Below are 57,671 nucleotides of genomic sequence, written 5' to 3'. Positions count from 1 at the left end.
GCGCAAGGCATTGTGGTAATGCCTATTGAGAAGATAATTCTTTAGTTGGCGGTGGGCAGTTGGCAGTTTGCATCAAGTAAATTGTCCTAACTGCAAACTGCAAACAGTTAACTGAAAACTGGAATGAAGACATACAATTATTCAGAACTATCATCTACCGAGATCCAGAAACTGGTGCAGCGTAATGTTGACCCGGCCAACGAGATCAGGAACATTGTTGAAGAAGTAATTGCCAATGTGCAGCTGCACGGCGATGGTGCCTTGTTGGATTATGCTTCGCAATTTGACAAGGTTGAACTGAACAAGCTTTACCTTGAAAAAGCTGAACTGGAAGAAATTGCGCAGGCGATATCTCCCGATCAGAAAGCGGCTTTGGAAACAGCTTACAGCAATATCTATAAATTCCATCAAACACAGCTAAAACCCGAAGATAAGGTTGAAACCATGCCCGGCGTAACCTGCTGGCGCGAATTGAGGCCGATAGAAAAAGTTGGGCTGTATATTCCCGGCGGTTCGGCTGTATTACCGAGTACGTTTTTGATGCTGGGTATCCCTGCCCGTATTGCGGGTTGCCATGAGATAGTGGTTTGCTCGCCGCCACAAAAAAACGGCAAGGTTAACGCTTTCATAGCTTCTGTTGCTTTAATGCTGGGGATTGATAAGATCTATCTTGTAGGTGGTTCGCAGGCTGTGGCGGCTATGGCTTACGGTACTGAGAGTGTGCCTAAGGTTGATAAGATATTCGGTCCGGGCAACCAGTTTGTAACCAAGGCTAAAACCATTATCCAATCTACCACTACTACGGCTATTGATATGCCTGCTGGCCCTTCGGAAGTATTGGTTATTGCTGATGATAGCGCCATTTCTGCTTACATAGCCGCCGATTTACTGGCACAGGCCGAGCATGGTAGTGACAGCCAGGCGGTGTTGGTTTGTACTTCGGCCGAGATCGCTCAAAAAGCTATTGCCGAGGTGGAAAAGCAATTGCCGGTTTTACCCCGTGCCGAGATTGCCAAACAGGCTATAGATAACTCGTATGTAGTAATTACCGATAGCCTTGCCGAGGCCATGAGTTTCAGCAATCAGTATGCGCCCGAGCACTTGATACTGGCTACCGAAAGCTGGCAACAGATCACAGGAAGTATCATTAACGCGGGTTCGGTATTTTTAGGAAATCTAACTCCTGAAAGCGCAGGCGATTACGCATCAGGCACTAACCATACTTTGCCAACCAGCAGTTATGCAAGAGCTTACTCTGGCGTATCGGTAGATTCGTTTGTGAAAAAGATCACGTTTCAGCATATCACCCGCGAGGGTATTGGCAATATTGGCCATACGGTTGAGGTTTTAGCTGAGCTGGAAGGTTTGCATGCGCATAGGAATGCGGTAAGTGTTCGCCTTGGTAATTAAATAATATTTAAGTCCTCATTGTGAGGTACGAAGCAATCCCCAATATACAGGGCGGACTTGCATAGCTCCCCTGCTACTCGGGGATTGCTTCGTACCTCGCAATGACGGGTGTAAAAAAGGAATTAGAAAATGTTCGACATTAACAATATACTCAGAGAAAATATAAAACGCCTTGTACCCTATTCATCAGCACGTGATGAGTACCAGGGTGAAGCCAGCGTTTTTTTGGATGCCAATGAAAATGCTTTCGGATCACCTTTAGATCAGCAGTTTAACCGCTATCCTGACCCTTTACAGTACGATCTAAAAAAACGGATTACAGAAATTAAAGGAGTACCGCCGCGTAATATTTTTATCGGCAACGGCAGCGATGAGGCAATCGATATCCTGTTCCGCGCTTTTTGTAATCCCGGCGTTGATAATGTGGTTTTAGTACCGCCAACGTATGGCATGTACGAGGTATCGGCCAATATCAACGATATCGAAACCCGCAAAGTAAACCTGACCGAAGATTACCAGCTTAATGTAGAAGGTATTGCTGAAGCGGTTGACAAAAACACCAAGCTTATCTTTATCTGCTCGCCCAATAATCCTACAGGCAACTCCATCAATCGTGATGATATCCAAACGGTACTCGCCAATTTTAGGGGTATAGTGGTGGTTGATGAAGCATATATCAATTTCAGCAGGCAAAAATCATTTATCCAGGAGCTTACCGAGTATGCTAATTTGGTGGTGATGCAAACCCTCTCAAAAGCATGGGGCTTAGCTGGCTTACGCGTAGGTATGGCCTTTGCCAGCGAGGAGATCATTGAGGTAATGAACAAGGTAAAACCGCCTTACAACGTAAACGAGTCGTCGCAACAACTGGCTTTGGCTGCTTTGGCTAATGTTGGCCAGGTAAATGAGTGGATAAAAGAAACCCTCGCCCAACGCGACAGGTTGGTTCTCGCTCTGAAAGACATGGAGTTTGTGGTAGATATCTACCCGTCTGATGCCAACTTTATCCTGGTAAAAACTACCAATGCCAATGGTATTTATGATTTTCTGGTAAAGCAGGGCATCATTGTTCGCAACCGATCAAAAGTTGAACTATGCGAAGGTTGCTTAAGAATCACCGTAGGTACGCCGGATGAGAATACCATTTTACTGGATACGCTAAAAACCTTCAAGTAAAAAATCACTAACTCAATAAATCACTAATTGCATATATGAGTTTACAGAAAATATTATTCGTCGACCGTGACGGCACCCTGATCAAGGAGCCTGCCAATGAACAGATCGATTCATTTGCCAAACTGGAGTTTTATCCCGGCGCGTTAACTTATCTGCCCAAAATAGCTAAGGAACTTGATTTTGAACTGGTGATGGTTACCAACCAGGACGGCTTAGGCACCTCAGTTTATCCTGAAGATACCTTTTGGCCGGTGCATAACCTGGTGCTGAAAACATTTGAAGGCGAAGGCGTAACATTTGCCAACCAGATCATCGACCGCACTTTTGCTAAAGATAACGCCCCTACCCGCAAACCGGGTACAGCGTTGCTTACCCAATATCTCGACACGGATAAATACGATCTGAAAAACTCATTCACCATAGGCGATCGCAAAAACGATGTGCTGTTGGCTAAAAACCTCGGCGCTAAAGCCATCTGGTTAAATAACAACAGCAACCTTGGCGGCAGCGAGTTTTCGGAGGCGGATCATATCGATGATGTGATCGCTTTGGAAACTACCGACTGGCAAAAGGTTTATGAGTTTCTGAAGCTTGGTCAAAGGGTGTTTGAACACCGTCGCGCTACCAAAGAAACCGATATCCATATCAAAATAAATTTGGATGGTAAAGGCGATGCGAAGATCTCAACCGGCCTGCATTTTTTTGACCATATGTTAGATCAGATAGCCCGCCACGGCAGCATCGATCTGGAAATTACCGCCAAAGGTGATCTGCATATCGACGAGCATCATACCATCGAGGATACAGGTATCGCTTTAGGCGAGATATTCGCCTCGGCGTTAGGTAACAAAATGGGTATTGAACGTTACGGCTTCTGCCTGCCAATGGACGATTGCCTGGCCCAGGCCGCTATCGACTTTGGTGGTCGCAACTGGATAGTTTGGGATGCCGATTTTAAACGCGAAAAAGTGGGTGACGTGCCAACCGAGATGTTCTATCACTTCTTCAAATCGTTTAGCGATGCCTCAAAAAGCAACCTGAATATAAAAGCCGAAGGACAGAACGAACATCACAAAATTGAAGCTATATTTAAAGCCTTCGCCAAGGCAATAAAAATGGCCGTAAAACGTGATGTAGATAAGATGGTTTTACCAAGCACTAAAGGACTTTTATAAGTCCAGAGGCAAGAAACAAGAGATCAGGAAGCAAGAGACAGACACCAGCAGAAGCAGGAAACAAGAAGTCAAGAGGCAAGAGATTTAATGAAAGCGTTCTTGATTCCTGATTCTTGACATCTTGATTCTTAATTCCTGACATCTTTAATCTTAAAAAAATGATAGGTATTATACTATACGGCGCCGGAAACATTTTCTCTCTAACAGCCGCTTTGGAGCGTTTGGGCATTCCTTATGGCTTTATTAACAGCGAGGAGGATTTTGATAAGTATGATCGTTACATCATTCCTGGTGTAGGGCATGCGGGTGCTGCTATGAACAAGCTTAAAGCCACCGGCTTAGTACCATTTATTAAAGCTTTAAAAAAGCCAACATTGGGTATTTGCGTGGGGATGCAGTTGCTTACCTCCTACTCGGAAGAGGGCGATTCTAATCTGCTGGATATTATCCCGGTAAAAACTTTAAGGTTTAAAGATAGTGCAGATCATAAAGTGCCGCACACGGGCTGGAACAGGGTATTTCCGGAAAAAGAGAACCCGCTTTTTGAAAATATACCGTCAGGTTCACACTTTTACTTTGTACATTCATACTTTATTGAGTATGATAAAGCATACACCTTATTGGCTGCCGATTACGGAAATCAGTTTTCGGCATCAATTTGGCTTGATAATTTTTATGGCGTACAATTCCACCCGGAAAAATCGGGCGAGTTTGGCGAAACATTGTTAACTAATTTTTCTAAAATATAAAGGATATGTACATTATTCCTGCTATCGACATTTTGAACAAGAAGGTAGTCCGCCTTCGCGAAGGCGACTACGGACAGGTAACCGAATACGATGTTACCCTTGAAGAAATGATCGAACGCTACCAAAGCAACGGCACCAATTTCATTCACATTATTGATTTGAACGGTGCTAAAAACGATTTCAGCAACCAGCAATATCTGTTTGATGTGATCCGCAAAACCGACATGAAGGTGCAATACGGCGGCGGTATCCGCAGCATCGAAAAGGTAAAAGAACTTATCGATGCCGGTGTTCACCGTGTTATTGTTGGTACGCAAGCCCTCACCAATCCCAACTTCCTGCCTGAACTAAGCAAAGAAATTTGCGGCAAAGAAAAATGCTCGGACCAGGTAGTAGTAGCCATCGACGTATTGGACGAAGTGATCAAATACTCAGGCTGGATGGAAAGCTCGCCAATCAAGCTGATGGATTATGTTGATAAATGTCTTGCTTTAGGTTTCTTCCGTTTCCTTTGCACCGATATCAATAAAGATGGTAAACTCGGCGGCGCAGGTATCGAACTGTACGAAAAATTGCTTGATCATTCACCGTTTATTAAGCTGATCGCTTCGGGTGGTGTGAGTTCAATGGGTGATATCGAAAAACTGAACAGGTTGAAAGTGGAGTCGGTAGTTGTAGGTAAAGCCATCTATGAAAATCGCATCAGTATTGAAGATGTGAAGCATTGGAACTTGGATGCGCTGATATCAATATAAATAAAACGTTATTGAATACATCATTGTGAGGAACGAAGCAATCCCCGATCTGCAGGTCCGCCCTGTATAGTTTGGGATTGCTTCGTTCCTCGCAATGACGAGATGTATAAATTGCCCTGATGCTTGCTAAAAGAATTATCCCATGCCTGGACGTTAAAGACGGGCGCACCGTTAAGGGTGTAAATTTTGTTGACCTTCGTGACGCTGGAGATCCTGTGGAGTTAGCTTGGAACTATTCGAACCAGGGAGCTGACGAATTGGTATTTCTCGATATCACCGCCACCGTTGAACGCCGTAAAACCATGGTTGAGTTGGTTAAATCCGTTGCAAGGCAGATCAATATTCCGTTCACTATTGGTGGCGGTATCAATGAAATTGCCGATGCAGATGCTCTGCTAAACGCCGGTGCAGATAAAATTTCTATCAATTCTGCAGCTGTACGCAACCCAAAACTGATAGACGAACTGGCTGCAGCCTTCGGCGTTCAGTTTGTGGTAATAGCGGTTGATACACGCAGCATTGGCGATAAACATGTTGTACATTTAAACGGCGGTCGCCTGCCTACAGAACGCCAAACATTGGAGTGGATATTAGAAGCCGAAAGCCGGGGTGCGGGTGAGATCCTCTTAACTTCAATGGATCATGACGGTACCAAAGGCGGCTTTGATAATGGTTTATTGAAAACCGTTAACGATGCTGTTCATATCCCGGTAATTGCTTCGGGTGGTGCTGGTAAGGTTGAGCACTTTGTTGATGTGTTTGAGAAAACCAATGTTGATGCGGCCTTGGCGGCGTCGGTGTTTCACTATGGTGAAATTCTGATACCGGATTTGAAGCAGATATTGAAGAGCAATAATATTGAGGTTAGGATTTAAAAATAATTTCTGAAGATAAAAGCACAGGAATGTGCGATTCCCTCCCCCGGGAGGGTGTAGGGAGGGGTTTCTGCGACAAGTATACATTGAACAGCGCATCCCCCTCCCTGCCCGGCACTACCCAACGCACCCCTCCCGAGGGAGGGAATAGAAAAAATACAATGAAAATAGATTTCGAAAAAACCGGCGGACTTGTCCCCGTGATCATACAAGACGAACAGACATTAGAAGTGCTGATGCTGGGATACATGAACCAGGAAGCCTACGATAAAACCGTACAGGAAAACATCGTAACCTTCTACTCGCGCTCAAAAAACCGCCTGTGGACCAAAGGCGAAACCAGCAATAATTTTCTGCATGTAAAAAGCATCAGCATTGATTGCGATAACGATACCTTGCTGATCAAAGCTAAAGCTGATGGCCCAACCTGCCACACAGGCTCGCGCAATTGCTTCAATACCGAGTTTAACCAAAACTTCATCCTCGAATTGGAGAATATTATTGGCGATAGGTATGAAAATCCGGTTGAGGGATCGTACGTGAACAAGCTTCGCAATAAAGGCTTAAACAAAATAGCCCAGAAAGTTGGCGAAGAAGGTGTTGAAACCGTAATAGCCGCACTTGCCGAAACTGAAACAGATTTGATCAACGAAGCATCAGACCTTGTTTTCCACTTATTAGTTTTGCTTCGCGAAAAAGGATTAACGTTAGAAACGATAGCTAAAAATTTAGAATCGAGACACAAGTAAATCAGTTGGCAGTTTTAAGTTTGCAGTAGGCAGTTAACTAATTCGGAAACGTAAATTAACAACAGCAAACTGCCAACAGAAAACTGCAAATTGAACAAGGAAACTGCAAACTGAAATGATCGTACAAAAAATAGCCGAACTTACTGGCCATGCCAACCCGATATTCACGCTTGAGCTTTCGCAAAAGCCGGGGATATTGTTTACCGGCGGCAACGATAAAGGTTTGGTTGAATGGAGTTTGAAGGATTTCTCTTTCATTAAGGTGATGTTTCCTGTTAATGCCTCTATTTATGCTATCCATTGCCCGGAAGGTTACCCGCTGATGTTTGCAGGTTTGCGCAGTGGTGAGGTTTTGGTATTTGATTTTATCCAGCAAAAATTACTGAAACCTTTACGCCATCACCGAAAGGCTATCTTCGATATCAAATCATCTGTAAAAAAAGATGAACTGCTTATAGCTTCTGAAGACGGTACAGTATCCGTGTGGAGCATAAAAACCCTGGAGATGGTACATAGCATCACTGTATCAAAAGACACTGTACGCTGCATAGCCGTATCGCCTGATCAAAAACAGGTTGCATTTGGCTGTCGCGATAACCACGTAGGCATTTACGATCTGGAAGATTACACCATTATCAAGGCCCTGCATGGTCATACCATGGCTGTTTTCTCAGCAGCCTATAGTCAGGATGGTACTTACCTGGCAACAGGATCGCGCGATGCCCAGGTAAAGATCTGGGATAGCAACACTTACCAGGAGACCCAAAATATTCCCGCGCACCTGTTCGCGGTTAATCATATCGCATTTCACCCCACCCTACCCTATTTTGCTACGGCAAGCATGGATAAAAGCATCAAGATTTGGGGGGCCGACGATTTTAAACTCTACAAAAACATCAGCAGAGAAAAAGGCTACCCCAGCCATGTACTATCCATCAACAAATTGGCCTGGAACGGCCCGGAGCAACTACTTTCTGTAAGTGATGATAAAAACATCATTACCTGGGGCATAACGTTCTAAACAGTCCTTCATCCCCTCTTAACAACTTAAGGCACAGTCAATTAACCTAATAGTTGTACTAATTTCATAAATAAAGGTAACTTTTTCCTGAACGATAACGTATATTAATTGATAGTTATATTAATTAACAAAATCAGCTCTTTATATAGGGGAATTTTTACTAATCGGAATGAGGACATATCTAAAAATGCTACCCGCGGTAGGATTATTGCTACTGCTTTATACAAACTCATTCGCCCAAACAACCTATGATTGGGTTGGCACCACATCGGCCTGGAATACCGCATCAAACTGGAAAATAGGTTCTGCTACGGCAACTTCCGCACCATCAGCAGCTACAGATATTATCAGGATAGGCACTAACCAAACTGTCATTAACCCTCCCGTAATAAGTGCCGCAAGTGTTACATGCGCCTCTATAACCTTCGCGCCTTTTAGCTCGTCAATAACTGTAAACAGCGGACTAACACTCACTGTAAATAACGACGTAACAGCAAAACACGGCAGCACAAGTACTGTGGATGGTACAATTTATACAACGACCATTAAAGGCGCAGGCACTATGCTGATAAAAGGCAATTTATTAGTGGGCGATAACACCATGCCTTCCAATTCGCTGGTTGGAACTGTAAAGGTTATTGTTGATTGCCAGATAAGTTTGTTAACCATAAATGGTAACGTTGCCTTTACTTCGGTGTCAAACTTTAAATCGGGAGTAAATGGTGGCAATGGGTTAAACAATTCCGAATTTGATTTAAACAGCGCCCTAACCTTAAACGGACAAATTAAATATCAGGATATTGGTGCTACTGTAACCAACTTTAACACTAACCGCAATTTATTCAATGCTTCGGCAGGCACTACTAACACTACATTAACGTTAACTAATGCCGCGCCTATCGGGGCGTTCACCACTTCATCGCAATATCAATACATTGATTTTTATAACCCTAACGTTACCGGTCGTGCTACAGTGATTTATGCTGCCCCTTCAGGCACGCAAACCGTTTACACCGGGGCAGACGGTACTACTATAGGCAACGCCCCGCAAAACTACGATAACCTGGTATTAAGCGGCGCAAGTACCAAGGTTGCCGATGGCGCAAGCTTCACTATTGGCAGCTCATTCACCACCAGCGGCGGTACCGTTGATATCAGCACCAATAACCCAAACATTACCATCGGTTCATCCGGCACTAATACCGCCAGCTGGACCAATAGCACAACCGTTACGCAGGGCTCGGGTACGATAGATCTTAACGGCAGTCTCACCAACTCCGGTATTTTAACTCTCGGGAGTGCGGCCACAACCATATCTGGTAATTTCACTAACAGCGCCACTTTTACACAAGGCACGGGATCATTAACATTTGATGGGGCGGCCGCGCAAAGCTTTACCGATGGCGGAGCGGGTACTACTTTCGGTAACGTAACATTTACCGGCGGAGGCACCAAAACCATAACAGCAGGCAATTTTTATATCCAAAATACCGGCGTAGTTACTATGGCGGGCAGTTCGCAACTTAATGGTAATGGTAACCTCACCTTAATTTCGGATGCAACCAGCTCGGCAAGTATAGGGCCAATTCCATCGGGCAGCAGCTTGGCAGGTAATTTCAAAATTCAGCGTTTTTTTAAAGGCAGCAGCACCAGCCTGGCCAAGCGCGGTTACAGACTGATCAGCTCGTCGGTTTATACCGGGACGGTATCAACGTTAAAAGTTGCAGATTTTACTTATTTACTTAATGACGCTTATGTAACCGGGGCTCCGGGCGGAGGCTTTAATACCCCACCTAATAACGCCAATAATCCATCTTTATATTTATACAGGGAAGATATTAAACCAAGCAACACGCTTTTTACATCAGGCCCTTATAAAGGCATTAACAAGATAAATAACAGCCTTGTTTACAACATAGGTACACAAACCCGCAACAACTTTCTGAACGTAAATGATACCACGGTAACTATACCTGCGGGCAACGGTGTGCTATTCTTTTTTAGGGGAAATAAAACCGACAACTCAACCCAAACCGGCACTAAAACCGTTTTGCCTTACGATTATCCGGAAGATGTGACCTTTACACAACTTGGCGTACCTAACACAGGTACAGTTAACGTAGTGCTATGGTATAAAGCAGGTAGCAGCACGCTTGGGTTTACTAACACATCACTTGCCAATTCAACTATCCGTGGATATTGTTTGGTGGGCAACCCATATCCATCAACCATTAACTGGGAAAAATTTAACCGCAACATCATCCCGGCCAGTTCAACCATTTATGGTGCTAATTTCCCCGCGGCAGGCACTACCCAATCAACAATTTGGGTATTAAACCCAAGCACCAAACAGTACGACACTTACAAACAGAAAACAGGTACAGTATCAGTTGCAGATACTACTACTACTATAAACCCAACCAATAGCACGGCCACAGGTGCGGCCAGTAATATGATTGCCAGCGGGCAGGGCTTTTTTGTGAGGGCTACAGCCACTAATCAGAGTTTGTCATTCAGAGAATCGGCTAAAACCAGCGCCCAACCTACCCCATCAAACCTGATCCAACTGATGAGCACCCGCCAGTTTGTTGAACAGCAACAAACAACCGAACAAGCTAATCCGCTGTTGCGGCTTAAATTATCATTAGATAGCGTAAACCACGATGAGGTAGTGATGACATTTGCAGATACCGCGCATATGGCCTATAATGTAAATGAAGACGCCGAAGACCTTGGCGGAAACGGCGCGCCGGAGAGTCTATCACTATTATCGGCCGATAGCGTACGGTTGGCCATTAACCACCTTCCATTTCCTAAAACACAGGATGAAATAGTGCCCGTAAGCGCCAACGCAACCAATAGCGGTATATACCACTTAGATCTTACAGAGGTAAGAAGCATTCCGGCCCTTTATGATATCTGGCTGAAAGATGCCCTATCGGGCGATTCTGTTGATATCAAAAACAATCGCAGTTATAGTTTTAATATCGACAAAGGCAACCCGGCAACTTTTGGCGACAACCGCTTTAAGCTTATCCTTCGTCAAAACCAGGCCATGATGGTAAAGCTGCTGGTTTTTAATGCTGATAAAACCCCACAAGGTTCAAAGATAACATGGCAGGCTAAAAACGAAGCCGACTATACTATTTACACGGTAGAACGCAGTATAGATAATGGTAAAATATTTGATCCCATAGGCACTATCTATTCCAACAATACGCAAAACTATGCTTTGGTGGATAAAACACCGGTAACCGGCCTTAACCAGTACCGCCTTAAACAGGTTGACCTGAACGGCGATATCGCCTACTCGGCAATTGTACCTATCATGTACACTGATAAACCTCAGCAGGAGATAAGCAATATCAGCGTGTACCCTAACCCCGCTTTAGATGTGTTGCACACCGAAATAGAGGCCAAAAGCAATACCGGTACCAGCTATAAAATAAATATTACCAACAGCGAGGGACGGGTGTTAACCAGTAGCGTATCATCACAATCTTATTGGCAAAATAACGTGAGCGGCTTTTTACCAGGCACCTATATTATCCAGATCGTAAACAGTAAAGACAATAGCGTTGTTGGCATCAAAAAGTTTATAAAAAAATAAAACAGATCTTATAAAATAGTGTATTAAATACACGAAACATCTTAAACTTCAATATTAGCAAGCCCCCATTTTGTTCACAATATGGGGGCTTGTTCATTTCGTTCAATCGCTAAAAACAGCAACAATTGCGCCTTAATAAGCGTAACTATACTTAATACTTCCTGTTTTTAAAAGCACACTGAAAAACCAATTATAGCTTTTAAGAATATAAAAATAGTATTGAATATTTATGCCTGTGAAAAATACAATCATACTGATTCTATTTTTATTCATCAATTCGGTTGCTTTGGCGGCGCAATTAGATTGGGTTGGCGGAGCTTCACCTAACCCAAATTCATGGGCTGATAAGAACAACTGGCGCATTGGCCCGCTTGATCTCTCAGCCCCAAGCAGCGCTCCTACCACCGCCGACGATGTTAATATTCTTTTGACCGGTAACCAACCAATTGTGCTTACCGGAACAACCGCGGTATGCAAATCACTCACCATGGCAGCTTCAAACGGCATAATACTTACTGTAAATGGCACTTTAACTGTATCGGGGATGATTATGCAGAACCCTCCCTTAGTATCACTGTTGGGTCTTGGCGGTACAGTAACCGCCACCATAGCAGGTACCGGTACTGTAAACTGCGCTTCCATGCAAGTTGGAAGCACTACGTTTTTAGGCCTGGCTGTAGCTACCGTAAACCAATTATCAATAATATCAACCGTTAACAACCTGAAAATAACAGGCGATTTGAGCATTTACGGCACCAGCAATAGTGTAGTGATCATAGTAAGCCTGCTGCAGGTTAACAATTCCGCTTTTTACGTGCGCGGTGGTACAACTACTATAGGCGGACAAATATTTACAAATACTACGGCAGGCACGGGCGGGATACTGGACATTTCACTATTCTCGTCGGCCACTGCCACTTTTACTATAGACGTCCCTTCCGGATCGTCATTAACCCCAAAGGTAGTCCTAACCAATGCTACACCAATCAAATCAACCAGCAACGCCGGTTCCATCGATTTTTATAACAACGGCGGCGGTAGCGGAACATGTACTGTAGAATATGCCGGTACAGCCGCGCAAACAGTTTATACAGAAACTGCCACTCAGCTAAACATCAGCCCTACTGCTTATCAAAACATAGCGTTTTCGGCGGCTGGGAATAAAAACATTACCTCGGGCGATCTAACTGTTTTTGGCAACTGGACATCAGTATCAGGCAAAGTCGATGCGGTTAGCAACAACCCTAATGTTATATTTAAGGGCACAACGCAATCACTTTCAGATACGGCTTCAGACGCGGGCAAGGGCGTTGTATTTAAAAACGTTTTTTTTCAAAACAGTGGTACCAAAACTATGTCGGGCAGTGGCAAGTTTTCGGTATCATCGTTAGGTATTTTAACTATGGCCGGTACTTCAACAGCCCTGGCAACAGGCGGCATCCTCACCTTAATATCTGATGCTTCCGGCTCGGCAACTGTGGCCAGTATCCCATCAGGCAACGCCATTACAGGCAACGTGAACGTGCAACGCTATATTAATGGTGGCGCATGGTATTACCGGGGCTACCGGTTGCTATCATCTCCCGTTAATAATGGTTCAGGTAATTTTAATTTAGAGTATCTTAAACTTTCGGCCTTTGTAACCGGCACAACCAAGGCCGCGGGCGGCTTTGATACGTCGCCTAATGCCAATAATCCCAGTATTTATTTTTTCAGGGAGAATACCGCTTACTCGAGCAGCCAGTTCACAACGGGCAATTTCAGGGGGGTTAATAGTTTAGGATCAACGCCGTACTCGTTTGATAATGAATCGAGTGCTTATAATTTACCTATTGGTAATGGTTTCCTTTTCTTTTTCCGTGGCGATCGGTCGTCGGGCATAGCCTCGGCAACAGTAGCTTCTCACGTGCCAGAAAACACCACTTTTACCGCTACCGGAGCACTTAACCAGGGAAATACCACAGTAAAACAATGGTACTCAGGCGGAGCATTGCTTTACACCACTACTGTGGGCAGCCGCGTACAAGGCTATAACCTGGTAGGCAACCCATACGCCAGTACCATCAATTTCGAAAAATTTAACCGCAAAGGAACTTCCGGCTTAACAGCCGATGCAGCTTCATCTATTTACATTTCGGGGCAAAAGGCGCAAATTTATACTACAACCCCTGCCAACGTACCACCGCTGGCTTTTATATGGGTAGTTAACCCCACTACCAAACAGTATGAAACCTATCAACAAAAAGCAACCGCCATTTCTACCGCCGATACAACTACAAATATTAACCCCGGCATACAAAGCGTTGTTGGCGGTGCGGCCAGTAATATGATAGCCAGCGGACAAGGTTTTTTTGTACGGGCCACCGCCAGCGGACAAACCATGACTTTCAGGGAATCGGCCAAAACCAACACACAACCTAACTCGGCCACACTTGTGGGTGTATTTAGCTTACCGAAAGATAAACCCCCTATTGCCATGGCCGCTGCAAATATGCAAAACAAATTTGCCGCCGCGGTTCCAACAGGAAACGATGCGGCACCTTATCAATGGCCAATGCCTTTAATGAGGTTGCGGTTAATTAAAGATTCCATCAATTTTGATGCTGTTGTAATAGTATTAGTAAAAGATATATCGGCGGCCTATAACGCTGATAAAGATGCTGAAGACCTTGGGAGTAACGGTGCACCTGAAAGTCTCTCCGCGCTATCCAGCGACAGCGTTAAGATCACGATCCATCGTCGCCCTATCCCCGGTAAACTACAGGAAACTATCCCTTTATATGTTGATGCTACAACATCCGGAGATTATAAACTTAGCCTAACCGAACTAAAAGATCTGCCCGACTTATACCAAGTATGGATCAAAGATAATTTGACTAAAGATTCGGTACTGGCCAAAACAAACAGTGATTATAATTTCACTATCGATAAATCAAATCCCGCAAGTTTTGGTACCAATCGTTTTCAGCTAATTGTACGCCAAAATAATGCAGAAATGGCCAAAGTGCTTGATTTTAACGCGCAGAAAGCGATCAATGGGTCAAAACTAATCTGGACAACAGCAAACGCTGCCAACTATACCGCCTATGTTGCCGAACGCAGTATCGATAACGGCAAAACATTCAGCACGTTGGATACTGTTTACGCTAACGGATCAAACAGCTATAGCCTGGTGGATACCAAACCGTTGCAGGGATTGAACCAATATCGTTTAACACAGATCGACTTGAATGGCGATACCACGCTATCCAAGGTTGTACCGTTGATGTATGCCGATACTAAAACCAATGTAATAGCCGAAACTATGAACATTTACCCCAACCCGGCAACTGATGTGATACACGCGCAAATGTTGTTAAAGAATGATGGAACGGTAAAATATAAAGTAAATATCACCAACAGCGAGGGTAAAGTGATGGCTACAGCAACCACATCGCAGGCCACCTGGCAAAACAATGTAGGCTCGTTTATTCCGGGTACTTATATTATGCAGGTTGTTAACAGCAGTAATAACACGGTTATCGGCGTAAAAAAATTCGTCAAGAAGTAAAAGTGTATTATTTAAAGGAAACGCCTTATCCCGCAAAGTTTATGGGTGTGGCGTTTTTGATCGGCCGAGTAGATGCCTTCCTCATCAATGGTATCAATTTTAACCCTGCCCGATGCATGGATAATATGCTCGTTATTAAGCAATATGCCCACGTGGGTTACCTTGCTTTCGGCATTATCAAAAAAAGCAAGATCGCCCAGGGTTACCTCACTTAATGAGTTTACCTTTATACCCTCTTTTACCTGCATGCTGGCATCGCGTTTTAAACGCAAACCCTTTAATTTAAAAACTACCTGGGTAAAGCCCGAGCAGTCGATACCGAAATGGGTACGGCCTCCCCATAAATAAGGTGAATTAAGATATGATTTGGCGGTTGCGGCCAGATCTTCACGGTCGCCAATTTCGCCTATAATTTCAAACCGTTCGTTGCCGATGCGGCAGGAGGTGCCTTCTAAAAACGGCAATGAACTACCCGCAGGCAAATACACAACGCTGTTATCGCTTATTTTCCAGGCCTGGGTTACCGCGCGGTACGTTAACTGGGGTGTGGTATTTTTAATTTGTTTATAGGCAATGTGCCCTAACATGGTGAATTGCAAACGACCTATCCAGCCTACATAGCCATCAGATTCAGCTATAATTTTAACCCAGTTGGTTTCCCACTCGGTAATTTCAAAAGCTTCGCCAAATAATAGTTGTGATACCTGCTCGCTCCGTTCGTTAGGTTCGGCCCTTAGCGGAATCACAGCAAGGTTGCATATCCCGTATTCCATAGTTGATGTAAACGTAAAAATAACAAAAGTTGTACCGCGTATTTACAAGCTATATACGCAACGTTAAATAACATTGTACTGTTTGTATAACTGGTATTTTTATTAACCGCGGGGGCTAACGGTTTTACGATGATACAAATATTTTGTTATAAATAAAACTGCCATATGTTATGAAGCCTGCCATTGCGGTTGCCGGCAGCGAGGAGTTTTTAAATTTATTCACAATTTTTTACGAATTGATTCGAATTACACGAATAATTGATCGTAGCTAAATAGATCATTAAAACAAAACAACAAGAAATTCCCACACGAATTTTTACGAATTATCGAATTACACAAATTTCAAATTCCATCAACTGATAGATTTGTGTAATTCGTTTAATTGTGTTCAGCTTAAAAATCAATTCGTGTAGAAATTACTATCTCGCTTTTAGCCAATAAAAACAAATCAACCTTTTCACTCGCGCAAAAATTCGTGTTAATTCGTTTTAATTCTCGACACCCAAAACGGCATTCGTGTAAAATAAAAAAGGGAGATACAAAAGCATCTCCCCTTTCAATACTATATAAAAACGAGTATTATTCGTTCATGTGCAGCCAATCTTTTTTGGCAAGCAGTTCTTCTTCAGTTTCGCGGATATCTTCGTCGTCAACACAACAATCAACCGGACAAACGGCAGCACATTGAGGCTCATCATGAAAACCTACACATTCGGTACACTTATCAGGTACGATGTAATATATATCGTCGGATAAAGCAGCTTGTGTTTCGTCGGCATTCAGGGTGTTGCCATCGCCAAAATCAATTACGCCTTTTAGGCCGGTACCATCGCTAAAGCGCCATGCTGCACCTGCATCATAAATAGCATTATTAGGGCATTCCGGTTCGCAGGCCCCGCAGTTTATGCATTCATCGGTGATTTTAATCGCCATATTTCTAAATATCTAATAATCTCAATTAACTTTGCGTGCAAATTGCAAGCGTACAAATATAACAAAAAAAGGGTTTGAGGGTTTAGTCCCCTAACATATATATGTCAAAAATTAATATAAAACATTCAATAAATTCATTTACTGAGTTGGGCAGGCAGCTTTTAACGCCCGATGCGGCCTTAAGCAGCCTTATAGATAATGAGCAATACCACAATGCATGGTTCACACCGGCCAGCGTAGCCGAAGCAGTAACAGCCATTGGCAAAATGCTGAACGAGAAAGATCTGGAAGCATGGTTTTCAAAATACAACCTTGAAAATGAAAAGCCTGCAAAAAAAGTTGGACTAATCCTGGCCGGCAATATCCCACTGGTTGGCTTTCATGATGTACTGTGCGTAATAGCAACAGGTAATATAGCCTTGATCAAAGCATCATCGCAAGATGCACGGCTGATCAAAGCGGTGTTAGAAAAACTGGTAGCTATAGACGCTTCTTTCGCCGATAGCTACAGCTTTGTTGAACGTTTACAAGGTTTTGATGCTGTAATAGCTACCGGCAGCAACAATAGTTCGCGCTATTTTGATTACTATTTTGGCAAGGTACCCAACATCATCCGCAAAAATCGTAACAGCATTGCAGTATTAAGTGGCAACGAAACGGAGGAACAGCTTTTTGCTTTAGGACATGATATATTGGATTATTACGGCCTTGGTTGCCGTAACGTATCTAAGGTATTGGTACCCGAAGGCTATGATTTTACCTTCTTTTTCGAATCGATAGAGAATCATAAAGCCATCATCAATCACCATAAATACAATAATAATTACGACTACAATAAATCCATTTATCTGGTTAATGGCGATAAGCATTTCGACAACGGATTTTTAATGGTTAAGGAAGATGACAGGCTGACATCACCACTGTCAGCATTGTTTTTTAACTACTATCATGATGTGACAGATGCCGAAAACATCATCAGCCAAAACACCGAAAACATCCAGTGCGTAGTAAGCGGATTACCGTTGCAGATCCCTAACCAGGTAGTAACATTTGGCCAAAGCCAGCAACCCGCGTTATGGGATTATGCCGATGGCGTAGATACGATGGAATTTTTGTCAAATCTTTAAATAAACAATACCTTTGGGGGAAAGGGTCATTTGCTGCCCGTCATTGGGTCATTAAGTCATTGAAAAAGCTTGATAAATCATGCAAGGCAATGACTTAATGACGCGAAGCAAATGACTCAATGACCAAAACAAGATGTATATCATAAAAGTAAAAGGCGTTGCCAAAATACCTGATTATGTGCAGCTGAGGGACGATAAGTTTACCTTGCTGGCGTATTTTAGGGTCGACAGGCCTGATAAATCGCTGGATAAGGTGGGATTGGCTGATAAGGCCGAGCAGATCATGAATATTATCAAGGATTTGCCTTTTGGGCAGATCTTAAAATTAGAGCTATAAAATACAATGATTGGAAATTCGATAATAAAGCTAAACAACGTTGATATTTTTCAACAGGCACACCTTGTACTCAGTAACGTTAACCTGCATGTTGATAAAGGTGATTTTGTTTGGCTGATAGGTCAGACAGGATCAGGAAAAAGTAGTTTACTAAAGGTAATTTATGGCGATCTGGGTATTAAAGCCGGTACCGGCCATGCTTGTGGCTATGAGCTGAGCAAGTTACCAGGTCGTGATATCCCCTACCTGCGTCGTAAGTTGGGCATTGTTTTCCAGGATTTCCAATTACTAACCGATCGCACCATCGAACAAAACCTCAACTTTGTGATGCGCGCCACCGGCTGGACAGATAAAAAACTGATTTCGGAAAAAGCACTCGACGTATTAGAAAAAGTAGGTCTGCGCTCTAAGCTAAAAAAAATGCCGCATGAACTTTCAGGCGGCGAGCAGCAACGTGTGGTAATTGCCCGCGCCCTGCTTAACGACCCCGAAATTATCCTGGCCGACGAACCGACCGGTAACCTCGACCCTGAAACATCCGAAGAAATTGTACTGCTGCTGAAACAGATCAGCCAATCGGGCACTGCCGTACTGGTAGCTACGCACGATTATCACATTATCCGTGCTTTCCCTTCGCGCATTATCAAATGCGAGAACGGTAAGGTTTTGGAAGACGTGGAAATCTAATAAGATGATATAAAATACGTCATTGCGAGGTACGAAGCAATCGCACGGAGGCAGATCCGCCCTGTATAGTTCGCGATTGCTTCGTGCCTCGCAATGACGTATTCTGAGAAGGCCAATCCGCTGATTTGGCGGACACCCTGCCACCCTTGCTTAAATTTATTGAATACCACTGACAGCTTGACCGCTTTGCGGTTATGGCAGGATACTTGATTGGCACTACGTGCTATGAAATTTAACGATATGTTGAAAAAAAAGAAGCCGGTGAATACTAATAATACTGAAAATATAAACGACGTGAACAACGAGGAACTACAAAACGAAGGGCAGGAACAAGCCCCCGAAACTGAAGCTACCGAAACACAACAGGAAGCTGCCACACCTACTGCCGAAGAAAAATTAAAAGACGAATTGGCACAGGCTAATGACAAGTACTTGCGTTTATATGCCGAATTTGATAATTTTAGAAGGCGTACCATTAAAGAACGCGAAGAAGCCCGCAAAACCGAAGGTAAAGATGTTATTGTAGCCCTTTTACCTGTACTTGACGATTTTGAACGCGCGCAACGTGCCATGGAAAAAGCTACCGAAGTTGCTCCTGTTAAAGAAGGTGTGGCTTTGATCCAGCACAAACTAAAAAATATTTTAGGACAAAAAGGCCTTAAAGAAATGACATCAATAGGCACTGCCTTTGATGCCGACCTGCACGAAGCCATCACCAATATCCCTGCCCCTACTGATGACCAGAAAGGCAAGGTAATTGACGAAATGGAAAAAGGCTACACCTTGAATGATAAGGTAGTTCGCTTTGCCAAAGTAGTGGTAGGCGCGTAACACGATTTCGGATTTGGGATGTTCGATGTCGGATTTATTCTTGAGCGGGCTTCCTATCCTGATCTTACACAATTGAGTACAATAACAAATCCGAAATCGAAATTTCGGAATCCGAAATTTTAAATACTATGGCTAAAAGAGATTATTACGATGTGCTTGGGGTTGCGAAGGGCGCCAGTGCTGATGATATAAAGAAAGCATATCGTAAAATGGCTATCAAATATCACCCGGATAAAAACGAAGGTGATAAAGAGGCTGAAGAAAAGTTTAAAGAAGCTGCCGAAGCTTATGAAGTACTGAGCAACGCTGAGAAGCGTCAGCGTTATGATCAGTTTGGTCACGCGGCCAACGCCTCATCGGCCAGTGGTGGCGGTTACGGCGGTGGCGGCATGAATATGGACGACATATTCAGCCAGTTTGGCGATATTTTTGGCGGCGGCAGTCCGTTTGAAGGTTTCTTTGGCGGTGGTCGTCAAAGCGGTGGCGGTGGCAGGCGTGTAGCCCGCGGCAGCAACCTGCGCATTAAAGTGCGTTTAACGCTGGAAGAAATTGCTAATGGCGCCGAGAAGAAAATTAAGGTTAACAAACAGATCATCTGTAAAACCTGCGATGGCAGCGGCGCTAAAGATAAATCATCGTTCCAAACCTGTAAAACCTGTGGTGGCTCGGGCGCGGTGCGCAGGGTAACCAATACCATTTTGGGCCAGATGCAAACTACCAGCACCTGCCCTACTTGTAACGGCGAAGGCTCAACCATACTGTCAAAATGTAATGTTTGTCATGGTGATGGCGTAGTGCGCGGCGAAGAGCTGATCACTATCCAGGTGCCTGCCGGTGTTAGCGAAGGCATGCAGTTAAGCATGAGCGGCAAAGGTAACGCGGCCCCACGTGGCGGTGTTCCCGGCGATCTGATCATCCTGATTGAAGAAGTACCTCATGAAACTTTAAAACGTGATGGCAACAACGTGATCTATGATCTGCATGTAAACTTTGTTGATGCTACCTTAGGTACATCTGTTGAAGTGCCAACCATCGACGGTAAAGCAAAAATCAAAATTGACCCGGGTACACAAGGCGGTAAAATTCTGCGCCTTAAAGGCAAAGGTTTACCAGAAGTAAACTCATACCACCGCGGTGACCAGTTGGTGCACATCAACATCTGGACACCAAAAGCACTAAGCCGCGAAGAGCGCGAGATATTGGAGAAATTACAAGGTTCACCAAACTTTAAACCTAATCCGGGCAAGAACGAGAAAAGTTTCTTTGAGCGGATGAAGGAATATTTTGAATAACGCTTAAGGCTGAAAGCCGAAAGCGAAAAGCTTTAAAGGCCCGGAGTTTTAACTTCGGGCTTTTTTGTTATTTTAGATCAACAAAACTTTATCGCAAGTGGCTTTTCAGTATGAAAGTAAACTCCAAATCTGTTCTTCTCCCCATTATTGTTACCATCGTTTATGCTATTCTGATATTAGCATCTATTATAATCAGGCTTGGCAACGCTATCCCGCCCAAACCTTTGATTGCAGCTATTGAAGTAACCTATATTTTGCCAATTATCTACGCGGTCATTGTATTGAAACATCTCAACGAAAAAAAGCTCACGGTATCTATTTACACCTTTTATATCTTCTTCGACATAGCATTGGTGTTTTATTATTTCCTGAGTAAACCCAGTCCTGTTCAATATGTAGTTTACGTTGTTTTGGGTGCTTTAAGTGTTACCATGATCAATGTATTGATCATCCAGGCGTTTAATTTAAAAACCCGGCAATTGGTTAGGCCTTTCTGCGTTTATGGGTTTGTTTTTCTGTTGATAGCCTTTCTCAAATTAGTAGGTCTTTTAGTCATGATCAGCTACTATGGCAAAACAGTTTTTGCTGCCTCCATTCCAGCCGAAATACTTTTACCGTTAGCTATGCTATACATGTTTTTCGGGATAAAAAAATATCTTAAAAGCGTTGAGGCTGATCAGGCATCGTCGTTATCTTCAAATAATGAAGAAGAAATTAGCTTGTAGACTGGATAATATAATAACAGACTAATAACTACTTGAAAACACCATACGAAACCCAAGCCGAACAATTAGCAAAAGCCATTGATATTGTGACAGAAGCATTTAAAACCTATCCTCCAAAAGATTGGAGTGAGAGTAATATCCAGCATGTTATCAAAGTATATTTTGATTGGAAAGAAACGGCTTTGAACCCAAAGCCTGCTTTTAAAAATAAAAAGAGCTTAGCTTATCTCATTAATGATACTTTCACTTACTTTCAGGAAAGCTCAGGAAAAACAGTCGAATATTTTTGGCAAGAGGTAGTTAAACATAACCTTCCCTTTAAAAGAGAGAATAAACTATCTAAAATTCTGAAAAGGAAAAGGATAAAAAATGATATTGAATACGATTTTATAACAGACGTATTTGTGCCTTACCGGCAAGAAGGGTTACTAACCGAGGATGAGATGACATTATTAAATGAATTATTGGGTCAATACGAAGCAAAAAACAAAACCACTTAGTATTCAATAATCAGATATTCTGCCCACTTTAACTTTCTCCACCCGGATATTTTCCGTTAATTAGGCATATGCCTCTAAAATTCAAATCCCTCCCCCTGCTTTCTTTACTTTTTGGCGGAGCCTATACAAGTGCCCAAACCGCTTCCATCAGCAATAATTATCAAACTGAAGCTGGTGTACCCAAACTCAACATCGAGCGGAGCATGATCTACACGCCCGATCAGGATTGGCTTTACAATCACCACGCATCCATTATTCATTTTAAGGATAGGTTTGTGGCCATCTGGAGCAACGGTATTAAAGATGAAGATTCGCCGGGGCAAAGGGTGGTTTATGCTACTTCGAAAGATTTTAAGCAATGGTCGCCGGTAAAAGCCCTTGCGGAACCGGGGAAGATCAACGATACCCTAACCGTGCTCACCGCCGCAGGCCTATATCAATATAAAGGAACATTAGTAGCCTATTATGGCGACTATGATAAGCACCGCAATAACACCCACCTATGGGCCAAAACCAGCACCGATGGCGAACACTGGAGCGAACCACTGGATATGCACCTGCCCGTTGTACCCAATCACGGACCAGAAGTTACCAACAGCGGCCGCCTCATCATCAGCGGGAACTTTACTTTTCCATACACTGATGATCCGCACGGACTATCTGGCTGGAAACTAAGCAGCTTTTATCCCGATTCGCTTTATAAACAGGATAACCCGGCCATGTTTTACTCCCCGGCTGCAAAATCGGGCTTGCCGCCGCTTTGCGAGGGATCGTTTTTTCAAACAGATGATAATGAGCTACACATGCTGTTACGGGTAACCGGCAAAGGCTGGAAAGGCCGTTTATGGCTTACCGAAAGTAAGGACAACGGCCAAAGCTGGTCGCGACCTTTGCAAGCGCCTTTTTCTGACAATGACAGTAAGTTTCACTTCGGTCGGTTGCCTGATAAGCGCTTTTATTATGTAGGCATCCCGGATACATTGAACCATTATGATCGTAACCCGTTGGTGTTATCACTCTCGAAAGACGGCAAATCGTTCGATCAAAATTACATCATCGCCAACGAGCTTTATCACCTTAAAAAAGAAGGACTTTGGAAAGGCGGACAATACGGCTATCCGCATACCATTATTTATGATGGCTATATGTATGTGATCATATCCCGCCAAAAAGAAGCTATCGAAACGTTACGGTTTAGTTTAAAGCAATTAAAGTAGAAGATCTGTAGATATTGAAAAATTAAAAACGACGCTATTGAATTAAAACAATAGCACCGTTTTTTTATTTCATTAAACAACCATGTTTAAATCGGCATGGCTAATTATTGGATACCTTTTACTTTAAAATTAAACCTACCCTGCTCATGAAACCAACCCGCGATACCGCCTTTTTAACCATCGCAACAGCCGTTATAAGCACTATATCTGTTTTCGTAATCCATTTTACGCAACATATGTCGTTATTAATTCCTGCTGCTTTCAGGTATGCGATATCATTTATTCCGGTAGTATGCTTTGCCTGGTTCATCATTTTTGTAATTAGTATTTTAAAACACACCCGCGAAAAGGCTTTTGTAGTTAACATTTTCATTATCTACTTAGCTTATAGCGTGCTGCAGCACATAATTAATATTGGCATCGGTGTGTTAGGTATTGGGGCCGAAAAAATAATGGCTTACTACCAAATAATTGGTGTTATCAATTTACTGACCGTGATATTACTTGTCGTGGCCGTATTTACACTCAGCGAAACCGAATACCGCTTGCCGCTGCGTGTTTTCGCATTTAGCGAGCTGTTTATCATGGTATTTTATATGGTGGCACCTATGCTACTATCTTATATCAACACAAATGACTTTATTACCTATTATCAATATATGGGTTTCGCGTACGTGGTGGTTCCGGCGGCGGAGTTGTATGTAGCTATAACCGCGTTAAACATTATCAGTAATCAGCCATTGCAAAAACCATTTTACGAGATGGAGAAACCCGAATGGCCGCCATACGACAAACCGGGCGTGTAACATTTTTTGCTTAGCTTTATCTAATAAGCAAAATACAGCTACATAAACCTTAATAAATGCTAAGCATCCGCAACATTGTTAAACAATACGCCGGTCACCGGGCTTTAAGCGATGTAAGTTTGGAAGTTGAAAGCGGGCAAATTTTCGGTCTGCTTGGCCCTAATGGGGCCGGTAAAACTTCACTTATCCGTATTGTTAACCAGATAACCGCGCCAGACTCGGGCGAAGTTTATTTTAACGGCGAAAAACTAAACCAATCGCACATAGAACGTATCGGTTACCTTCCCGAAGAACGTGGATTGTACAAAAAAATGGAGATCGGCGAGCAGATGATCTACCTGGCCCGCCTAAAAGGCCTAAGCCGTGCCGAAGCGCAAAAACGCCTTAAATTTTGGTTCGAGAAGCTGGGGATGGAAACCTGGTGGAAAAAAAAGATCGAAGAACTATCAAAAGGCATGCAGCAAAAGGCCCAGTTTGTGGCTACAGTAATGCACGAACCGGATTTGATCATCCTCGATGAACCTTTCAGCGGTTTCGACCCGGTAAATGCCGAATTAATTAAAGATGAGATCCTGGAGCTGAATGAAAAAGGCGCTACCATCCTGTTCTCCACCCACCGTATGGAATCTGTCGAGGAGCTTTGCGATGCCATCGCCCTCATCAATAAATCGCACAAAATACTGGATGGTAAGGTTAAAAATATCCGCAACTCGTATCGAAACGAAACCTACTTTGTAGAGTACGCTGGTGAGCAAATTAATTTTGATGGCAACCAGCCTTTCGAGGTAGTGAACCAAACCACCAGCGATGACAGCCACACCATTAAAATAAAACTCACCGAAGGGCATAACTCCAACGATGTTTTGCAATACCTTATCCCGAAGGCTCGGGTAAATATGCTGCAGGAGGTTATCCCGAGCATGCACGAGATCTTCATCGAAAAAGTAAACCTAAACTCCACCGGCCATGAATAAAGTACTACTCATTATACAGCGCGAATACCTAACCCGTGTGCGCAAAAAATCGTTCATCGTAATGATATTTGTGGTGCCGTTGCTGATATTGGTTATGGGCTTTGTGATCAAATTAGTTGCCGAGGACAGCGACAAGATCTCGTCACTACAAACCGTTAACGTAATTGATAAAAGCGGTGTTTTTGTGCATAAATTCCACGACGATAAGAATATCAAATTCAATTACGCGCTAACCGATCTTAAATCATCTAAAGAGATCCTGAAAAACAGCGAGGGTATTTCTATATTATATATTCCGGCTAATTATCTTCAGAAAGATTCGGTACAGATCTTTTCTAAAAAGAAGGCATCCCTCCCACTTGCCGATGGTATTGAAAAGCAGATGAACGAGATAGCTTTTGCCGATAACCTGCTTAAGCACAATATTGATCCGGCATTGCTGGCTTCCATCAAAAAAACCAACATATCGTTAAACGCGGTTGAAATATCCGATAAGGGTGATAAAAATGCCAACATCGGCCCCAATATTTTAATAGGCATCGCTTGCGCTATATTCATTTATCTATCCCTGTTTATTTACGGCGGACAGGTTATGCGCGGCGTTATTGAAGAGAAAACAAACCGCATTATCGAGGTGGTAATATCATCAGTGAAACCATTTCAATTAATGTTGGGCAAAATTATCGGCGTTGGTTTAGTTGGCTTAACGCAGTTTAGCGCCTGGATTATTTTATCTGCTATATCTACTAAAATTGCCGGGCATTCATTCAATACGCCAGGCAGTGGACTGTTTAGTGCCCTCCAGGTGATACAGACGATTCCATTTGGTTTTATTTTAGGTTGTTTCCTGTTTTATTTTTTAAGCGGATACCTGTTATACGCGGCGTTGTTTGCGGCAGTAGGGTCGGCTGTTGATAGCGAAACCGAAACGCAGCAGTTTATGTTCCCGATAACGTTGCCTCTGTTGTTTACTTACATTTTAGCAGTGTCGGTACTTTTCCGCGCTCCTGATAGTCCATTGGCCGTATGGTTATCCATGATCCCATTCACTGCCCCCGTAGCCATGATGGTAAGGATCCCGTTTGAGCCGCCGGTATGGCAAATAGCCGTATCCATGTGCCTGATGGTGATCGCGTTTTTATTTACTACGTATATCGCCGCGCGGATCTACAGGGTTGGCGTGCTGATGTATGGCAAAAAAGCAAGCTTTAAAGAAATGGCAAAATGGTTTTTTTATAAAGAGTAGTTTTGATTTCGGATATCGGAATTTCGATTTCGGATTTAAAGAACAAAATCCCCGGCGATGGTTAAACATTTTCGGGGATTATTTATTTTAGCCCCATGAGTAAACGCGTTGCAGTAATGGACTTAGGTACAAACACCTTCCATTTATTGATTGCCGAGGGCGAAGGCCATAATTACCACGAAATAGTGCACATTACCCAAGCAGTTAAACTTGGCGAAGGCGGTATAAACAAAGGTTACATTATCCCCGAAGCCTTTCAACGCGGTGTTGATACCATGAAGCATTTCCAGGAGTTAATAAGTGCCAACAATGCCACTCATGTTCGGGCTATTGCCACCTCGGCGCTGCGCAATGCATCTAACGGGAATGATTTTGTTAAGGCGGTACAGGATCAGACCAGTATAGCTATTGAAATTATTAATGGCGAGCAGGAAGCCGGTTTTATTTACCAGGGTGTAAAACTTAGCGGCTGTCTTTCGGCAAAAACATCGTTGGTTATGGATATTGGCGGAGGCAGCGTGGAGTTTATTTTGGGCAATGCCGATAAAATAATCTGGAAGCAAAGCTTTGAAATTGGCGCTGCCCGTTTGTTGGACCAGTTTCATCGTACAGACCCTATCCCCCCCGCATCTATCGAAGCGCTGAATTTATACCTCGAAGATACCCTGAACGATCTGTTTATCGCTACCGCGGATATTGAAATAGATACGCTGATAGGTTCGTCTGGCGCGTTCGAAACCTTTGCCGGGTTGATCGCATCCGGAAAAGGAAAACCGCTTGATCTGAAAACCATTCAGCGTTATGATTTTAATGAAGATGAACTATTAACACTCACTAATACCATCATCCTCTCCAACCACCAACAACGCGCTACCAACCCGGGTATTATCCCTGTTAGGGTTGATATGATCGTGTCTGCATCGCTTATAACCCGTTTTATTATGCATGCGTTGGAAATTCATAAAGTGAGCATGTGCACCAATTCATTAAAAGAAGGTGTTTTGGCGGGGATGTTGGGCGAATAATTAATGTCCGTTAAAGTTCACCATTCCCACACAGGTTGAAAAACCGATAACCAAAACTATCAGTGCGCTCAGCAACCACGCCCAGCTGCGGTTAACAATTGCCAGCACTATACCAACCAACACATGAATGCCGATCAAAAACATATCTAATATAGCCGCGCCATCTTTTGCGCCCAGTTCGCATAAAATGGTGTAAGCCGCAAACACCGCCATATTTATCCCAACTATCTTCATTGAAGAAGGTTTCTTCGGCTTATGATCCAATAGAAAACGCCCGGGATCGGGGTTACCATCTTGATGAGGAGGTATGTTTGTTTCGTCCATATTGTTCAAATTAGTTCATTAACTATCTACCTAAAATACTCCACCGTAAATACAGGTAGAAAAGCCAATGGCCAATACCATAAAAGCACTTAATAACCAAACCAAATCTCGCTGCGCGGCAGCTACAATGAGGCAAACCAGCACTTGCAAACCAACCAGAAAGGCCTCAATAACCAAGGTGGAGATATTGTTGGCCAACTTGCATAACACTGTGTAAATTACGAGCGCCAGTAAATTGAACCCTAATATTTTCAGGTTGTTATTGTTTTTTCTGCGTTCTTCATCAGGCTGTATCCGGCCGGTGTTTGTTTCGCTGCTCATATCGCCATCTCCTCCCTTAATTGCTCCAGGTATTCGCGTTTATCGTCGCGGTAAAACAGGTTCATGGTTTCAAACGGGATGATCTGCAAATCTTTATTTACGATATGCACGCACGATTTTTTGATGGCCCGCACATCAAAGTTATGGGCATCAATAAACTGCATAATAATTACCCTGAACAGGTTATCATAACCCAGGTTAGGCGCATCTATTTCGGGCAGACAACATAGCAACGAATGCAGGTGCTCTTTAGCCTTATCAACCGAATTACCTGTGCTAAACATATTGAGCAAATGCCCTTTCAAACGCTCGTCGTTCTCATAAACAATGGTGTTTTTCGAGTTATCCAGCAAATCGTCCGGGTTGATCATCCGGGTAAGGGGGATCACCTCACCTGCTATTTTGAGGGCATACCCCATCACCAGCGCATCGGGATTGCAAGGCACCGGGATCAGGTCGTTTTTATTAAATATCTTAGTTTGCTCGAGTATGGCGTTGCGCACCTCCGTCATGGTGTACCTATCGGTCTGGCTGTTAAAATGATCCAACCTACCGGCCTCTTGTGTGGGCTGCAGCGTTACGCCACGCACGCACGGCTGCTGGAGGGCATATTCAATAATTTTACCTATCTCGTCGGTATTGAGGCCTTTTTGTAAGGTTACCACCAAAGTGGTTGATAGATTGTATTTATTAAGATTTTCGATGGCTTTCAGGCGCACCTCCCGCAGGTCCTCACCCCTTAATTGTTCAAGCGCTTCTTTTTTAAACGAGTCAAACTGCAGGTAAATCTCAAAATCGGGCATGTAGGTGGCCAGGCGTTTTACAAATGCCTCATCTTTGGCTATCCGGATGCCATTGGTATTCACCATCAAGTGTTTGATGGGTTTTGTTTTGGCAATATCCAATATCTCGAAAAACTGCGGGTGCACGGTAGGCTCTCCCCCGCTTATCTGTATAACATCTGGCTCTCCTTCATTAGCTACAACGACATCCAGCATCTGCTTAATTTCGGCAAGGGTGCGGTGACGGCCATAAGTTGGCGACGACATGGCGTAGCATGTGGGGCAGCTCAGGTTACAACGGTCGGTTACTTCAACTACTGTCAGACATGAATGCTGTTCATGATCCTGGCACAGGCCACAATCGTAAGGGCAGCCGTAGTGTGTTTTGGCATTGAACTTTAGTGGCATTTCGCTGCGCTTCGCGTAGTTGCGGCAATTTTTATAATATTCAATATCGGTGGCGATAAGCACTTTTTCAAAACCGTGTTGGCGGCAGTTTTTGTGCATGTACACCTTATCATCTTCAAAAACAATTTTGGCATCCACCCGGCGCAAACAGGTTGAACAAATGCTTAAAGTAAAATCATAATATATATACGGGCGTTCAGGCATGATCTGTAAAGAGGTTTTTATGGTTTAAAAATACTTTATAATAATACAAAATACCGCCGATACAAACCAGCTGAATTACCGACAAACCGAAACTAAAAAAATAATCGGGCTTAATAAACTCTACCAACAGCCTAAAAACAAGGTAACTCACCATAAATATTTTAAACCTTGCACCGTTGGCAAAATGCCGCTTTTGTTCGATGAGTTTCAGCGCCAACCAAAGCATCAGCCAAAAAATAATCTCGTACAAGTTAGTAGGGTGCCTGCGGATGCCGTCGCCAAAGTTGATTGCCCAGGGCAAATTTGAGGCTATACCATAGGTACCATCTTCCAGGCCGGCTAAAAAACAACCTGTACGGCCAACAACCATGGCTAATATTAAGGGATAAACCATCATATCGCCCGATGAAACGGTTACGCCCAGTTGCTTTTTGGTAAGCTCAACCCCAATCAACCCACCAAGCATGCCGCCTACAATGGTTTTATTCCCCATAAAATAAAACAGGTTGAAATGTGAAAACAACTGCGGCGGATTTTCGAAGATCCCCACCATGTGCGAACCTAAAAAGGCCCCTGCCGCCGCGCCGATGAAAATAATGAGGCGATCTTCACTGCTGATCAGATCGTGCGTGTTACGGCGCAGGTAAGTGTAATACCGGTAGCCCAAAAAGTACGATAGCGTTTCGCAAACAAAATGAACCGGTATTGACGACCGGCCTAAAGGGATATTTACAGGGAAGTGCAAGTTTGGCTTTTATAAAGCACTAAAATAAGTTTTTTATTTTATGCCATAGGCGGTGAACAAAAGAGTAGCGTACTGTAATACCTCCCACAAAAACATTTTCCAAGTGCCCCATTGTAAGGTCTTCTGCCATAAGTATCTCAAACTGCTCCCGGTTAGCAATATCGGCAACCCTGATTTCCTGAGTGCCATAACCGATGAAAGATATCCGGAGCGTATCATTTAGAGAAATTTCGGTAAGTTTAAATCTGCCTTCAATATCTGAAACAGCACCTATTGATTTTCCCTTTACCGTAATACCGGCACCTGGCACAACTGAATATTTATCTTTAACTATTCCCTTAACAACATATTGCCCTGATGTATCCTGCTGCAATACTATACCGTCGCTTACCGGACGGGTAAACTGTTGATGCAGGGTTTGATGCTTTTTTTCAGACCTGACAGCCTGCGTTGAAAACAATAATGACGCCACCGCCAAATATGCTTTTAAGTGTAATTTATATTTATTTGCCGACTTGCTATTGATGGCGTTTAGCTGTGCTAAATCCAAGCGACCACATATATCTCCGCTTGAAGCCAGATAGGCAACAATTTCTTTGTTGCTCATTTCCGTAAAATCGATAACTGTTTTGCAACAGTGGTTGCAATAGCGGCCACCATCAAGCGGGGCCATCTGCTGCCATTGCTCATGGCAAGGTTTAGGTATGCTGATGTGTTTAATTGCCATTTTATACTTCCATTTTAAAGATAATAAATTATCGCAACACTGTTTGGATATAGATATTACCTTATGCCTAATTCATAAAGCAATTCCCGGTCTACTTCTTTTTCCTCTTGCTTAATGAGCATTCCTTTAACTGATATGCCGCCTAAAACATGCGAAACGGTATCAGCACTACGAATGATCTGGAAGTTTTTCACCCGATTGAGGCCTGGAGGAACATAGGCGACCTTTCCCACTACACCTTCATCATAAGGCAGGCATAGATATCTGTTTACTTTAGTTATACCGTTTGCAGATACTTTGATATTGAATTTAAGGCTTTTATTAACCACAACCTTGCGTTTTAATGCCCGAACATTCATTGTTGCCGCCTGCTTTGCGCTTTGTTTTTTATGCAACGAATCGATAGGCGACAACAAAGCGGCGTTTGCCTTTGCACCAACTATGGGCGCAAAACCTATCACAGATGCGGCTACCAACATGGCCCTTCTAAAATATCGCCAAGTATTTTTGTCCGGAGTATTGTTCTGCAAGGTCGCTAATTGTTGCTTTTCAAACCTTCCGCAAACATTATGATTAGCCGATAGGTGCGTGATGATCTCTTCGTTACTCATCACACTAAAATCAACCACTGTTTTGCAGCAATGATCGCAATAGCGGCCGTTGCTTTCAGCTGTCATCTGCTGCCATTGCTGGTGGCAAGGTTCGGGGATTGTTATACTTTGAATAGGCTGCATTTTTTGTTGGTTTTACTACAGGATGCAAGCCTTTAAACTATTCCATAAATTATTTTAACTTTTTTGGTAAACCGTTTTTCCAGCCATCCTTTGTATATTGCCTGCTTAATTACACAGCATGAAATTAAAATATATCGGCATTGGTTTACTGTCGGTTTTAACGCTCAGCGCGGTCGCGCAAAAACGGAAACTCAACCCGAACGATACCTCATCAAACTATAACCCGGCCGAAGCTTTCAGGCCCATGTTTTATACCGAAAAGGGCAATGATTACCATTCGCCCAACGGTGCCCCCGGACCAAAATACTGGCAAAACCGCGCCGACTATACGCTGAATGTTAAGTTAGATACAACAAACAAAACCATCAGCGGTACAGCAGTTATCAACTATACCAACAATAGCCCCGATGCACTGCCTTACCTTTGGTTACAGTTGGATCAAAACACCTATAAAAAAGATGCCCGCTCCAACTTTTTTACTGATCGTACACCGGGCCAAAATCAGCATACCGATGGCTACCAGATCGAATCGGTATCCATAGATTATGGCACCGCGGTTAAAGCCGTGCCATTTGTAATTACCGATGCCCGCATGCAGGTACGTTTGGAGCACCCGCTGCAAAAAGGTGCTATTAAATTGCGTATCAAATATCACTATACCATCCCCGGCAACTTTGGCAACCGCACCGACTACTGCGATACCAAAAACGGCAAGATCTACGAAATAGCCCAATGGTTTCCGCGCATGTGCGTTTATGACGATAGCCACGGTTGGGATACGCTTCCATTTTTAGGCAGCGGCGAATTTTATTTAGATTATGGCGATATCGATTATTCGGTTAACGTGCCATGGGATATGATCGTAGCCGGCTCGGGCGAGTTATTGAATCCTAAAGAGGTATTGACTGCCAAACAGATAACCCGTTTGGAGCAGGCCCGCAACAGCGATAAAACCATCATGATCCGTGATCTGGCCGAGGTTAATGATCCTGCCAGTCGCCCGGTTAATAAGGGTACGCTTACCTGGCATTTTAAAATGCTCAACACCCGCGATGTAGCCTTTGGCGCATCGAAAGCCTATATCTGGGATGCTGCGAGGGTTAATCTTCCCGAAGGAAAAAAATCAATGGCCATGAGCGTTTACCCTGCCGAAAGCTACGGCAACGATGCCTGGGGAAGAGCGACTGAATACCTGAAAAAATCGATAGAATATTTTTCGGAAAAATGGTTTGTGTACCCCTACCCGGTTGCTATCAACGAGGCCGGTATTGCCGGTGGTATGGAATATCCGGGTATTGTTTTCGATGGTATTACCGATAAAGGCAGCGTACTTTACTGGGTAACAGCTCACGAAATTGGCCACAACTGGTTCCCGATGATCGTAGGATCAAACGAGCGCCGTTACGGCTGGATGGACGAGGGCTTGAATACCTTTATCGATATCTATGCCTCTGACGCGTTTAACAAAGGTGAATACGCCCCTAAACGCGATAGTGAATACGCGCCTGACGGTGGTAACCCTGCCGATGAGATCATCCCCTCGCTGCTTGATCCGCAATCGCCAAGCATCATGACCGCTCCGGATGCTATCCCCGAAAAATACCGTCACCCGCTTACCTATTATAAACCTGCCTTTGGTTTGGTATTGTTGCGCGAGCAAATTTTAGGGAAAGACAGGTTTGATTATGCCTTTAAAAATTACATTAAGCAATGGGCCTACAAACATCCGCAGCCTGATGATTTTTTCAGATCGATGGAGAACGGCGCAGGCGAAGATCTTTCATGGTTTTGGAAAGGTTGGTTTTATAACAACTGGTTAGTTGATATCGCCTTAACAGATGTTAAATATGCCGGCAAAGATGCTTCAAAAGGCATTACCATTACCGCTGTAAACAAAGAGCAATTGCCGATGCCATTTACGGTTGAAGTGAAATTTAAAGATGGCAGCAAAAAGCGTTTTTACCTGCCGGTTGAAACCTGGCTGCAATACAAACAGATCACCTACACACTACCAACTACACAGGAAGCTGAATCGGTAACGATAGACCCAGATGCCGCCCTTCCCGATCTGAACCGTAAGAATAATACGCTGAAATTATAACTTGTATTCCCAGACTTACGAAGTTTCAAAAACTTCGTAAGTCTTAAATAGTTCCGGCATTCTGCTTTCTCCCGACTCTGATCTTCCAAGTCCGAAACACTATGGTCCGTATTTTATCCTCCGATCAATAGCGTTACCCAAAAGGTAAAATTTAGCAATATAGCTAACAACAGCATTCCTGATAAAAAACCTTACTCCTAATAGGAATAAATAGGAAAATATTTTTCGTTTAGAGTTAATTAATTACCTATCGCTACAGATTAAGAAAATAGCTATTGATTAAAACCAAGGGGAAACTATTCCCCAAATCGGGTAAATTATAATTAATAATTAAGCCCCACTTTGTTTTCATTTTCGCAATAAAACCCCAAATCCGGGCCCTCGGTTTTAACGTAAGTATCTTATTACGTGATTTTTCGTAGTTTAATGCCGTTTTTATTGAATTAGCATCATTATTGCAAATGATGTTCCTAAAACCTATTGATTTTGAAAACACAATTACTCCGTGTATTGCTTGCCGGCTTTCTGCTATGCCTGGTTAATGCTGTTTCTGCCCAGGAAACGAGTGATAATGCTACATACTATTACAACAACTTCGAGACAGCCACAGCCGGTAATATAACAACTTTAGGAGCAATAGGCGTTGGTAACGCCGCACGCACAAGTTTAATAACCACTATTGATGCTTCAACTACTTCGCCGCTTAACGGATCAGTAAGTTTACGCTCTGCTTCACCTGCTACCAATGGGGTTAGCGCTATCCGCTGGGATTTTGTAGGCAGCGGCGCGTTGGGTAGCGTTGATCTTACACAAAACGATTTTGAGTGGAACTTCATCTACAAACAAAACAGCACCTCAAGCCCTGATGATCCGGATGTAATGGCCACAGGCAATAATAGCTGGCGTTACTGGCTGGTTGCCAATAATTACACCACCAATAACATGCAGGGTATATACATTACGCATACTGGTACTTCATTAAGCTTAAGGTACAGGTATGATGCAGGCTCAACTGCAGGCCATTACAATGAGTTGCTCAATGCCCCTATGGCTAATGATCAGCAAACGTACATGATCAAAGTGCAACGTCTTAAAGACGGCCGTTGGGCTATTTATAAGGATGTTTTTGTTGCCGGCATGACTACAGCCAAAACCCTGGTTGCATCAAGTACCAGTAATACAGGCAGTGGTTACAGCACCTACTATTACTCATACCTGGAATCTACCACAACAGCAGCCGGTCGTTTTCAGTGGGATAATTTTGATATGTACACCCGCGTGCTCCAGTTTGACGCCACAGGTGTAAACGGCGTTGCCAACAACGTAACACAACCTGCATATTATCCCAACGAAAATGTGATAGTATATGGCATGAAAATTACCGCGAGGGGTAACTTTTTGATCAATCAATTGGTAATGAATACCTCGGGCGCTGGCTTTGAAGCATATTTTAACGGTTCGGGCAGCCTGTACAGATCTGACGATTCCTTTTACTCCACATCATCCGATCTGCTTTTAGGTTCGGTAACTTACACCGGAAACGCTGTACAAAATTATAGCGTAGGCGATTTGATTGCCAGTTCGGGAAATACCAACGGCACTTACTCTGTACCGGGATATTACTTTTATACGGGTACTGTTAAATCATCACCTCTTAATTATGGCAATACACCTTACGGTACTATAACATTTACCACCGTAAATACTTTAACAGGTAATGGTAACAGTTCGGGTATAACCTATACCAACACACCATCAAATGGTAACGTGATCACCTTTGTTGGCGCAGCTCCTCCTGCGGCTCCTACTGCTTCGGCAGTGTCACGTTGCGGGGCTGGTCAGGTTACTTTAACTGCAAGTGGAGGATCGCCCTCGGGTGGTACTTATAGCTGGTACACCGCTGCAAGCGGTGGTACCGCTGTTGCAACAGGTGCAACTTATTCGCCTACTATTGTAACTACAAAAACCTATTATGTAACATACACTTCGGGTGGTAGCGAAAGCGCCCGTACAGCGGTAACGGCAACTATCAATCCTATAGTTACTTCGCCATTAACTAACGCCGCGTTTTCGTATTCATTTAGCGGCAATACCAAAGATATTTCCGGAAATCAGAATGATGGTGTGCCGCAAAACAGCCCTACAGCAACAACCGATAGGTACGGCTTTACCAACAGCGCCTACAGCTTTAACGGTACCAGCCAGTGGATGTCGTCAACAACACAAATTGCAGGCCCGTCAACATTCACTATGAGTGTATGGTTCAAAACCACCACAACAACAGGTGGTAAATTATTGAGCTTTAGCGATGGTCAAAACGTTTCGGCACAGGGAGGGTATGACCGTCACCTGTATATGACCAATAGCGGTCAGTTGATTTTTGGTGTTTACAATGGCGGCGCAAGAACCATTACTTCGCCATCAACCACCCCTTATAATGATGGCAACTGGCACCACGTGGTAGTAACCCTTGGTAGTACATCTGGTATGGTAATGTATGTAGATAATACATCGGTTGCCAGCTCATCAACTTACTACGCTCCAGAAACAAGAAATGGTTACTGGAAAATAGGCTATGATGAAATAGGTGGTGTTTGGCCAAACGCGCCAAGCAGCTGGTATTTTAATGGTACCATTGACGATGTTGCTGTATATAATTCAGAGCTTACAAGCACAGTTGTAAGCAACCTCAATGATGTTAACCAAATAGGCGCTTACGCACCGGTTTGCGCCGGAAGCCCGCTTAGCATTTACGCGCCAACCATTACCGGTGCTACCTTCACCTGGACACCGCCAAGCGGATCAACCGTTACAGGTAATCCCGGCGTATTTTCAAGCGCGGTTGCGGGTGCATACACATTAACGGTAACAGGCGGGCCTGGCGGCTGTTCATCAACAGCTACTTATACACCTACTGTTAATACAGTACCCGGCAGTAATTTTACAGCTACTACTCCCGTAGTAGTGGGCACAGGTGCCTCAACCGTAACACTTACCAGTACTTACGATGCCACCGCAACTTATGCATGGTCATTTAATGGCGGTACAGCTACAGGCAGCACCCAGGCCGGATATAGCGTTACCTGGGCCACCACCGGTACAAAAACAATAAGCCTTACAGTAACTAAAGGTTCTTGCTCAAGCACCACTACTCAAACGGTTGTGGTTGGCACCGCGGGGCCAACTGTAGCAGGCACCACACTTTGCGGCGCGGGCACAGCTACCTTAACGGTATCAAACCCGGTTGTAGGCGCTACCTATAACTGGTATATAGATAATACCACCACAACAGCATTACAAAGCAGTACTGCAACAAGTTATTCGCCTTTTATTGGTGGTACTACTACGTTATACGTTTCATCTACCATTCTTGGCGTAACCAGCCTGCGTACTGCAGTTACGGTTACAGTAAACCCTAAAGCATCATCATCTATTAACAGCCCAATGCTGAGCTATCCGTTTGAAAGCGGTAGTTTAACAGATTGGTCGGGATTGGGTAATAACGGTACCTTGCAGGGAACTACTTTACCTGTTACCGTTGCAGATAGAAATGGCCTGGCTAACGGCGCTTACAGCTTTAGCGGCACCAATGCAAGCCCTCAGTATATTTCAACTACTACGCAATACATTCCGCTGATTTTCAGCTACAGCATCTGGTTTAAAACTACCACCGCCGGCGGAAAGTTGTTAGGCATTGGTGGTAACCAAACCGGAAGCAACGCTACCCAGGATCGTAACCTTTATATGAACGATGCAGGGCAGCTTTATTACGGTGTTTACAATAGCGGCCAGGTAACCATCAACACCACAGGATCTTACAACGATGGCTTATGGCACCACGTTATTGTTACCGAAGGCCCAACCAATGGTATGTGCCTTTATGTTGATGGTACTTTACGGGCTTCAACCGCTACTTATACTGTTCCACAGCAAATCAACGAGTTTTGGCGCATAGGTGGAGATAGCCTTCAAGGCTGGCCAAGCCGCCCATCAAATGATTATTTTGTGGGTACACTTGATGATATCGCCATTTACAACCATGAACTTACTGCTTCAGAGATCACATCAAACGATATGAACCTGTATAAGTTCTCGGCCCTGTATTGCGCTAACAACCCATTAACTATTACAGCACAAAGCTGGCCTGGTAGTCCAACCTACAGCTGGGTTGATAATGCCAATACAAGCCTTACCGGTACTGGTAACCCGGTTACTTTTAGCAAGGCAACTACCACCAACTATACGTTAACAACTACTACCAATGGTTGTACCCAAAATACAGCTATTGTAACACCAACCATGCAAACCTATACCTGGACAGGTGCTGCAGGTACAACTAACGTTGCTACCGCCAACAACTGGACCAATACCTCAACCGGTATAGCAGGCGTTGCACCGGCGTTAAACGGTACAGAATACATCATTGTACCAACCAACGGATCAAATATATATCCTGTTTTAACCGCCGCCAAAAGCGTTTATACGCTTAATATTGCCAGCGGCGCCAAGCTTGATCTGGGTAGCTATGTTTTAAGTGTTGGTTGTAATATATTTAATAGCGGCACACTTACCAAAGGTACCAGTGCAAGCTTCAACACATCGGCAATAACCTGGAACGGCGCATCTCCAAATACGGCCCAATCATTTACAGGCAACAGTACTGCCGGTTCAACAGATGTTGGTAACATGACAGTTAATAACACTGCTACCAGCGGTGTAGTTACCTTAACCACCGGTAAGCTTGATGTATACAACGTACTAACCCTTACCAGTGGCAGCCTTGTGGTGAGCTCGCCTACCACGCTTACCTTAAAAAGCGTGGCTACGCAAACAGCAACGGTAGCAGCTATCCCATCGGGCTTAAGCATTACTGGTAATGTAAGTGTTGAAAGATATATTGCCGGCGGCTCGGCAAAACGCGGTTATCGCCTGCTTACATCGCCGGTAAATAACGGCAGCGGCATTTTTAGCGTTAACTATCTTATTAACTCGGCCTACGTAACCGGTACAACCAAGGCGGCAGGTGGTTTTGATGTTTCGCCAAACGCCAATAATCCGTCTATTTATTTCTTCAGGGAAAACACTTTAGTATCCAATGTTACCTTTAGCAGTGGTAACTACCGTGGGGTTAACAATATATTAACCGCACCAAACTACGCTTTTGATAACGAATCGGGCACTTTCACTTTGCCAACAGGCAATGGGTACCTCTTCTTTTTCAGGGGCGACAGGAGCGTTGCCGGTATAGCTACCGAAACTGTTGCAAGCTACGCACCTACCGGTACAACTTTCACCACTACCGGTACATTAAATACAGGTAACATTACTGTAAAAAACTGGTACACGCAAAGCACAAGCCTTTTATACTCAACCGCAAGTAATACAGGCGGTAAAAGTGTAACCGGTTATAACCTGGTGGCCAACCCTTATGCAAGCACCATTAACATCGAAAAGTTTAACAGGCAAGCAAGCCAGGCAACATCTTCAATATATGGCAGTGGTTTTCCAAACGAATCGGGCACAACCTTGAGCAGCCCTTTAAAAATCTGGATATTGAACCCTACCACTAAGCAATATGCTACTTACGAACAAAAAAGTACAGCCATAGCCTCTGCCGATACCATATCAAACCAAAATCCTGGTATTTCGAGCGATGGCTTTGCAAGCAATTTAATAGCCTCGGGACAAGGTTTCTTTATCAAGGCCACCGCTACAGGACAAACGATAACCTTCCGTGAGTCGGCAAAAACAAATACACAGCCGTCATCCACAATAACACAGGCAATACTAAGTACGCCTAACAGGCCTGTATTGGCATCTACATCAAAATTTGCAGCCTTTGCAGCTATGCCAACACAGCAACTTGCTGCCGCGGCTGCAAGTAACAGCAATGATGGGGCTGAATCATTATTGAGGTTCAGGCTTATTAAAGACACCATCAACACCGATGCTATAGTAATAGGCTTAAGACCAGATATCACCCCTGCTTTTAACGGAGATAAAGATGCCGAAGACATGGGCGGAAGCGGAGCGCTGGTTAGCTTATCGGCAATGTCGAGCGATAGTGTTAAGGCAACTATCTACCGCAGCCCATATCCGCATAAAGTGAACCAGGTAATCCCGCTATATGCCGATGCTACAGCTTCTGGTGCGTACCAGTTAAAGTTATCGGATGTAAGTAACCTGCCGGCCCTTTATGAGATCTGGCTTAAAGACAGCTTTACAAAAGATTCGGTAGATATTAAAGCAAACACCCTGTATGATTTTAATATTGATAAAGGCAACGCGGCTTCGTTTGGTGGCAATAGGTTAAGCCTTGTTTTACGCCAAAACCCGGCTTTAGGCCTTCGCCTTATTGATTTTACTGCAACCAAGGTAACCATGGGTGCGCAAACTGCCTGGCAGGTTCAAAACGAGGCTAATTACACCTTGTTTACCGTTCAGCGCAGTACAGATAACGGCAAAACATGGAATAACATCAGCGTATCAAAATCAAGCGGATTGGGTACTTACAACTATGTAGATACTAACCCGGCCAATGGCTTAAATAAATACAGGTTGCAGTTAACCGATGTAAACAGCGACATCAGTTTATCGAAAGAGTTGCCACTAATGTACTCAAACACCAATAACAACATTAGCAACAACCAGGTGATGGTTTATCCTAACCCTGCCCGCGAAAGCATCAATGTAAGCATCAAACAGGTTAACTCGTCATTAAATTATAACATCCAGCTAACTAACAGTAGCGGTATCTTATTAAAAAATGTAAATATTACGCAACTTTACTGGCAAAATAACGTAAGTAGCCTGGTACCCGGAACCTACGTAATAAAGGTTGTTGATAATAAGAGTAAAAATTTACTCGGAATAGCTAAATTTGTAAAGTTGTAACAAACGATAAGTGCGCATGATAAAAAAGATATTTTTAACCACGATACTTTTAGTGGTAACCGTTTTAAGCAGTTTTGCACAGTCTTCAGATCCGGGGTTTCCCTGCGATGGTACAGACGGTGATGCTGTTTGCCCGCTTGATACCTGGGTTGTATTATTGGCCTTAGTTGCCTTTGCCATAACGGTAATACATTTATACCGCAAACAAAAATCCATCCAGGCTTAAGCCGGATGGATTTTTTCTTTTTCCCCTCTCGGTTTAGTGTAACCTGGGGTTCCTCCCATTAGATAAAATTGTCATTTCTTGAGTTGTTGCGAAGATCTGCTGCTATGAGCAAGTTCGCGCATTGAGCAAAGGGGATAATCCTTAATATCTACTCATTACAAATTGTAAGATCCATACTTGCACAGTTTTTAAAACTTCATAAATCGTAGAAGCTGTTTAAAATGGTTCGAGAAAACTACCATGTCCGCCGAGCGGCATTGCGAGTGAGTAAAAGCCTAAGCCTCTGAAGGAGACATGACACATCTCCGCCGTCGTGCCGAATTTATTTCGGCATCCCACAGGACAGATCGCCCGCTTTGCTTAGCATGATTACTTAGCAAGTGGGATGCTGAAACAAGTTCAGCACGACCTTGTTTAATTATGTCATGGGTAGGCACGAAGCAATCCCCGACTGTACGGAGGAGGACAAGCGGCTATCCAGGTCACCTCAGTCACCGTAAATTGCATGCGGGAGACGCAAGTAAAAACAATCAAATTTAAAAAGCTTCTTAGCAATTCTATTAAATGAAAAAACCTCCGTACACTAAGCGCGGAGGTTTTTTCATTTACTTGTTCTTAATTAAATTCGGGCTAATTAAGCCTTTTTCATTGGCAACTGTTGTTGCTGTACCTGGTTAAGCTGTAGTTGTTCAATAATACCATCAACTACCTTTGGCAATTCTTTCAATGTTTTTTGCGGGTTGTGCAGTTCGCCAACACCAAAACCACGCCATACTAATCTGCGGGTACGGTTATCAACCAAATCGATGATCAGCGTACCTTCTTTATAAGGCACACGGGCATAACCGCCGCCGCCATAACCAAAGCCATAGCCAAAACCACCGTAAGGATAACCCCAGCCCCAGCCGCCATATCCATAAAATGGCCTGCGATAACCCCATCCCCAGCCATAACCAAAGCCAATACCCGGATAGCCCCAGCCGCCATAATACGATGGATAAAACTCAGTTTTCATACCTCGTCCGGTTACGGTTGAGTAGCTTACCAATAAATCGGCATCGCCTTCCTGAAATTTTAGGCCTTTACTTTCCAGCGCCGCTATGGTAGCGTCTTTCACTCTTTCGTCTGCTACTTCTTTTTTCACAACTGCGCCGGCTTTATTGGTCATGGTTGCAGGAGGTAGCCAGGCAAATGTGCGATAAGAAGAGAGATCTGTTTTGTTACGGGCTGCTGTGTAATAATTGTAGCTACTACAAGCCGACAAGGTGGCCAGCAGCAAAAACGCCAACCCTGTATTAATAGATTTTTTCATGACAAATACTCCCTTTAGTTACAACATTAGACTGTGCAGGAAACAAAGGTTTAATTTAGATAAATATTTTATTAAAAAGATGAAGGATTGATGTAGAGAGGCGTGGTATCGATAAACTCTGAAAAGAAATAGATGAAATTTGAAAAGACACAAGAGGGCAAGAATAAAGAGACAAGAAGGAAATCATTTCTTACCCAGGGGCATTCCTAAAATAATTTTTATTAAACCTTACCTGGACAAATTCACCAACTGCGCGTAAACCTTTTCGGTAGGTAAACCCACCACATTGGTGTATGAGCCATTAATGCGCTCAATACCTATTAAACCGATACGCTCCTGGATGCCGTATGATCCCGCTTTATCCAACGGCTGGTATTTATCAACATAGCTGCTGATCTCGATATCGGTAAGCTTCCTGAAAAACACTTCCGATTTATCGTAAAACATATTATACTCCCCTTTGTACAAGAGGCAAACACCTGTAATTACCTCATGTACCCTACCCGATAACCTTTGTAGCATCTCAACCGCGTGGGCAGGTGTTTCAGGTTTACCTAATATCAAACCGTCGATACAAACAATGGTATCGGCAGTAAGTACTACCTCATCATTTATTGATTCGGTATAGGCTTCGGCTTTTTTACGGGCGATGTATAGGGCAACTTCCGGCGGGGTTAAACCATCGGGGTATGATTCATCAACTTCCTTCAACACAACACTAAAATCAATATCCATCAATCTTAGCAGCTCTTGCCGCCTTGGCGATTTTGATGCGAGAATTACGGGTGGAATGGTATTCATGTTGACATTGATTTGGTGTCATTGCGAACGATAGCGCGACATGGCTTGCTATTTAGAGCGGATCAGTTCGCGATTGCTTCGTCGTACCTCCTCGCAATGACATATATTATTTAAAACCTACCAGCTATACGCCTGTTTGCTCATCCATTTATCCTGTACTTTGAGCACTTTTTCGATGATATCGCGGGCACAGCCTTTTCCGCCGCCGTAGGGAGATACGTAAGCGCTTACGGCTTTGATCTCTTCAACAGCATCGGCAGGGCAAACCGGTAGTCCGGCAAGTTTCATCACTTCCAGGTCGGGAATATCATCGCCCATGTATAGTACATTGGTAGCTATGATACTTTTTTCTTCAAGATAGATCTTGAACCTTTGCGATTTGGTATGTGTACCCATATAAACATCCTGAATGCCCAGGCTGTTTAAACGGTAGATAGCGCTTTTTGAACGGCTGCCCGATATGGCGCAAACATTATAACCGCATTTAACGGCCAGTTGCAGCGCGTATCCATCCTTAATATTGAAAGCACGGCTTTGCTCGCCTGTTTCGGTAACAAATACCGACCCATCGGTCAATACGCCATCCACATCAAAAATAAGGGTGGTAATATCTTTTAATTTATTCAGGAACGATTCCATTTGTTTTTTGGGATTACACCGATTGTTTTTTGATTACACCGATTTATTTCGCTTACAGAATTGATTTAAATCGTGCTAACTGCAACTGCTGCTGCCACTAACAATCTGCTACTGCAACTAAAGCAAACCGCCAACTCAAAACTGCAAACTGAAACAACTATTGGTTATCTCTCCACTCGTAAACCCAGGCCGATTGGATCTGCTCCAGGTGGCCTTCGTTTGATTCGGCACGGGTGCCGGCGAAATTTGGCAGGCTCAATACCCACTCCAAAAGTTCGGTAAAGCGGATGCGGTATATTTTTGATTCGTCGAAATCGTCACCAAACTTTTCGTAAAGCTCAATGGCAATATCTTCGTAGTCATTCCAGTGAATTGGTAAGGCAAATTTATTATCGCTCATTTTAGTTGATTTTACGTATTACCCCGATTACGTTAATACGATGCAAGTTATACGTTTTATTTAGTGTTTTAAAGGGATTGCTGCAATTTAGTGGCCTAAAAACTGCGATTGATCTGGCAAAGTAACTTCGATATCGCCATCAACTATCACGCATTGGCAACCCAGGCGCGAGTTGATGCGCGGGTTAACCGCCCTATCGATAAAATCCTCTTCCTTATCAGATATCTCCTGGATGTTATCCTCTCCCTTATTTACGTAAACATGGCAGGTGCTGCACCCACAAACACCGCCGCAATTGTGCTGTAACTCGATGCCGTTTTCGAGGCATACGTCTAATACAGATTCTCCTTCGGCTATAGGCAGTTCAATACTTTCGTGCCCTTTTTCCTCAAAGTTGACCTTTATTTTATAAATGTTCATTTAGGCAAAAGTAACAAAATTACCCGTTTGCAGTAACGTCATTATTGTTTTTGATAATACCCTGACTTAATAAAGTATAAATATCTTGTAGCTGAGGCATATCGCTCAGCATTTGCAGATGCGCAGCCATAGTACCGCCATCATTACGCACCGCAGGCCCGGTTTGTACATCCCCTGGCACCTGCTCCTGAACCTTCTGGGCAGTCTCTAATATCAGGGGGCGCAACATATCAAAACCCATTTGGTGTTGGGCCAAAAGCTGCTGCGCCACACCATAAAGATAATTAGGAAAATTACATGCAAACACAGCGGCAAGGTGCAATACTTTGCGCTGGGCAGAGTCTACAGTATATACATTATTGCTGACAGTATAAGCAAGCTCCTTTAGTTGGCCAAGAATATCATCATTGCCCCCCTCCAAACAAAGCGGTACGTCCCTGAAATTAACCTCACGTACTTTGCTAAACGTTTGCAGAGGATAAAAAACACCGGCATTAGGTGTAACAGCCAGCAAAATATCCAAACCGGTAGCCCCGGAAGTATGCACTATTAATTTATTGTGAACGGCCAGCGTTTTGGCAACATCTGCAATGGCATCGTCTTTCAGAGAGATCACAAACAGATCGGTTTCATTGCTGATCAGCTCAAGTTTATCAACGGCTTCGGCACCAACGTGATAGGCTAACAGCCAGGCGTTTTGCAGATCGCGACTGTACACCTGCACAATGCGGTGCCCGGCATTTTTAAATGCCGCGGCCATGTGGGTAGCCACATTACCCGAGCCTATTATTGTTATGCGCATATTAATTTTACAATTAATGATTTTATTAACTACCTGTGATATAAATATTTGTGTACTTTAGGCACTAACATCTACTACCGCATGAAAATACTTAAAGTAAGCATAATAATTGTGCTGTTTCTTGTTAGTGCCGCGTCATTAATAATGTATAGCTTTTATCGGTACAATAATAAAGAAACCCGTACCCTTACCGATGCCGACCGTAAAAAGATTAGCGGTAGTTTTATTAAATTAAGCCAGGGCATAACACACTATGAGCTTGGCGGTCCCGAAAACGGGCAGCCAATTGTGCTTGTTCACGGCTTTAGCGTACCCTATTACATTTGGGACCCCACCTATGATTTTTTGGTAAAACAAGGTTACCGGGTATTGCGCTATGATATGTACGGTCGCGGGTACTCAGACAGACCAAAGGTAGCCTACACCCAGGATTTTTATAACTCCCAGTTGCTTGAACTTTTACAACAACTTAAGCTGCAAGGCAAGGTAACGCTGGCAGGTATCTCATTCGGAGGAGCGGTAGTAACCAATTTTAGCTGCGCCCACCCAGACTTGGTAAATAAAGTAATATTGATCGATCCGGCTTATGATATGAAAAAGCCTGCCGCGCCTCAATATTTTACGCTATACAACGAAGCCGTAAACTCGGACGAACGTGTAAAAGGCCAGATGGACGATTTCAGATACCCCAAACAACACCCCAACTGGGCCAAACTTTACAAGCCGCAAATGCGCTACGAGGGGTTCCGCAACGCTTTGATATCTACCCTGTACAACTACAATAACAATGGCCGGGCAAGCAATGCCTGCCTCAATAGCACAAACAAACCTGTTTTACTGATATGGGGCAAGTTTGACAAAACCGTTCCACCGCGCTTTAGTGATTCAATACGAAGTGTTTTAAAAACGGATTTCTTCCAGGTTGATGATGCGGCACATTTGCCTATGATTGAGAAGGCGGATACGGTTAATGCTAAGATCTTATCGTTTTTGAAAGCATAGTTTTATGCCTTTTCAGCCCAATCAATTCCCTCAGCTAACTCAGCCCTGCTAAATTCAATATGCATCACCCTCCTCTTTTTATTGTTAGAGGTTCGGCCGGAAGCATGCATTAGCAAAGGCTTCATGACCATCATCCCTCCCGCTGATACATTGCAACTAATGGAGGTTACGCTTTCATGATCTATAGTTTCGGGGCGAATAACACCTTTTAAATGCGAACCGGGGATAACCTTTAAAGCACCATTGCCCTCGTCAGTATCATCCAAATGAACGCGGATGGTGAAATTATCTTCGAGGATACCTAAAGGTGGTTGCACCGCGAATTGGTTATGCTTCACCGTCCATGGGCCGTAGCCGCCTATCTCAGCTTTTTTATCTACCGAGATGGTCAGGTCTTGGTGCCAGGCTACAAACCAGTTGGATAAGGCGGGCTTATCAAAGTAAATAGATTTCACCGCAAAATAACCATCGCCCAATAATTGCTTCAGGAAAAGGTTAAGCTTATCAGTAAAAATTAAGGAAGATACAGAAGGAATAGCTTTCAGGAATTGCCTGATAGCAAACAGATCGTCCGTTTGCCTAAACAGCGGACCGGTTTTATCGGCGCTTTCAATCGCCTTTAAAATGTTATTTACTTCAGCATCAGTATAAATATCATTAACAACGGTGAAACCATCATTAGCGATCTTATACTGATGCTGCGTAACATCCATTTAACAAAAGTTAAACAGTTTTAAGCTCTTTATTACGCCTTTGGATCGACAATAGGAAGCCGATAACCATGATAATCGACCCGCTCCAAAAGAAGTTGATATACGGAAAGGCAATGGCGCGCATCACTATCCAAGGCTTTTTGTTTTTAGGCTGCTGGTAAACGGTGATCTCCATCTTTTTGCTTTCAGGAATGATCCTCGAAAAACGGAGTTTCAAGCCTGCATCATCAACCTTACGGGCAAAATCAAATACGTTACCATCTTTGATCATAAATACCGGCTCGGCAGTGTAAACCGTATTATTGGCATGAACCTCTAAATTAGCGCCGATGGCTACATCGTTAGGCCCAACTTTAATATTTTGAACACTAACCTGTTTATTGATCGATTTCAGGATCATGAAACCATCACGGTAACGGATGGTATCGCCAACGGCTACTTCGTGGGCTACAGGTTCGTCGTAGTTTTTATCGTCGTTACCTTCATCGTGCGCTGCTTCACCGCCTTGCATGTTAAAGCCTTCGCTTGGTACTGCTGTGATGTGGGTGTATAAGTCGCTGGTTAAATAATGTTTAGTATCTGGCGATGAGGCAAAACCTGCTTCGCGACTGGCTTGTACCTTTGGTTTCAGCACAAAGTTTTCAAGCACTTTGCCATTGGCGTCAAAGCGTTTATAATCTACTTTGTAAAAATGGCTTGGAGTTGATATCGAATCGCCCAGGTATGTAATGGTATAATCACCCATTTTTACCGGAACGTTTTTGTATATCATGATGTTTTCTTTCACGTTACCAGCTTTCGCATCGAAGCCTTGTACGGCAAGCTCGCCGCTCGCGTTTTGCGAAACTACTTTGCTGGTACCAGCGGCTATTACCGCGCCGATAAGCAGGAAGCCGAAACCTAAGTGAGCTACAGCAGCACCCGCCAGTTTAAATTTACCTTTAAAGGCATCAACCAAAACCTTGGCGTTGGCCACTACCGAATAAACCGAGCCACACATCACCAACATAAATACCATGTTTAGCTTGTATACGCCGGTAACCGTTACTATTAAAGCAGTGATTAGGATAGCGAATAAGAAGTAAACACCTGTAGTGATAAAAAAACGGGTAATATCAGTTTTCTTGTATTTTAAAAATTGTGTAAAGCCTGTAAGTACGGTAACCACAAAGGCAAATGCCGATTGGATCACGTTGTAATGCTTAACAGCATCGGCAGGTGGCGCTATCTTGGTACCGAACATGGCGTTCCATACCGGCACCGAGGTAACCACAATTAGGTGGAAGCACGACAAAGCCAAAAACACCGAACCAACAAACATCCAAAACTCGCGCGAGTAGGTTTCTTCGTCCTTTTTGGTGATAGGCAATTCTTTCCATCTCCATATCAAAATACCGATGGTAATAGCTAGGAATATCAAGATACCGATAACCAGCTGCCAGAACATGCCCAGATCGGTAAAGGCGTGCACCGAGCTTTCGCCCAGGATACCGCTTCGTGATAGGAACGAGGTGTACCAAACCAGCACAAAGCTGATCAGCACTAAAAATGTAGCTGTGAAATATGAGTGACCGCTGTTTTTAAATACGATGAGCACGTGTAATGCGGCAACAATGGTTATCCATGGAAAAATAGAACCGTTCTCTACCGGGTCCCAAGCCCAAAAGCCGCCAAAGTTTAACGACTCATAAGCCCAGAACGAACCCATGATAACCCCTGTGCCCAATATCATCGAACCAAATAAGGTATATGATATGGCAGGTTGTACCCACTCTTTATAACGTTTTTGCCAAAGGCCTGCTACCGCGTATGCAAAAGGCACAACCAACGATGCAAAGCCTAAAAACAAGGTAGGCGGGTGAATGATCATCCAGTAGTTTTGCAGGGATGGATTCATGCCCTGTCCGTCTTTTATAAAATCGAGATAGTTTGGCTGCGAGAAAATAGGTGCTTCGATACCCGAATTACGCAACAGCAAAAACGGCGAACTACCTATCCGTGTACCAAAAATATCGATACCCAAAACCATTGTAGCTAAGATCACCTGCGACAGGGCTACAACCGTCATTACCGGGCGCTCCCACGATTTTGCTTTAACTATTAACAGGTTACCTAAAACTGCCTGCCAAAAAGCAAACAGCAAAAAGCCACCCTCCTGTCCGTTCCAGAAACCCGAAACGAGGTAATAAACAGGCAAGGAACGCGAGGTGTACGACCAGGCGTAGTGATATTCGAAATAATGATTGTAAAGGATATAGAACAGGCAAATGCCCATTCCTAAAATACCAACTGAATTAACAATAAAGCCAATGCGGCCTAAACGCTGCCAGCTGCTGTTCAGCTTTCCGGCATCATCGGTAGTAGCAAAGTAATAGCTTAAAAATGACAGCAGGGCTGCGCCAAACGAAAGAACGATAAAAAACTGGCCGATCTGCCCTGGTAGAAGGTGCTCGCCCTTAAATACTGTATTCATCAAAAATGGTTAAATGCTGGCTTGTTTAGCCTTTACTTCGGTAACGTCTAATTTATCCTGGGTGTATTTAGATGGGCATTTCATCAGGATCTTGCTGGCGTGAAACTCGTTGCCAACCATCTGGCCGGTAACTACCAATTGCTCCGAACGCTCAAAATCTTCAGGCTTGGTACTGTTGATGATCACCTTGCGCTCTTCGCCTTTGTTATCATTCATGTAAAACGAAAAATAGTTGGCATCCTTGGTGGCATCATAAACCAGTTCTTTCTTTTTGTTAAGGTGCCCGATAATATGTAACTCGGTACCCGAAGCCTGCGCCTCGGCAAATGTTGCGTAGGTACTTGAACTGGAATAAACACTTATGATAACTGCTATAGCCACGGCTATAACCACCAAACCAAAAATCGCGCTCTTTTTCATTTACGGTTTATATAATTAAAATCGATTTGCAAAAATACAAAACATGAAGCGAAATATGTTTATTACAAGACATATGTATTATTTAGAATCGTTCTTGATAGATTTAAGAATTGTCTGAACCGGGATTTGGGGTGAATTGGCGGGATGGATGGACAGGATTTTCGTCTGAACCGGGATTTAAGGGGATTTTTGGGATTTATGGGATTTTCTCACCAGCGGTCGTGTCTTCACGACCGTATGCAGGCGTTTTTGTCTGAACTCGAATTTGGGGAAATTATTAGAATTTATAGAATTTTCATTGCCTCCTTATAATCTATTAATCCTATAAATAAGCGTTCAGAAAAAATCAGCGAAATCAACGTAATCATTCTAATCAGCGATTCTGACAATAATAGCGATACCTGCGCGGGCTATCTGCTCATCCTGCACAGGCCTTATCCGTTAGCTAACGGACGGTATCCGCCCCTATCCCTATCGCAAAAATCATACTATTCATTCACTAATCGCGTGCTCTTGATAACATAATAACCAAGCAAGCCTTTATTCATTTTAAGAATAATATACGATGAGTTATCTATATCAGCACTGTCATCAACTAATATCTCTTTATCAAAATCTTTATACCGAATATCAACCGATGCCCTATGTCGCCCTTGCGCGTGTTGCCTGTTTTTTATGGAAAGTTTCATTTCTACATTTCGAAAATCAGCAAAGGTATTATTGATAAATAAAGGAATACCTATAAAAAGTGAACCATACCCCATAAATGCAAAAAAGTAGTTATCTTTCTTTTCCGTAAAAAATATTGCGACCAAACCGCAAACCGCTGCCAGTAATAACGGTACACTATAATTTATCAAAACATTCCGAAAATTAAATACTGAATAGAAAAATGCGAAGGCGCACAACACATACGAGGCTATTAAATATGGCTTAAAAGCCTCTTTAATTTTTCGCCGGGTGCGATTTTTGTTTTTTTGTAGGTCTGAGGCTTTCATTACGAAAGGTAAAGTTAAACAAAAACCAAAACGGGGCGGATTCTTACAAACCCACCCCGTTATATAATAAAACTATTAAAATCCTTAATTATGGCCAGATACCAAGGTTTTGGTACGATACGGCTATTTTATTGATAGCGCCCACCATGGCTGCGTTACGCAAAGTGCCGATATCCGGGTTATTTTTGTAGATCTCCCTGATCTCGTGGTACGAGCGGATCATAGTATCTTCCAAACCCGAATTTACCAGCTCCAGCTCCGAAGCACCTTTAATAATGGTTGAGCGTTGCATAGCGGTTAAAGCTACCCCGGTGATACCTTCAACCATGTTTACCAGGTTAAGGTTGGAGTTTTCCTCAAACCTGCGGTTCATACGGCCAAAGGCTACGTGGCTCAGGTTTTTTAACCATTCGAAGTACGATACCGTTACACCACCGGCATTGGCATACATATCCGGAACGATAAGGCCACCGTTGGCATAAAATATAGCTTCCGCCTCGGGCGATGTTGGGCCGTTTGCGCCTTCAACAATAATTTTTGCCTGAATGTTGCGGATGTTTGCTTCGGTAATCTGATTCTCTAAAGCGGCAGGTACCAGGATATCGCATAGTTGTTCCAGGCCTTCCATCGTATTTTTGAACTCCTGTTTTGCACCGGCATAACCTAAAATAGAACCGGTTGCTTTACGGTGTTGGAAAACAGCTTCGATATCTAAGCCTTCTTCGTTATAAATAGCGCCTTCAAACTCGCAAAGGCCAACTATAATAGCACCCATCTCGCCCAAAAACTTAGCCGAGTAGTAACCTACGTTACCCAAACCTTGCACAATTACCCTTTTACCCGATAAGCCCGGCAGCAGGCCAATTTTCTGCATATCCTCACCAACGCTTACACACTCGCGGGTGGCAATGGCTACACCACGACCGGTTGCTTCCCTCCTGCCGGCAATACCGTGCAGGGCGATAGGTTTACCGGTTACAGCGCCCATGGCATCCAGCTGACCTGGGTTCATGGTGGCATAAGTATCGGCTATCCAGCTCATCTCGCGCTCGCCAGATCCATAGTCAGGGGCAGGTACATCGATGCTTGGGCCAATGAAATTCTTTTTGATCAACTCTACCGTGTAGCGGCGAGTGATATTCTCCAGTTCGCTTACGGTGTAGTTTTTTGGATTTATTTTGATACCGCCTTTAGCGCCGCCGAAGGGCACGTTAACGATGGCACATTTGTAGGTCATGAGGGCGGCAAGGGCCATTACTTCATCCTCGTTCACCATTTCGCTGTAGCGGATACCACCTTTGGTTGGCGATTGGTGGTGCGAATGCTCAACACGCCAGGCGTCAATTACCTCGAAACCATTGCCCCTGCGGATAGGGAAGCGGAAGCGGTAAACGCTGTTGCATGATTTGATCTGATCGAGCAAACCTGCATCGTGTTTGGTGAATTGAGCAGCGTGATCAAAGTTTTTACATACGTCGCCAAAAAAGTGCGTCTCTTGGTCGGCGACTAAAATATTCGTAGCCATAACTATTGTATAAATATTAAATTCTTAAAAAAGTGAGCAAATTTGGTACAATTTTTATCAATATTGCAAATATTTATTAGTTAGTGTGGCCTATACACCATCAACAGCGCTACTAAAAATATGTTTAAACAATTTAAACATACTATTTGAACTACTTTTCGTTTTCGACTTTTTTTAACCTTCGATCGATAGTGAACAGGAAAATAGCCAATCCAACAAAAATTATGGAAATAGTTGCTACAACCACGTAAATTTTTCCCGAGCTGCGCAACGCGTCGGCCATTTCAACTTGTTGGCCTTGCTGTGCGAAAGCAACGGTACAGCACATGATAAGCAACAATACAAGAGATAATTTTTTCATATTAATTTATAGCGTTCTTCTTGTTTTCAACTAAACGGATACGGTAGCGCACAGTGGCTATCCAAAGGGCGATAAAACTCCAGCCCAGCATGGCCGGGTAAAAAGCCACCTTCATGCCGTTATCCAAATCATATTTACCAAAGGCCGGGTTACCGCCACTGCCAGGGTGCAAAGAATCCGTCATGCGGGGCAAAACAAATATCAGCACGATCATGATCGGGAAGGCGAAGATGTTGTAAATAGCCGAGATCTTGGCCCGCTTCTGCTCCTCATCAATCGAGTTACGCAGCACCAGGTAAGCACAGTATAGTAAGAACGCGATGGCCGCACTGTTTTGCTTAGGGTCGCCGCTCCAGAACTCGCCCCAGGTGTATTTGGCCCAAAGCATACCGGTTAACAGGCCGAGGGTATAAAACAACAACCCGGTATTAACACACTCAACCGCGGCCAGGTCATGCTCTTCCTTACCCGTTTGCAGGTATTTAATACTGAAATAAACCGACACCACAAATACCGTAAGCATGCCCATCCACATAGGCACGTGGAAATATAAATTGCGGATAGTTTCGTGAATAATTGGCAACCGTGGCGCTTTAAAAACCAGCCCGGTGTAAAAAGTAGATAATACCAATAAAACGGCTATTACCTTCCACCATGTTTGATAAATAAACTTCATATGATTTGTGGCGGTAAAGGTAAGGAAAAATTGGGGAGTGCGCTGATAGTCTAATCAGAATCAAATTAAGTGACGACCAAGTGACCACCTAATCAAATTATGTATCTTTAAATAAATGATAAGCCTTTATTCACGACATGATATACTGAAACTAAGACTAAACCGATTAATTTGAATCTAGTTATATACTGTTATAGCTTATAAACCTGTTTCTAATCAAATCGCCCCCGACATGGAAAAACCTGCTGTTAAAGAATGAATCTTTTGGAGTTAGTAAATAAATCATCGAACCTTTGTGACCAAAGCCCGGCAGTTTCTACCTCAATTTTAATTTCCTGAAATTTAACACTGGAATGTAATATAGTTGAGGTTGTTGCTGTGTACTCAGCATATTCTTGACATTCAAGTAAGATTGCTTCTAAAACACCTAATAATTTGTTCTTGCGCTGAGTAATTGGTTTGTCTAAGTAAAGTTGTAATTTTTCCCCCAGCACTTCTATTGTTTCTAAAAGCTTATTACCTATTTTAAAACGTTTATTTACAGCCCGTTCTGTATGATTCAAATCCACCACCCCAATGGTTTCAGTACCAACATTAGTTGTACCTATAAATCGGTAATGAGTCAATTTCAAATGGTTGACTGGATTTTCTAAAAATGGGTTGATAATAGGATTCGAAATTACATCATGAGTACTCTTAGCACCATTACATCTTTTACATGATGGTAGTAAATTATCCCAAACCACCACTTTGTCGGGATTATTTTTTTTATCCTCGAAATGTTCGACTTCCATATACTTGCTTTCTTCTCGCAAATCGCATTCACAATAAGCACACTTACCATAACTCAATTCTAAAAGAGGCTCTTTAATTTCATCTATATTCCAAACAGAAGTTTCATGCGTTTTAAAAGTATTAGTTAGAGTGACAACAACACTTGGATTTAAAAATAATGGGGATAAATTCTTTTCGAGCTTAATCATTAGTTACGTTAACAGTTGCTAATTGAAACTTCAATAATTTTTTTAATTCGTTTTGAGGATGCAGCATTTTTTCAAGCCTTAAACATAAATCGCTCGCTAGCTGATGATTTTGAGCGTCAATAGCGCCTTGAAAACTTTGCATTAATTCATTATAAATTTTAGTTCGCGTGTCTTGCATATCCATCACGTCAGTAAGTATTTCCTCTATTGTCCACCCCTGAAAACCATACTCATTACTATACAATTCCTTTCTAACTACCTTATCATCGTCCAATTTCAAAGCAATGACTTGATTTGGCTCTGCAAATTGAATTATATGAGGACTATGTGTAGTAACTATGAATTGAGCGCAAGGAAAAATTTCTGTAAGTACCTTAGATATTTTTTCTTGCCATTCCGGATGAAGATGTAATTCTAGTTCATCTATGAGGATAATGCCGTCGAAATTTGTCGCTTCCAAGCGTTTCTCAACAAATCGATATTCGATTTCTTTAATTATTGCAAAAATAATTGACAAGGATGACTTGAAGCCGGAGGAAAGGTATTCGTAATAAATCGTTCCTGTCGGTGTATTAACAAGAATTTCATTAGATGACGCCTCCACATGGCTAAAAGTAAACTGATCATTCAGCTTAGAAAAAGACTGTTTAGCAAGAGTCAAATTTGCTAATTGTTCAGAGGTTAAAGCTTTTTCGTGAGCGGAATATAAATAGCGATTAACAAACCAATTTTTGACATCGGTTAACTTCACTCCGTATCTTGAATCTTCGTATAATGTATATCCTTCTTTCTTATCGTCTTTTCCTACGGCTTTTAATGGTATATAATCGAAAGTTCGATTTGTTTTCAATACGATTATCTTATCTGAGAAACTATATAGCCCATTAATTTGATTTTGGAACTCTGGTGAAAATCCATCAAAATGAATTCTTGCTTCAACAATATTGTTGTCCACTTCAACCTTACCATATATCTCTCCCTTAGAAAATTTCACATTACGTTTCAATATTTTGGTGCTACCCGAAGTAAAAAGATGGGCAATACTTTCTAGTATTGTTGTTTTTCCTATTCCATTTGGCCCACAAACAATATTCATTTGCTTATCAAATGAAAGTAAGATTTCCGATATCCCTCCAACCGCCTGAATATTAATAGCTTTTATGTGCATTATTAAATAATAAAAAGTAGGAAATGAAATAATTATTTATTTCACAGCTCATTGTTTTTTAAACCTTAAATTCTCAGAGCATAAAATCGACAACTATACACCTAAAAATCAGCCAATTTCCAATCAATAGTTTGCCAAAGAATACAATTAAATCTTGACCAAGATAATTATTTACTGTAATTATCTACAATAATACAAGCAATAATAATCCTCCTCACTGAATACAACGTAATAAGAAATACATTACTTTATAAAATAAGTACATTTAAATTGAACTAATGATTCTTTTTCAATCCCCCGGCTCATAATCCACCGGCAACAAATCCCCTAACTTAGCCTTCGACCATGAGCCTTCATACAGCGGCCCCGGGCTTGATACCACAATGCCGTTCATATCGAAAGCTATAAAATTGGAGTATTTGGTAAGTACGCTGGTTTCGTAGTTGGGCATATCCAGCGGGTGGTAAACATCTTTAAACTCGGTGGTTTCTTCGCGTTTGGTGTACACCACGTATAAAAAATGCGGAAAGGCAACGGCAAAAATGCCGTCCTGAGGAGTTTTGCGCAGGATTTCCATTTCCTGGAAAGGCGTTTTAACCAGGTTTTCGTGAAACCATTTGGTCATGTTGCTCAGCTTGTAATATTTAACCAGCGAATCGCGGGGGCCGTCGCGGTATTTTTTTATGCGTTGGGCCAGTACGGCCTCTTCGGGGCGCTCAGGGTTCAGGTAGCGGGTAAAATCGTGTGCTTCAAAGCCCTCCTGTTTCAGCGTGCCTTTATACAATGAGCGGTAAAAATGCTGTGCCGAACCATAGTAGGCATCCTCGCGCTTTTTCTTCCAGATCTTTTTTTGCTCGGCACTGCCGGTCAGGTTCTCGAACAAGGCACTGCCCGAGTATGATATAGTATGTTCGATGGCATCAAACAAAAAACTCTTCAGTAAAAATTTGGTACGATAGCCCAGGGCCAGGTTTTCAACCACCAAAAACTCATCGCCCGATGCTTCCAGTTGTTGTTTGCCCCTATGGTATATCAGGTTAAGGATATGCGGGTTGGTAACTTTACACTCCTTGCCGTTTTCGGTATTGCCCACAAATTCCTTGCGGAAAAGCTCGTAGTTCTTTTTCCAGTCGGCATTGCTGCTGATCACTACTTCGCGCAGCATTAATACTTTTTGGGTGAGTTCGGCATTAAGTTTCACCGGGTCTTTTCCTGCCTGTACCGTTGTTGTATATTCTTCATAGCCAACGCCGGTAACCACCAGCGTGTACTGACCGGGCTTTACACCGCTCAGGGTAAAAGTGCCATCCTCGGCTGTGGATGTACCGTAGGTAGCGTTATTTAAAAATACGCTTGCATTGGCTACCGGGGCCTTGGTATCGGCCCTTACAACCTTACCGGTAATGGTGTTTGATTGTGCAAGCGCAACCGCCGGAAACAGGAAACAGAAAAGCAGAAACCAATAAAAACGCATTAAATAAAATAAGGGTGTTAATTTTCAAAATATAAAAAAACACATTTTTTATGAACTGAAGATGAAATTCCTAAAGGATATTTATCGGTACTTAATTTTAACCCAATTACTGCCATGATTATGTCAGTGTTCAATTTTTTAAAACGAGGTGTTCAACGTTTTAGAAACATAAAACGCAACTAATTGATTATCAATACGCATTTGTTCAAATTGCCTTACAAAGCAGATTTAACAAATTATAACCATCTGATTATCAGTTGTTCAATTTTATAAAAAAATAACAAGTGTTCCACCTATAAAAAATTGAACACCTGTAAAATGTTTTCTGAACCTTGTATGTGGTATTAGAAGATGAGCAGGATATAAAAAGCCGTCATTGCTGTAAAGGTTAGATAATTCGGTAACAGAATTAGGGATTATTTTTGTTGTTTAGGGTAGCCATATCAATGGGCTTTTTACCATTAATCCCCTGATGTGGCCTTTCCCAGTTATAGT

General features: G+C 43.1%; 50 protein-coding genes and 1 pseudogene (1 of these 51 running past the window's edge). 27 read left to right on the top strand and 24 right to left on the bottom strand.

The window, feature by feature from the left end; translation table 11 throughout:
- From hisG to AAFN85_RS04620, 11 genes are all read left to right on the top strand, one after another.
- Positions 1 to 45, top strand: partial view of an ATP phosphoribosyltransferase gene (gene hisG / locus AAFN85_RS04670; RefSeq protein ID WP_347525804.1) — the 3' end only. It extends 807 nt beyond the left edge of the window; the window shows 45 of its 852 coding nt (coding positions 808-852); its start codon lies off the left edge, out of view; it ends in the stop codon at positions 43 to 45.
- Positions 46 to 123: 78 nt separating this feature from the next.
- Positions 124 to 1,410 (top strand): histidinol dehydrogenase, encoded by a 1,287-nt coding sequence (hisD, locus tag AAFN85_RS04665; protein WP_347525803.1) that lies wholly within the window; start codon positions 124 to 126, stop codon positions 1,408 to 1,410.
- 129 nt (positions 1,411 to 1,539) lie between these two features.
- A complete protein-coding gene (gene hisC / locus AAFN85_RS04660) occupies positions 1,540 to 2,586 on the top strand; it encodes a histidinol-phosphate transaminase (protein WP_347525802.1) in 1,047 nt (348 codons plus the stop codon).
- A 35-nt stretch (positions 2,587 to 2,621) separates the two neighbouring features.
- A complete protein-coding gene (gene hisB / locus AAFN85_RS04655; RefSeq protein ID WP_347525801.1) occupies positions 2,622 to 3,761 on the top strand; it encodes a bifunctional histidinol-phosphatase/imidazoleglycerol-phosphate dehydratase HisB in 1,140 nt (379 codons plus the stop codon).
- 158 nt (positions 3,762 to 3,919) lie between these two features.
- A complete protein-coding gene (gene hisH / locus AAFN85_RS04650) occupies positions 3,920 to 4,510 on the top strand; it encodes an imidazole glycerol phosphate synthase subunit HisH (RefSeq protein WP_347525800.1) in 591 nt (196 codons plus the stop codon).
- Between the two features lie 5 nt (positions 4,511 to 4,515).
- Positions 4,516 to 5,265 (top strand): 1-(5-phosphoribosyl)-5-[(5-phosphoribosylamino)methylideneamino] imidazole-4-carboxamide isomerase, encoded by a 750-nt coding sequence (locus AAFN85_RS04645; RefSeq protein ID WP_347525799.1) that lies wholly within the window; start codon positions 4,516 to 4,518, stop codon positions 5,263 to 5,265.
- Positions 5,266 to 5,384: 119 nt separating this feature from the next.
- Positions 5,385 to 6,140, top strand: coding sequence for an imidazole glycerol phosphate synthase subunit HisF (hisF, locus tag AAFN85_RS04640; protein ID WP_347525798.1), 756 nt, complete (start codon positions 5,385 to 5,387; stop codon positions 6,138 to 6,140).
- Positions 6,141 to 6,301: 161 nt separating this feature from the next.
- On the top strand, positions 6,302 to 6,889 hold the full coding sequence (gene hisIE, locus AAFN85_RS04635) for a bifunctional phosphoribosyl-AMP cyclohydrolase/phosphoribosyl-ATP diphosphatase HisIE (RefSeq protein WP_347525796.1): 588 nt from the start codon (positions 6,302 to 6,304) through the stop codon (positions 6,887 to 6,889).
- A 115-nt stretch (positions 6,890 to 7,004) separates the two neighbouring features.
- The gene (locus AAFN85_RS04630) at positions 7,005 to 7,910 is read left to right on the top strand and encodes a WD40 repeat domain-containing protein (protein WP_347525795.1); all 906 of its coding nucleotides are present in this window, start codon (positions 7,005 to 7,007) and stop codon (positions 7,908 to 7,910) included.
- 169 nt (positions 7,911 to 8,079) lie between these two features.
- On the top strand, positions 8,080 to 11,520 hold the full coding sequence (locus AAFN85_RS04625; protein ID WP_347525794.1) for a T9SS type A sorting domain-containing protein: 3,441 nt from the start codon (positions 8,080 to 8,082) through the stop codon (positions 11,518 to 11,520).
- A gap of 235 nt (positions 11,521 to 11,755) precedes the next feature.
- Complete coding sequence (locus tag AAFN85_RS04620; RefSeq protein WP_347525793.1) at positions 11,756 to 15,070, top strand: T9SS type A sorting domain-containing protein; 3,315 nt, start codon at positions 11,756 to 11,758, stop codon at positions 15,068 to 15,070.
- Between the two features lie 11 nt (positions 15,071 to 15,081).
- Here the strand turns inward: AAFN85_RS04620 and AAFN85_RS04615 are convergent, their stop codons facing one another.
- Positions 15,082 to 15,843: an NlpC/P60 family protein gene (locus AAFN85_RS04615; protein WP_347525792.1), complete on the bottom strand. Its 762-nt coding sequence runs from the start codon at positions 15,841 to 15,843 to the stop codon at positions 15,082 to 15,084.
- 579 nt (positions 15,844 to 16,422) lie between these two features.
- Positions 16,423 to 16,776, bottom strand: a complete 354-nt coding sequence (locus tag AAFN85_RS04610) for a 4Fe-4S dicluster domain-containing protein (protein WP_347525791.1) — start codon at positions 16,774 to 16,776, stop codon at positions 16,423 to 16,425.
- Positions 16,777 to 16,877: 101 nt separating this feature from the next.
- On the opposite strand from AAFN85_RS04610, the gene AAFN85_RS04605 reads away from it, so the two are divergent.
- From AAFN85_RS04605 to AAFN85_RS04550, 12 genes are all read left to right on the top strand, one after another.
- Positions 16,878 to 17,903, top strand: a complete 1,026-nt coding sequence (locus AAFN85_RS04605; protein WP_347525790.1) for an acyl-CoA reductase — start codon at positions 16,878 to 16,880, stop codon at positions 17,901 to 17,903.
- Positions 17,904 to 18,036: 133 nt separating this feature from the next.
- Positions 18,037 to 18,240, top strand: coding sequence for a fructose-6-phosphate aldolase (locus tag AAFN85_RS04600; protein WP_228948731.1), 204 nt, complete (start codon positions 18,037 to 18,039; stop codon positions 18,238 to 18,240).
- Positions 18,241 to 18,246: 6 nt separating this feature from the next.
- The gene (locus AAFN85_RS04595; protein WP_347525789.1) at positions 18,247 to 18,927 is read left to right on the top strand and encodes an ATP-binding cassette domain-containing protein; all 681 of its coding nucleotides are present in this window, start codon (positions 18,247 to 18,249) and stop codon (positions 18,925 to 18,927) included.
- A 240-nt stretch (positions 18,928 to 19,167) separates the two neighbouring features.
- Complete coding sequence (locus AAFN85_RS04590) at positions 19,168 to 19,758, top strand: nucleotide exchange factor GrpE (protein WP_347525788.1); 591 nt, start codon at positions 19,168 to 19,170, stop codon at positions 19,756 to 19,758.
- Between the two features lie 128 nt (positions 19,759 to 19,886).
- Positions 19,887 to 21,050 (top strand): molecular chaperone DnaJ, encoded by a 1,164-nt coding sequence (gene dnaJ, locus AAFN85_RS04585; protein ID WP_347525787.1) that lies wholly within the window; start codon positions 19,887 to 19,889, stop codon positions 21,048 to 21,050.
- A 110-nt stretch (positions 21,051 to 21,160) separates the two neighbouring features.
- Positions 21,161 to 21,775: a hypothetical protein gene (locus AAFN85_RS04580; protein WP_347525786.1), complete on the top strand. Its 615-nt coding sequence runs from the start codon at positions 21,161 to 21,163 to the stop codon at positions 21,773 to 21,775.
- A 32-nt stretch (positions 21,776 to 21,807) separates the two neighbouring features.
- On the top strand, positions 21,808 to 22,275 hold the full coding sequence (locus tag AAFN85_RS04575; RefSeq protein WP_347525785.1) for a hypothetical protein: 468 nt from the start codon (positions 21,808 to 21,810) through the stop codon (positions 22,273 to 22,275).
- A gap of 68 nt (positions 22,276 to 22,343) precedes the next feature.
- Entirely contained in the window at positions 22,344 to 23,492 is a 1,149-nt protein-coding gene (locus tag AAFN85_RS04570; RefSeq protein WP_347525784.1) for an exo-alpha-sialidase, read from the top strand.
- Positions 23,493 to 23,638: 146 nt separating this feature from the next.
- Positions 23,639 to 24,298 carry a hypothetical protein gene (locus AAFN85_RS04565; protein ID WP_347525783.1) on the top strand — a complete coding sequence of 220 codons (660 nt, stop codon included), beginning with the start codon at positions 23,639 to 23,641 and terminating at the stop codon, positions 24,296 to 24,298.
- 56 nt (positions 24,299 to 24,354) lie between these two features.
- Positions 24,355 to 25,272, top strand: a complete 918-nt coding sequence (locus AAFN85_RS04560; RefSeq protein WP_347525782.1) for an ABC transporter ATP-binding protein — start codon at positions 24,355 to 24,357, stop codon at positions 25,270 to 25,272.
- The gene (locus AAFN85_RS04555) at positions 25,265 to 26,518 is read left to right on the top strand and encodes an ABC transporter permease (RefSeq protein ID WP_347525781.1); all 1,254 of its coding nucleotides are present in this window, start codon (positions 25,265 to 25,267) and stop codon (positions 26,516 to 26,518) included. The genes AAFN85_RS04560 and AAFN85_RS04555 overlap by 8 nt, the downstream gene beginning before the upstream one ends.
- Positions 26,519 to 26,613: 95 nt before the next feature.
- Positions 26,614 to 27,543, top strand: coding sequence for an exopolyphosphatase (locus AAFN85_RS04550; RefSeq protein ID WP_347525780.1), 930 nt, complete (start codon positions 26,614 to 26,616; stop codon positions 27,541 to 27,543).
- Here the strand turns inward: AAFN85_RS04550 and AAFN85_RS04545 are convergent, their stop codons facing one another.
- From AAFN85_RS04545 to AAFN85_RS04520, 6 genes are all read right to left on the bottom strand, one after another.
- Positions 27,544 to 27,867, bottom strand: coding sequence for a hypothetical protein (locus tag AAFN85_RS04545; RefSeq protein WP_347525779.1), 324 nt, complete (start codon positions 27,865 to 27,867; stop codon positions 27,544 to 27,546).
- A gap of 30 nt (positions 27,868 to 27,897) precedes the next feature.
- Positions 27,898 to 28,188, bottom strand: a complete 291-nt coding sequence (locus tag AAFN85_RS04540) for a hypothetical protein (RefSeq protein ID WP_347525778.1) — start codon at positions 28,186 to 28,188, stop codon at positions 27,898 to 27,900.
- Entirely contained in the window at positions 28,185 to 29,582 is a 1,398-nt protein-coding gene (locus AAFN85_RS04535; RefSeq protein ID WP_347525777.1) for a radical SAM protein, read from the bottom strand. Before AAFN85_RS04535 ends, AAFN85_RS04540 begins: the two co-directional genes overlap by 4 nt.
- The gene (locus AAFN85_RS04530; protein ID WP_347525776.1) at positions 29,575 to 30,327 is read right to left on the bottom strand and encodes a prolipoprotein diacylglyceryl transferase family protein; all 753 of its coding nucleotides are present in this window, start codon (positions 30,325 to 30,327) and stop codon (positions 29,575 to 29,577) included. Before AAFN85_RS04530 ends, AAFN85_RS04535 begins: the two co-directional genes overlap by 8 nt.
- A 19-nt stretch (positions 30,328 to 30,346) precedes the next feature.
- Complete coding sequence (locus AAFN85_RS04525; RefSeq protein ID WP_347525775.1) at positions 30,347 to 30,934, bottom strand: carboxypeptidase-like regulatory domain-containing protein; 588 nt, start codon at positions 30,932 to 30,934, stop codon at positions 30,347 to 30,349.
- A gap of 176 nt (positions 30,935 to 31,110) precedes the next feature.
- Positions 31,111 to 31,788: a hypothetical protein gene (locus AAFN85_RS04520; protein ID WP_347525774.1), complete on the bottom strand. Its 678-nt coding sequence runs from the start codon at positions 31,786 to 31,788 to the stop codon at positions 31,111 to 31,113.
- Positions 31,789 to 31,906: 118 nt separating this feature from the next.
- On the opposite strand from AAFN85_RS04520, the gene AAFN85_RS04515 reads away from it, so the two are divergent.
- The 3 genes from AAFN85_RS04515 to AAFN85_RS04505 all read left to right on the top strand — a co-directional run bounded on the left by AAFN85_RS04515 (position 31,907) and on the right by AAFN85_RS04505 (position 41,009).
- The gene (locus AAFN85_RS04515) at positions 31,907 to 33,889 is read left to right on the top strand and encodes a M1 family metallopeptidase (RefSeq protein ID WP_347525773.1); all 1,983 of its coding nucleotides are present in this window, start codon (positions 31,907 to 31,909) and stop codon (positions 33,887 to 33,889) included.
- Positions 33,890 to 34,375: 486 nt separating this feature from the next.
- The gene (locus AAFN85_RS04510) at positions 34,376 to 40,783 is read left to right on the top strand and encodes a LamG-like jellyroll fold domain-containing protein (RefSeq protein ID WP_347525772.1); all 6,408 of its coding nucleotides are present in this window, start codon (positions 34,376 to 34,378) and stop codon (positions 40,781 to 40,783) included.
- A 16-nt stretch (positions 40,784 to 40,799) separates the two neighbouring features.
- The gene (locus tag AAFN85_RS04505) at positions 40,800 to 41,009 is read left to right on the top strand and encodes a hypothetical protein (RefSeq protein ID WP_347525771.1); all 210 of its coding nucleotides are present in this window, start codon (positions 40,800 to 40,802) and stop codon (positions 41,007 to 41,009) included.
- A gap of 634 nt (positions 41,010 to 41,643) precedes the next feature.
- Here the strand turns inward: AAFN85_RS04505 and AAFN85_RS04500 are convergent.
- From AAFN85_RS04500 to AAFN85_RS04475, 6 genes are all read right to left on the bottom strand, one after another.
- Positions 41,644 to 42,321, bottom strand: coding sequence for a DUF4136 domain-containing protein (locus AAFN85_RS04500; protein WP_347525770.1), 678 nt, complete (start codon positions 42,319 to 42,321; stop codon positions 41,644 to 41,646).
- A gap of 228 nt (positions 42,322 to 42,549) precedes the next feature.
- Positions 42,550 to 43,122, bottom strand: coding sequence for a Maf family protein (locus tag AAFN85_RS04495; protein ID WP_347525769.1), 573 nt, complete (start codon positions 43,120 to 43,122; stop codon positions 42,550 to 42,552).
- 117 nt (positions 43,123 to 43,239) lie between these two features.
- Positions 43,240 to 43,761 carry an HAD-IIIA family hydrolase gene (locus AAFN85_RS04490; protein ID WP_347525768.1) on the bottom strand — a complete coding sequence of 174 codons (522 nt, stop codon included), beginning with the start codon at positions 43,759 to 43,761 and terminating at the stop codon, positions 43,240 to 43,242.
- Positions 43,762 to 43,918: 157 nt separating this feature from the next.
- Positions 43,919 to 44,161 carry a Fe-S cluster assembly protein IscX gene (gene iscX / locus AAFN85_RS04485; protein ID WP_090524422.1) on the bottom strand — a complete coding sequence of 81 codons (243 nt, stop codon included), beginning with the start codon at positions 44,159 to 44,161 and terminating at the stop codon, positions 43,919 to 43,921.
- An 87-nt stretch (positions 44,162 to 44,248) separates the two neighbouring features.
- Positions 44,249 to 44,581 (bottom strand): 2Fe-2S iron-sulfur cluster-binding protein, encoded by a 333-nt coding sequence (locus AAFN85_RS04480; RefSeq protein WP_347525767.1) that lies wholly within the window; start codon positions 44,579 to 44,581, stop codon positions 44,249 to 44,251.
- Between the two features lie 19 nt (positions 44,582 to 44,600).
- Positions 44,601 to 45,383 carry a Rossmann-like and DUF2520 domain-containing protein gene (locus AAFN85_RS04475; RefSeq protein WP_347525766.1) on the bottom strand — a complete coding sequence of 261 codons (783 nt, stop codon included), beginning with the start codon at positions 45,381 to 45,383 and terminating at the stop codon, positions 44,601 to 44,603.
- Between the two features lie 81 nt (positions 45,384 to 45,464).
- Between AAFN85_RS04475 and AAFN85_RS04470 the strand changes: the two genes are divergently transcribed.
- A complete protein-coding gene (locus AAFN85_RS04470; protein ID WP_347525765.1) occupies positions 45,465 to 46,385 on the top strand; it encodes an alpha/beta hydrolase in 921 nt (306 codons plus the stop codon).
- Between the two features lie 2 nt (positions 46,386 to 46,387).
- On the opposite strand, the gene AAFN85_RS04465 is transcribed toward AAFN85_RS04470, so the two are convergent.
- From AAFN85_RS04465 to AAFN85_RS04420, 10 genes and pseudogenes are all read right to left on the bottom strand, one after another.
- A complete protein-coding gene (locus AAFN85_RS04465) occupies positions 46,388 to 47,098 on the bottom strand; it encodes a phytanoyl-CoA dioxygenase family protein (RefSeq protein WP_347525764.1) in 711 nt (236 codons plus the stop codon).
- Positions 47,099 to 47,108: 10 nt separating this feature from the next.
- A complete protein-coding gene (gene ccsA / locus AAFN85_RS04460) occupies positions 47,109 to 49,571 on the bottom strand; it encodes a cytochrome c biogenesis protein CcsA (protein ID WP_347525763.1) in 2,463 nt (820 codons plus the stop codon).
- Positions 49,572 to 49,580: 9 nt separating this feature from the next.
- On the bottom strand, positions 49,581 to 49,991 hold the full coding sequence (locus tag AAFN85_RS04455) for a cytochrome c maturation protein CcmE (RefSeq protein WP_347525762.1): 411 nt from the start codon (positions 49,989 to 49,991) through the stop codon (positions 49,581 to 49,583).
- A 488-nt stretch (positions 49,992 to 50,479) separates the two neighbouring features.
- On the bottom strand, positions 50,480 to 50,989 hold the full coding sequence (locus AAFN85_RS04450) for a hypothetical protein (RefSeq protein ID WP_347525761.1): 510 nt from the start codon (positions 50,987 to 50,989) through the stop codon (positions 50,480 to 50,482).
- A gap of 88 nt (positions 50,990 to 51,077) precedes the next feature.
- Complete coding sequence (locus tag AAFN85_RS04445) at positions 51,078 to 52,514, bottom strand: Glu/Leu/Phe/Val dehydrogenase (RefSeq protein ID WP_347525760.1); 1,437 nt, start codon at positions 52,512 to 52,514, stop codon at positions 51,078 to 51,080.
- Between the two features lie 151 nt (positions 52,515 to 52,665).
- Complete coding sequence (locus tag AAFN85_RS04440; protein ID WP_347525759.1) at positions 52,666 to 52,875, bottom strand: CcmD family protein; 210 nt, start codon at positions 52,873 to 52,875, stop codon at positions 52,666 to 52,668.
- Position 52,876: 1 nt separating this feature from the next.
- A pseudogene (gene ccsA / locus AAFN85_RS04435) lies at positions 52,877 to 53,560 on the bottom strand (cytochrome c biogenesis protein CcsA); the annotation flags it as partial.
- Positions 53,561 to 53,799: 239 nt separating this feature from the next.
- Positions 53,800 to 54,534: an HNH endonuclease gene (locus tag AAFN85_RS04430; RefSeq protein ID WP_347525758.1), complete on the bottom strand. Its 735-nt coding sequence runs from the start codon at positions 54,532 to 54,534 to the stop codon at positions 53,800 to 53,802.
- Positions 54,527 to 55,702: an AAA family ATPase gene (locus AAFN85_RS04425; RefSeq protein ID WP_347525757.1), complete on the bottom strand. Its 1,176-nt coding sequence runs from the start codon at positions 55,700 to 55,702 to the stop codon at positions 54,527 to 54,529. The genes AAFN85_RS04430 and AAFN85_RS04425 overlap by 8 nt, the downstream gene beginning before the upstream one ends.
- Positions 55,703 to 55,991: 289 nt before the next feature.
- Positions 55,992 to 57,176 (bottom strand): carboxypeptidase-like regulatory domain-containing protein, encoded by a 1,185-nt coding sequence (locus tag AAFN85_RS04420; protein ID WP_347525756.1) that lies wholly within the window; start codon positions 57,174 to 57,176, stop codon positions 55,992 to 55,994.
- Between the last annotated feature and the right edge of the window lie 495 nt (positions 57,177 to 57,671).

This window comes from Mucilaginibacter sp. CAU 1740 (assembly GCF_039839285.1).
GTDB lineage: Bacteria > Bacteroidota > Bacteroidia > Sphingobacteriales > Sphingobacteriaceae > Mucilaginibacter.
The sequence above is the reverse complement of the archived record's forward strand: the minus strand, read 5'-3'. Positions and strand labels throughout refer to the sequence as shown.

What these genes read in the sequence shown, in the direction of transcription:
- hisD (WP_347525803.1), top strand. Translation starts at nt 124, where the DNA reads ATGAAGACATACAATTATTCAGAACTATCATCTACCGAGATCCAGAAA.
- hisC (WP_347525802.1), top strand. Translation starts at nt 1,540, where the DNA reads ATGTTCGACATTAACAATATACTCAGAGAAAATATAAAACGCCTTGTA.
- hisB (WP_347525801.1), top strand. Translation starts at nt 2,622, where the DNA reads ATGAGTTTACAGAAAATATTATTCGTCGACCGTGACGGCACCCTGATC.
- hisH (WP_347525800.1), top strand. Translation starts at nt 3,920, where the DNA reads ATGATAGGTATTATACTATACGGCGCCGGAAACATTTTCTCTCTAACA.
- AAFN85_RS04645 (WP_347525799.1), top strand. Translation starts at nt 4,516, where the DNA reads ATGTACATTATTCCTGCTATCGACATTTTGAACAAGAAGGTAGTCCGC.
- hisF (WP_347525798.1), top strand. Translation starts at nt 5,385, where the DNA reads ATGCTTGCTAAAAGAATTATCCCATGCCTGGACGTTAAAGACGGGCGC.
- hisIE (WP_347525796.1), top strand. Translation starts at nt 6,302, where the DNA reads ATGAAAATAGATTTCGAAAAAACCGGCGGACTTGTCCCCGTGATCATA.
- AAFN85_RS04630 (WP_347525795.1), top strand. Translation starts at nt 7,005, where the DNA reads ATGATCGTACAAAAAATAGCCGAACTTACTGGCCATGCCAACCCGATA.
- AAFN85_RS04625 (WP_347525794.1), top strand. Translation starts at nt 8,080, where the DNA reads ATGAGGACATATCTAAAAATGCTACCCGCGGTAGGATTATTGCTACTG.
- AAFN85_RS04615 (WP_347525792.1), bottom strand. Translation starts at nt 15,843, where the DNA reads ATGGAATACGGGATATGCAACCTTGCTGTGATTCCGCTAAGGGCCGAA.
- AAFN85_RS04610 (WP_347525791.1), bottom strand. Translation starts at nt 16,776, where the DNA reads ATGGCGATTAAAATCACCGATGAATGCATAAACTGCGGGGCCTGCGAA.
- AAFN85_RS04605 (WP_347525790.1), top strand. Translation starts at nt 16,878, where the DNA reads ATGTCAAAAATTAATATAAAACATTCAATAAATTCATTTACTGAGTTG.
- AAFN85_RS04600 (WP_228948731.1), top strand. Translation starts at nt 18,037, where the DNA reads ATGTATATCATAAAAGTAAAAGGCGTTGCCAAAATACCTGATTATGTG.
- AAFN85_RS04595 (WP_347525789.1), top strand. Translation starts at nt 18,247, where the DNA reads ATGATTGGAAATTCGATAATAAAGCTAAACAACGTTGATATTTTTCAA.
- AAFN85_RS04590 (WP_347525788.1), top strand. Translation starts at nt 19,168, where the DNA reads ATGTTGAAAAAAAAGAAGCCGGTGAATACTAATAATACTGAAAATATA.
- dnaJ (WP_347525787.1), top strand. Translation starts at nt 19,887, where the DNA reads ATGGCTAAAAGAGATTATTACGATGTGCTTGGGGTTGCGAAGGGCGCC.
- AAFN85_RS04580 (WP_347525786.1), top strand. Translation starts at nt 21,161, where the DNA reads ATGAAAGTAAACTCCAAATCTGTTCTTCTCCCCATTATTGTTACCATC.
- AAFN85_RS04570 (WP_347525784.1), top strand. Translation starts at nt 22,344, where the DNA reads ATGCCTCTAAAATTCAAATCCCTCCCCCTGCTTTCTTTACTTTTTGGC.
- AAFN85_RS04565 (WP_347525783.1), top strand. Translation starts at nt 23,639, where the DNA reads ATGAAACCAACCCGCGATACCGCCTTTTTAACCATCGCAACAGCCGTT.
- AAFN85_RS04560 (WP_347525782.1), top strand. Translation starts at nt 24,355, where the DNA reads ATGCTAAGCATCCGCAACATTGTTAAACAATACGCCGGTCACCGGGCT.
- AAFN85_RS04555 (WP_347525781.1), top strand. Translation starts at nt 25,265, where the DNA reads ATGAATAAAGTACTACTCATTATACAGCGCGAATACCTAACCCGTGTG.
- AAFN85_RS04550 (WP_347525780.1), top strand. Translation starts at nt 26,614, where the DNA reads ATGAGTAAACGCGTTGCAGTAATGGACTTAGGTACAAACACCTTCCAT.
- AAFN85_RS04545 (WP_347525779.1), bottom strand. Translation starts at nt 27,867, where the DNA reads ATGGACGAAACAAACATACCTCCTCATCAAGATGGTAACCCCGATCCC.
- AAFN85_RS04540 (WP_347525778.1), bottom strand. Translation starts at nt 28,188, where the DNA reads ATGAGCAGCGAAACAAACACCGGCCGGATACAGCCTGATGAAGAACGC.
- AAFN85_RS04535 (WP_347525777.1), bottom strand. Translation starts at nt 29,582, where the DNA reads ATGCCTGAACGCCCGTATATATATTATGATTTTACTTTAAGCATTTGT.
- AAFN85_RS04525 (WP_347525775.1), bottom strand. Translation starts at nt 30,934, where the DNA reads ATGAGCAACAAAGAAATTGTTGCCTATCTGGCTTCAAGCGGAGATATA.
- AAFN85_RS04520 (WP_347525774.1), bottom strand. Translation starts at nt 31,788, where the DNA reads ATGCAGCCTATTCAAAGTATAACAATCCCCGAACCTTGCCACCAGCAA.
- AAFN85_RS04515 (WP_347525773.1), top strand. Translation starts at nt 31,907, where the DNA reads ATGAAATTAAAATATATCGGCATTGGTTTACTGTCGGTTTTAACGCTC.
- AAFN85_RS04505 (WP_347525771.1), top strand. Translation starts at nt 40,800, where the DNA reads ATGATAAAAAAGATATTTTTAACCACGATACTTTTAGTGGTAACCGTT.
- AAFN85_RS04500 (WP_347525770.1), bottom strand. Translation starts at nt 42,321, where the DNA reads ATGAAAAAATCTATTAATACAGGGTTGGCGTTTTTGCTGCTGGCCACC.
- AAFN85_RS04495 (WP_347525769.1), bottom strand. Translation starts at nt 43,122, where the DNA reads ATGAATACCATTCCACCCGTAATTCTCGCATCAAAATCGCCAAGGCGG.
- AAFN85_RS04490 (WP_347525768.1), bottom strand. Translation starts at nt 43,761, where the DNA reads ATGGAATCGTTCCTGAATAAATTAAAAGATATTACCACCCTTATTTTT.
- iscX (WP_090524422.1), bottom strand. Translation starts at nt 44,161, where the DNA reads ATGAGCGATAATAAATTTGCCTTACCAATTCACTGGAATGACTACGAA.
- AAFN85_RS04480 (WP_347525767.1), bottom strand. Translation starts at nt 44,581, where the DNA reads ATGAACATTTATAAAATAAAGGTCAACTTTGAGGAAAAAGGGCACGAA.
- AAFN85_RS04475 (WP_347525766.1), bottom strand. Translation starts at nt 45,383, where the DNA reads ATGCGCATAACAATAATAGGCTCGGGTAATGTGGCTACCCACATGGCC.
- AAFN85_RS04470 (WP_347525765.1), top strand. Translation starts at nt 45,465, where the DNA reads ATGAAAATACTTAAAGTAAGCATAATAATTGTGCTGTTTCTTGTTAGT.
- AAFN85_RS04465 (WP_347525764.1), bottom strand. Translation starts at nt 47,098, where the DNA reads ATGGATGTTACGCAGCATCAGTATAAGATCGCTAATGATGGTTTCACC.
- ccsA (WP_347525763.1), bottom strand. Translation starts at nt 49,571, where the DNA reads ATGAATACAGTATTTAAGGGCGAGCACCTTCTACCAGGGCAGATCGGC.
- AAFN85_RS04455 (WP_347525762.1), bottom strand. Translation starts at nt 49,991, where the DNA reads ATGAAAAAGAGCGCGATTTTTGGTTTGGTGGTTATAGCCGTGGCTATA.
- AAFN85_RS04450 (WP_347525761.1), bottom strand. Translation starts at nt 50,989, where the DNA reads ATGAAAGCCTCAGACCTACAAAAAAACAAAAATCGCACCCGGCGAAAA.
- AAFN85_RS04445 (WP_347525760.1), bottom strand. Translation starts at nt 52,514, where the DNA reads ATGGCTACGAATATTTTAGTCGCCGACCAAGAGACGCACTTTTTTGGC.
- AAFN85_RS04440 (WP_347525759.1), bottom strand. Translation starts at nt 52,875, where the DNA reads ATGAAAAAATTATCTCTTGTATTGTTGCTTATCATGTGCTGTACCGTT.
- AAFN85_RS04430 (WP_347525758.1), bottom strand. Translation starts at nt 54,534, where the DNA reads ATGATTAAGCTCGAAAAGAATTTATCCCCATTATTTTTAAATCCAAGT.
- AAFN85_RS04425 (WP_347525757.1), bottom strand. Translation starts at nt 55,702, where the DNA reads ATGCACATAAAAGCTATTAATATTCAGGCGGTTGGAGGGATATCGGAA.
- AAFN85_RS04420 (WP_347525756.1), bottom strand. Translation starts at nt 57,176, where the DNA reads ATGCGTTTTTATTGGTTTCTGCTTTTCTGTTTCCTGTTTCCGGCGGTT.